We start from the raw sequence: 56,106 nt of genomic DNA, 5'->3' as shown, positions 1-56,106 counted from the left end.
CCGTCCGCCTGCAAGGAGCCGGGCTACCAGCCTGACCCGCTGACGTTCGACGACGTCTTCGCGGAGATCGGCGAGGTCGGCGAGATCTTCGGCGCCGCCGACGCCGCCGACGCGCTGGTCGCCGACCAGCGGTCGACGCTCGAGGCCGTGACCCCCGACGAACGCGGGCTCAGCGCGCTCTGGTACTCCTCCGGCGACGACATCCCCTACGTGGGCGCCGGCATCGGCGCGCCGCAGATGATCATGGACGCCGTCGGGCTCGAGAACGTCGCGGGCGACGTCGACGACACGTGGACGTCGTTCGCGTGGGAGGAGGCGATCGCCGCCGACCCCGACGTCATCGTCCTCGTCGACGCGACGTGGAACACCGCGGAGGCCAAGATCGAGCGGCTGGAGTCGAACGCGGCGACGGCGCGGATGACCGCCGTCCGCGAGGGGCGCTACCTCACCGTCCCGTTCCCCGCCTCGGAGGCCGGCGTGCGCAACGTCGACGCCGTCGTCGACCTCGCGGGCCAGCTGGCAGACCTGGAGGGTCTGGGCCGGTGACCACGGCGGTCGAGCCTGTCGAGACCCTCACGTCGCCCGCCACGCCGGCCCGACGGCGCGGGGCCGCGTGGTGGCTGCCCGCGGCCGCCGTGGTGCTGGTGGCGACGGTGCTGGTCGCGGTGACGATCGGGCCGGCGGAGCTGTCGGTGGCCGACGTCGCGCGGTCGATCGCCGGGCACCTCGGCCTGGGCGGGCTGCTCGGCACCGAACCGCTCGGGCCCCTGCAGGACGGCATGGTCTGGCAGCTGCGGCTGCCGCGCGTGCTCACCGCGGTGGCCGTCGGCGCCGGTCTCGCGATCTGCGGCGTCGTCATGCAGTCCCTCACGCGCAACCCGCTCGCCGACCCGTACCTGCTGGGCCTCTCCTCCGGGGCGTCGCTGGGCGCGGTGCTGGTGCTGGTGGCGGGCTGGACGCTGCTGCTCCCGGTCGCCGCGTTCGGCGGGGCGGTCGCGGCGCTCGTCGCCGCGCTCGCGCTCGCCGGGGCGATCGGCACGATCACGCCGACCCGCACCGTGCTCGCGGGGCTGGCGGTGAGCCAGCTCGCGGCGGCCGCGACCAGCTTCGTCATCTTCTGGTCGGCGACCGGCGACTCGTACCGCGAGATCCTGTCCTGGCTGATGGGCTCCGTGGCCGGGGCGACGTGGACGTCGGTGGCGATCACCGGCGTCGCCGTCCTGGTGCTCGGCACGCTGCTCGCGTCGACCGGCTCGGTCCTGGACGCGTTCACCTTTGGCGACACCGCCGCCGCGACGCTCGGCGTGCCGGTGGCGCGGGTGCGCTGGCTGCTGCTGATCGGCGTCGCGCTGCTCACCGGTGCGCTGGTGTCGCAGTCGGGGTCGATCGGGTTCGTCGGGCTGATCCTGCCGCACGCCGTGCGGATGCTCACCGGCGCCCGGCACCGGCTGCTGCTGCCGCTGTCCGCGCTGTGCGGCGCGTCGTTCCTCGTGTGGGCCGACACCCTGGCGCGGACCGTCTTCGCGCCGCGCGAGGTGCCGGTCGGCATCGTCACCGCCGCCATCGGCGCGCCGGTGTTCGCCATGTTGTTGTGGCGAGGGCGGAGGATCGGGTGAGCACGACGACGGACGCGCACCGCGCGTCGACCGCCGCCGCCTCGGCCGTCGCCGAGGGCCTCGACGCCGCCCGCGTGTCGTGGGCCGTCGGGGGCCGGCTGGTCCTCGACGGTGTGGACTGCACGGCTCCCGCCGGCGCGGTGAGCGGGCTGCTCGGGCCGAACGGGTCCGGCAAGTCGACCCTGCTGCGTGTGCTGGCGGGCGTGCAGCCGCCGACCGACGGCGCCGCCTCGGGCGCCGACGACGGCGGGGCCGGCGTGACCTTCGCGGGCACCGACCTGCTCGCGCTGCCCCGACGGCGCCGGGCCCGCGTGCTGGCGTTGGTGGAGCAGGAGGCGTCGACGGACCTGCCGATCACGGTGCTCGACGCCGTGCTGCTGGGACGCATCCCGCACCGGTCGATGCTCGCCGGCGACACGGACGCCGACCGCGAGGTCGCGCACCGGGTGCTGGCGGCCGTGGGCCTGACGGAGTTCGCGGGCCGCGAGGTCACGACGCTCTCCGGCGGGGAGCGCCAGCGCGTGCACATGGCCCGCGCCCTCGCGCAGGAGCCCGCGCTCGTCCTGCTGGACGAGCCCACAAACCACCTGGACGTCGCCGCCCAGCTCGACGCGCTGCGCGTGCTGCGAACGCTGGCGGACGACGGCGTCACCGTGCTGGCCGCCCTGCACGACCTCAACCTCGCCGCCCAGCACTGCGACCACGTCGTCCTGCTCGCGGGCGGTCGGGTCGTCGCAGCCGGCGACGTGCGGGAGGTGCTCGTCCCCGACGTCCTCGACCCCGTCTACGGCGTCCGCACCGAGGTGCTCACGCACCCCCGCACCGGTCGCCCCGTCCTCACGTTCTCCCCTCGGGGCTGACCGCCGTCAGAACCCCCGCAGCCGCCTCGGGCGCACGCGCACCGTGACGGAGTAATCGGCGTGGAACTCGTCGGGCGTCATGCCGAGGCCCCGGATGCCGCGGGCGTACTTCGCGTCGTAGCCGGCACGCTCCGGGGCGGAGAGCCCGGTCTCGTCGACCAGCCCCTCCCCTGTGAGCACCACGACGTCCCCGCCCGAGGGGGTGCTGTTGAGGTGCACGGCGACGCCCGGGTTGGCCCGCAGGTTGCGCAGCTTCGCCGTCGCCGGCTGGGACTTGATCACCAGCTCGCCGTCGCCGTCCCACCAGAACCACACCGGGGTCGGCTGCGGGACGCCGCGCGGGTCGACGGTCACGAGCCAGACGACGTCCTCCTTCCCCAGACGGTCCGCGGCGCGCGCGCCGAACGTCGTCTCCGTGTCCACGATCGCGGTCATGCGTCCTGCTCCTCGTCGCCACGTCGCCGCAGCTCGATGGCCGGGCAGCGGTCCATCACCACGTCCAGCCCGGCCGCGCGTGCTCGTTCGGCGGCGGCCTCGTCGATCACGTCGAGCTGGAGCCACACCGCTTTCGCGCCGATGGCGATCGCCTGGTCGGCGACGTCGCCCGCCAGCTCGGAGCGCACGAACAGGTCGACGACGTCGACGGGGAACGGGATTTCCGCGAGGGTCGCGTAGCCGGGCTCGCCGAGCACGGTCGGCGCGCTGGGGTGCACGGGGACGATCCGCTTGCCGGCGCGCTGCAGCACCTGTGCCACGCCGTACGCGGCACGCTCGGTGTTGGTGGACAGCCCGACGACGGCCCACGTGGACGTGTCGTTGAGGACCCGGTCGATGGTGGCGGCGTCGCCGTAGATCGCGTCGGTGGTCATGCCCCGTGCAACCGCGGACCCCCGCAGGCTGTTCCGGCGCGGGTCCCGGATCCTCACGCGACCACCAGCCCCAGGACCGCGAGCAGGCACGCCGCCGCGCAGGCGACCGTGCGGACGTGGTTCCACCGGCTCCACGGACGGTCGAACGCCGCCCATCCGGCAGCATCACGGTGCGCCATCAACCCGTTGTTGAGCGGCACGTTGCCGGCCACCGTGACGACGAGCATCCCCGCGAGGGACACCGCGGCGGACGCCGCGAGGAACCACGCGCCGTCGTGCCCGCCGACGAGCCCGACGACCGCCGCCGCCGCGGGCACCACCACCGCCGCGCCGAACAGCGTCATGAACGGCGGGCGCACGGCGTCGGAGTTGATCGCGGCCATCGCGGCCGCGGCGTCCCCCGGGTCCAACCGGCGCAGCCCCGCCGTCACGAACGTCGAGAAGGCGTAGAACACCCCGCCCGCGAGGCCGGTGACCAGCGCGCTCAGGACGACCAGGACGGTGTAGGCGGCCATCGGGCCAGTCAACCAGGTCGCGGCCTCGCGGGGCGCGAGGCGGCCGGACGTCGCACGATGGACCCATGGCGACGTCCCCCGCGGTCACGAAGGCCGTCAAGCGCTTCAACCCGTACGCCCTGAAGCTGTCGTCGCGGGTCCCGCCCTGGGCGACGCTCCACCACGTCGGCCGCAAGAGCGGGCGCGAGTACCGCACGCCCGTGGTCGCGTTCGCCGCGCGCGCCCCCATCGACCCGGCCACCGTCACGAGGCCCGGCGCGCCCGTGGCGATCGCCGAGCACCGCGACGTGCTCGTGCTGCACCCGCTCCCCTGGGCGGCTGACGTCGACTGGTGCCGGAACGTCCGCGCGGCCGGCTCCTACACGCTCACCCGCAAGGGCGTCGACTACCGCGTGGACCAGCTCCGCGTGGTCGACGCCGACGAGGCGCGCGGGATGCTCGGCGGGTTCGTCGGCGCGAGCTCGCAGCTCATCGGGATCGAGGACTTTCTCGTCGGGAGGCTGCGCCGGGCTCCCGGCCCGGCGTGAGCAGTCCCGAAAGGATCCGCGGCAGGAGCCGGCCGAGCAGGTCCTCGCCGTCGCCGGCCGGGGCCGAGGACGCGACGACGCCCGCCAGGTGCGGGTGCTCCCCGTTCTCGACGACGGCGCGCAGGTACTCCGCCTGTGCGGCCTCCCGCTCCCCGTTCGATCCTCCGTTCGCGAGCTCCGTGCGGGACACCATCGCGACCAGGCCCGTGACCAGCGCGACCGCCTCGAGCTTGGCCCGGCCCGGCGCGTCGACCTGCTGCATCGCCGCGAGGGCGTGCTCCAGGTAGTCCACGCCTCGCGGCGTCATCGGAGACCGCGCCTGGAGCAGGTCGACCAGCCAGGGGTGCCGCCGGCAGACCGTGCCCAGCTCGCGGGCGAGCGCGAGGAGGTCGGCGTGCGCGTCGCCCGTGACCGGCGGGAACCGGAGCTCGGCGAGGGCCGTGTCGGCCATGAGCTGGAGCAGCTCGTCCCGGTCGTCGACGTAGCGGTACAGCGCCGTGGCCCCGGCGCCGATCGCGGCCGCCACCCTGCGCATCGTGACGTCGTCGAGCCCGCCGCCGTCGGCCAGGCCGACCGCGGCAGCCGCGATCCTGGCGCGGTCGTGCCCGGGCGCGGGCCCCCGGCCGGCCCGTTCGGGGCGCAGCCAGATGCTGCGAGGTCGCCCGCTGTCTGTGTACACCGTTCGCAGTCTAGTAGGCTGTCGCACAGCGAACACCGTTCACAGAAGATCTGAGGCGCTCCCGATGACCACGACGACCCACCACGCCACCCACGACGACGTCACGATCGCCTACGAGACGTTCGGCGACCTCGCGTCCGGCGAGCCGCTGCTGCTGATCATGGGGCTGGACTTCCAGATGGTCTGGTTCCCGGACGCCTTCTGCGAGCTGCTGGTCGACGCGGGGTTCGCCGTCGTCCGGTTCGACAACCGCGACACCGGGCTGTCCACTCACTTCGAGTCGCCCTCGACGCAGAGCCCGTGGCGGGCGCTGCTCGGCGGGACCACCCCGGTCTACACGGGCGCGGACATGCTCGACGACGTCGAGGCGGTGCTGGACGCCGTGGGCTGGACCTCGGCCCACCTCCTCGGGACCTCGATGGGCGCCGGCCTCGCGCAGGCGATGGCCCTGCTGCGCCCTTCCAGGGTCCGCTCCCTCACGAGCTGCACCGGCCTCCCGTGCACGGCGAGCGCGCTGCGCAAGCTGACCTACGTACGGTTCGGCATCTTCCGCGAGATGTCCCGTCTGGGCGAGCCGACCACGCGCGACGAGGCGATCGACGTCCTGGTGGCGATCTGGCGGGCGCTCTCGTCGCCGGCCCACCCGTTCCCCGAGGAGTGGGCACGCCAGGTCGCGGCCGTCAGTCACGACCGGGCTCCCCGCGACCCCCGCACCACCCAGCGACAGCTCGCGGCGTTCTCCGGCGTGCGGCTGCCCGCGTTGTCCACCGTGCGCGTCCCGACCCTGGTGATCTCCGGGGAGGACGACCCCATCGTCAAGGTCTCCGGCGGGCGCGACACCGCGCGACAGATCCCCGGCGCCGTGTTCCGCACCTACGCCGGCATGGGCCACACGGTGCCGGAGCCCCTCTGGCCCGACGTCGTCGCGGAGCTGCGCGACCTGGTGACCCGAGCTCCCGCGTCAGGACGCGCGTGACGAAGGCGGCCGCGTCGTCGACGACCGGCCCACGGGCTCATGCCCGGCGCGCCACCTGCCACGCCCAGGCCACGAGCGGTATCTGCACCGGGAGCCGGCCCCACGCGACGGCCGGCTTCCGCGCCCACGAACGGGCACCCGGGTGCGAGTCGAGCGCCATCTTCACGTTGCCGGGGAACACGGCGACGAACAGCGCCGCCGTCGCGACGCCGCCGACCCGCCGCGTGGCGGGCACCGCGACCGCCGCCGCGCACGCGAGCTCCGCGACCCCGCTGCCGAGGACCCAGGCACGCGGGGAGCCGAGGACGGCGGGGATCAACCCCTCGAAGACTCGTGGGCGGACGAGGTGCAGCACGCCGGTCGCCGTGAGCGTCGCGGCGAGACCGGCAGCGAGGAGGTGCGGGGTCCGGGCCATGTGCCGAACCTATCCGGCCACGTCGGTCCGGTGGGCCCGCCGGGCGTCGTGCAGGATGGGGCCATGGCTACCGACCTGTGGATCACCGGCGACCCCGAGACGGACAAGCTCCTCAGCGACGACGCGTTCGCCCTGCTCGTGGGAATGCTGCTCGACCAGCAGTACCCGATGGAGCACGCGTTCGCGGGGCCCCGCAAGATCCGCGACCGGCTCGGCAGCATCGACCCGGGCGCGGTCGCCGACGCCGACCCGGACGAGTTCGTGACGCTGGCGACCACTCCCCCGGCGATCCACCGGTACGGGCGGTCGATGGCGGGCCGGGTGCAGGCGCTGGCCCGGGCGATCGTCGACGACTACGACGGCGACGCCACCCACCTGTGGACCATGCCCGGCGCCGAGGGGCCAGCCACCGGCGCGGAGGTGCTGGAGCGGCTGCGCGCCCTGCCGGGCTTCGGCGCGCAGAAGGCGTCGATCTTCCTCGCCCTGCTCGGCAAGCAGCGCGGCGTGCAGCCGGCCGGGTGGCGCGAGGCCGCCGGGCACTACGGCGACGACGGCTCACGCCGGTCGATCGCCGACGTCACCAGCGCCGAGTCACTGGCCGAGGTGCGGGCGTTCAAGAAGGAGCAGAAGGCCGCCGCCAAGGAGGCGAAGGCGGCGAAGGGCTGAGTACCCCCCGCCGCCTCCGCGACGTCGCCCGACGCGGATGCCGCGGTCAGCGCACGGCGTACGCCCGGACCACCGTCTCCTTGATGCGCGAGCCCGCCGCGTCCCAGGCCTCGGCGCGCAGGGACACGTGCTCGGTGCCGCGCGGCACGCGCACGGTGGCGGCGAAGCCGCCCACGCGCTCCCGCACGTCGACCGGCGTCCAGGTCGCGCCGTCGTCGGGCGACGACCACAGCCGCAGGCCGCGCACCTCCGACCGTGCGGACCCCTCCTGGTGCGACACCGACAGCCTCAGCCTCTCGGTGCGACCACCCTGGTTGCGACGGTCGAGCGACAGCCCGTAGTCGACCTGGAGCAGCGGCAGCACCACCCGGTCGTCCGCGAACGCCGACGTGAACGCCCACTCGGTCGCCACGCGTGTCGAGAGCTGCCACCAGGGCGTGGACCGCGCGACGTCGGCCCGCAGCCGGTACCGGGTCGGCTCCTCGGGGAGCCCGAACAGCCAGCCGAACGTGTCGGGCCGGTCGAGGACCTTCGTCCCGTCCTGCCACAGCCGCATGCGCACCCGGGCCTGCTCCTCGCTGGGCAGGGCGATCGGTACCGCGTGGCCCGCGTCGTCCACCCAGAGGGGCAGCTCGAACGCGAACGAGTCGAAGTCCCGCACGGCCGAGGCTCCCCCCGCGCCGTCGTACGTGCCGAGGCGCGGCGACGAGAACCCGCCGTGGTGGGCCTGGGCGAGCCAGACGTCGCTCGCCCGGTCGCCAGGCTCGTAGCCGCGGATCACGGACTCGAAGGCGCTGGCCAGGAACGGTCCGGTGTGCCGCGGCATGACCTGGTGGTACCAGCGGACGCCCTCGGTCGCCGTCACGTACTCGGCGCGATTCGTCGGCGCGACCAGGTCGCTGGCGATCCCGAAGACCCCTTGCCTCCCGTCGCGGACGATGATCGGCGTGACCTGGACCTGGCCGCCGTCGCTCATGGCGCGGTAGTCCATGTCGAGCCGCGCCAGGTTCCGCGGCCCGGCGTGCGTGTGCAGGTCCCGGTCGGGCACCTGGCCCACGTGCTCGACCACCGTGTCGTAGACGTACCGCGCCTGGTCCCGCCCGCGGACCGACAGCCGCACGGGATCGCCGGACTCCAGGACGGAGATCATCCCGTCGCCGGTGTCCCGGTCGGTGGCGAGCACGGGGATCCCGACGCCGGACACCGACCCGGGGATCGTGCCGAACCCGTTGCTGCGGACGATCACCCCCGCCGCGCCGGCCGCCTCGGCCGCCTCGGCCTTCGCCTGCACGCTCCCCTGCGTCACGAGGACGTAGCGGCCCCGTGCCCGGGCGTCGGGCGTGCCGCCGTCGCCCAGCGACCGCCCGTCCACGAGCCGGACGCGGTCTCTCCCCACCACCGGGACCGACCCGGGCACCGTGGTCGCGGGGACGTTGCCGGTCCCGTCGCGCACCTCGACGTCGAGCACCGGCTGGCGCAGCTGGGTGAGGGAGACCAGCTCGAACTCCACGTTCCCGCGGACCTTCTCCGTGGGCAGGGCGTAGAAGCTCGGGGCCACGAGGTCGTCGGAGTAGCCGCTGTACGTGACCCCCACCGTGCCGTTGTACTCGCCGTCGACGAGCCGGTAGAAGCTGAGGTCCTTGCCCGCGTCGTGGGTCTCCCGGTGGGTCGTGACATCCAGCGGCCGGGCCCGGCGCGCGACGTCGAGCCGGACCGTCGTGTCGCCGGCCACCTCGATCGTCGGGTCCGCGACCGCGGTGACCGAGTGCGGCCAGGACGCGCCGCGGTCCCGCGCCTCGAAGAAGCCCGCCAGGTAGTACTCGCCCGGGTCGACGCGCACGGTCGCGACCCCGCCCGAGAACTCGGGCTCGAGCCACAGGTCGTCGAACGGGTCGGCGGCGTTCTGGAGCACCAGCCGGTCGTCGGACGTCGCCGGGGACCCGTCGACGTCCGTGGCGCGGATCGTCAGGTCGTACTTCTCGCTCTCGTTGACGAACCCGACGGCGGTGCGCACCCGGTCGCCCTCGGCCGACCGCGCGACCAGCGCGCCGCCGTACGCGCCCGGGGGCACGCGGGCGGCGTCGAGCGTGAGGTCGACGCTCGCGGTGCCGCCGGCCGGCACCACCAGGTGCGTGGCCGACGCCGTCATGGTGCCGGCCGGCACGGCGGCGTTCCCCGGGCCCCGCACCGCGAGGGTCAGGTCGAGCCCCAGGTCGACGTCGCCCGGGTTGCGGTAGGTCACGGTCTCGGTCACCGGTTCTGCCTCGTCCTGCGGGTAGGCCGTGATGCCGAACGAGAGCGACGGCGGGTCCGACGTCACCGTCTGGGCCAGCGCGCCCGGGATCCACGCCCGCCCGGCGCCCTCCTGCCAGACCGAGTTCGGCCGGGGGTGCTGCGCGGACGCCATGAGCACGCTCTTGAGCTCCTGCCCGGTCAGGTCCGGGCGCGCGGAGGCCACGACCGCGGCTGCGCCGGCGACGTGCGGCGCCGCCATCGAGGTGCCGCTGGCCGCGACGTGCAGGTCGTCGACCGGCTCGTCGAGGGTCGTGCCCGCCGCGCGCGCGGCGACGATCCCGACGCCGGGCGCGGCGATGTCCGGCTTGAGCGCGCCGTCCGTCCGCGGCCCCACGCTGGAGAAGTCGGCGACCCGGTCGGCGTCGTCCACGGCCGCGACCGTGAGTGCGCTCGAGGCGGTACCCAGCGTGGGGATCGTGCCCGGCTCCGGCCCTTCGTTGCCCGCGGCGGCGACCGCGAGCAGCCCGTACTCCTCGCTCAGTGCATCGACGGCGAGCGACGCCGGGTCGCTGCCGTCGGTGTAGTGGCCCGGCTCGCCCAGGGAGAGGTTGAGCACGTCGGCGCCCTGCTCGGCGGCCCACTCCATGCCGTCGATCACCCACGACGTGTCGCCCCCCTCGGGCGTCAGGACCTTGGCGTCCAGCAGCCGTGCGCCGGGCGCGACCCCCCGGTTCGCACCGTCCGACGCCTCGCCGGAGCCCGCGACGATCGACGCGACGTGCGTGCCGTGCCCCACCTGGTCGCCGGCCCCGGAGCCCGTGAAGTCACGCGTCGCGGCGACGACGCCCTCGTCGAGGTCCGGGTGCGCGGCGTCGATGCCCGTGTCGACGACGCCGACCGTCACGCCCTGGCCCGTGTGCCCCGCCTCCCACGCGCGCGGGGCGCCGATCTGCGGCATCGAGTCCGCGTCGAGCGGCTCCACCCGCCGGTCGAGCCAGACCTTCGCGATCGGCGCGCCGGCGGACGACGCGCGCGGCCGCGCCGCGGCGTCCGCGCCGAGCGCGTCGAGCAGCGCCCACGACGGTGCCGGCCCGTCGGCCGTCGTCGACACGTCGACGTCGCCGGCGACCGCGCCGATGGACTCGAGCGTGCGCTCCGCGTCGACGCCGAGCGACGCCCAGTCGGGCGCCCGCATGGTCGTCGCGCCGTCGCCCCGAGGCGCGGGCTGCACGATGACGGGCAGCGCCCCGGTGCGGCCCTCGTCGGCCAGGAGCCGGACGTCGAACAGGTCGCGGTCGAGCCGCTCCGGCACGAGGGCCTGCACGTCCGTCGGGATCACGTAGTGCGAGTCGCCGACGGCGACCTGGCGGAACGCGACGGGCGCGCCGTGCGGGCGCTCGGCCGGCAGGATCTGCACCGGCCCCTGCGACCCGTCGGCGCGCGTCGTGACGCGCACCCGGTCGCCGGTGACGAGAGTGACCAGGGTGGCGCTCGCCTGCCGCGCACGCTCGGTCTCCGCGGCCGGCGCGACGTCCGCGGCCGGTGCCGCCGCTCCCGGCGGTGCGGCGAGCGCCGCCACGAGGGCCACCGCGCTCAGGGTTCCGACGGCGCCTCCTGCGGCCCGTCGCGGCCCGGAGGCCCGGGCCCGTGCTCCACGATCGCGCATCAGTCTCTCCTTCCCCCGACGCGCCGCCGCGCGCGGCGCGTCCTCACCCTTCGTGACGCCCGCCGGCGCCGGTCCGATGGGGTGCCAGGCGGGTGACTTCCGCGTTGCCCCGGGCATCCCCACGGCAGGGAGCCGCCGCGAGGTCCTTGCGTACCCGTGTCCAGGACTTCACCCACGGGTTCACCCGGTCGGGGGCCGGGGCGTCCGGGTTGCGCGCTCGCTCCGCACGGGCAGCATGACCTGCATGGACGTGCTCCGAAGGCGCTCACACCGGGCCGCGGTGGCCGCGGCGCTCGTCGCGGTCGCCGCCGCGGGATGCTCCGGGCCCGGCGACGGCGAGGCCGCCGACGTCGTGTCGCGGTTCTACGCGGCCGTCGAGTCCGGCGACGGCGAGGCCGCGTGCGCCCTGCTCCTGCCGGGCGCCGCGGACGACCTGGCGCACGAGGCCGGGGCGCCGTGCGCCGAGGCGGTGCTCGACCCCGCCGACGTCGGGGGCGTCCTCGCCGAGCGGGCCACCGGTGCCGCCGTCGACGCCGTGCACCGCGCCGGCGGGCAGGCACAGGTCGTCACGGAGTCGGACACGGTGTTCCTCGCCCGGTCCGGCGCGACGTGGGTCGTGACCGCCGTCGGGTGCGACGAGCGCGGCGAGCGCCCCTACGACTGCGAGGTGGAGTCGTGAGGGCGCCGCTCGTGATCTTCCTCGTGACGCTGGCCGTGATCGCCGCCGGGCTGGCGACGACCTTCGTCATCGCGGGACTGCACCGGTGAGCGGCGGCGCGTCCCGGGCGCTGCGCGAGAGCTCCCTCAGCCTGGTCTTCGGGGTGCTCTTCCTCGCGTCCCTCGTCGGCCAGGCGTTCGTGGGCGCGGCGATGCACGACGAGGACCTGGCGTCGGCCGGCCTCGAGCCGCTGGGCGTGGGCGGCTACGTCACGTCGTCCGTGTTCTGGGTGGACGTCACGGAGAACTGGCAGTCGGAGTTCCTGCAGTTCCTGCTGTTCATCACGCTCACCGTCTGGTTCGTGCAGCGCGGGTCGCCGGAGTCGAAGAAGGTCGGGCAGCGGGGGCGCGAGTCCGACGAGGAGCAGCTCGTCGGCGAGCACGCCCGACCGGACTCCCCCTCCTGGGCGCGCGCCGGCGGCTGGCGCCTCGGCGTGTACTCGCGGTCGCTGTCCCTGGTGATGGGCGCGATCTTCGTCGGCTCGTGGCTCGCGCAGTCGGCCGGCGGCGTCGTCGCCTACAACGAGGAGCAGCTGCGCGAGCGGCACGACCCCGTGACCTGGACCGAGTACCTGGGGATGCCCGACTTCTGGGACCGCACGCTGCAGAACTGGCAGTCCGAGCTGCTCGCCGTCCTCGCGATGGTCGTGCTGGCGATCTACCTGCGCGAGCGCGGGTCGCCGGAGTCCAAGCCCGTCGGCCTGCCGCACGGCACCACCGCGGTGGAGGGCTAGGAGCGCTCGCCGTCGTCGCCGGCGACCATCCGCTCGTAGAGCGCATCCACGCGCGTGCCGAGGTAGTACATGCCCATCCCGAACGACGCCGCGCCGAGAACCCCCACGAAGCCCCCGCCGATCAGGAATCCGAGCCACGCCGACTCTTCCCCGTACTCGTTCTCGGCCGGCATCGCCAGGCCGATCACGACCAGGACGATGCCGACGACCAGCCCGGCGAACCCGTAGCCGAGCCGCTTCCCCGACCGCGTGTCGGCCAGCTCGTAGGGGGTCGGCCGACGAGGCCCGGTCTCGGGCGCGGCGGGCGCGCCCTCCTGCGGGGCGCGGGCGTCGTCGGTCATGGTGGTCCTCTCGCCGGGCCGGCGGTCGTCGCCGGTGCTGGCGGTGATGTTCCCGGACCCGGGCCCGCCGGTCAACGGGGGCGGGCGCTCCGCAGGCGGTCGAGGAGGACTCCGGTGGGCACGGCGTGGCGGGTGCCGCGGTGCCCGACCGTCGTCGTGGCCGTCAGGACCGAGGCCAGCAGCGCCTCCTCGACGGCGTCCATGGTCGCCGCGAACAGCGGGTCGAGGCCGGCGTCCTCGACGAGCCCGGCGCCCGGGTCGGCCGTCGTGAACGCGAGCGCGTAGTCCCCGCTGCCGTGCGTGTAGCCCGCGCCGACGCGCCCCATCGCGAACACCGCGCGCCGCGCCACGCGTTCCAGGCGACGCGCGTCCAGCGGCGCGTCCGTGGCGACGACGATCATGCAGGAGTTGCCGTCGTCGGTCTCGACCGGGGCGGCCTCCGGGACGCCCGGCCGGAGCTCGTCCGCGGGCATCGGCACGCCCCGCACCGTGAGCGTCCCGGAGAAGTTCGACTGCACCAGCGCGCCGACGGTGCGCGCGACCCCCGCGACCTCCACCACCCGCGACGACGTGCCGATCCCGCCCTTGAACCCCAGCGCCGACGTGCCGGTGCCCGCCCCGACGCTGCCCTGCTCGACCGGCCCGCTCGCGGCGGCCTCGAGCGCGGTGAGCACGTGCGCCTCGGTGACGGGGCGCGCCCGCACGTCGGACAGGAAGCCGTCGTTGGTCTCCCCCACGACCGGGTTGAGCGTGCGCACGGCCTCGTACCCGGGCCGGGCGAGCACGTGCGTGACCAGGGCGTCCGCGGCTCGGAAGGCCGACAGGGTCGCCGTGAGCACGATCGGCGTCTCGATCGCGCCCAGCTCGGCGAGCTGCGTGGCACCGACGAGCTTGCCGAACCCGTTGCCGACGCACAGACCGCACGGGAGGGCGGGGCGCCGGCCGGCGTCGCGGCCGAGCTGGTCCGGCACCACGGCGGTCACCCCCGTGTGGACGCGGGTGCCGTCGTGCAGCGTCGTGTGGCCGACCCGGACCCCCTGGACGTCGGTGAGCGCGTTCCACCGGCCCGTCGGCAGGTCGCCGACGACGATGCCCAGCTCGCGCGGCGTCCTCGTCGGGCCACCGACCTCAGCGCTGCTCATCGGGGCACCGTGCTCATCGGGGCACCGTGCTCTTCGCGGCTCATCGGGCCACCACCACGTCGACCCCGGCCCGGCGGTAGCGCCGCAGGACGGCCTCGTCCTGCTCGTCCGTGACGAGCGTCCACCCCGGGGGCAGCGGCGCCCATGCCGGCACGGCGCCGCGGTCGAGCTTCGTGGCGTCGGCCAGCACGACCGTCCGCCGGGCGCGCCGGGAGGCGACCTCCTTGACCTGCGCCTCGAGCGCCGTGGCCTCCCCGACGCCGTCCACGGGGTCGACGGCGTCGACCCCGAGGAACGCGACGTCGGCCATGAAACGCTCGAGGGCCGTCGTCGCCAGCGGCCCGACGAGCCCGTGGCTCTTGGTGGTGACGCTGCCGCCGATCGTCACCACGTCGAGCCCGGGCGATCCGGCCAGCGCCAGGGCGGTCTCCAGGCCCCGGGTCAGCACCGTCAGAGGACCACGGCCGGACCGGCCGTGGAGCTGCTCCGCGAGCTGGGCCGTCGTCGAGCCGGCGTCGAGGAAGATCGTCCCGGCGTCGGGGACGAGCTCCGCGGCGAAGCGGCCGATGGTCCGCTTCGCCGCCAGGTGCACGTGCATCCGCTCGGCCAGCGCCGGCTCGTGGAAGGCGGACTCCGTGACCGCCCCGCCGTAGGTGCGGGTGAGCAGGCCCTCGTGCCCGAGGCGCGCCAGGTCGCGCCGCACCGTTGACTCGGAGACGTCCAGCGCGCCGGCGAGCGCGTCGACCCGTGTGACGCCGGCTCGCACGAGCGAGAGGAGCTCGTCGTGCCGTGCCAGCGTGCTGCGCCTCAACGATCCCGGCTCCGTCACCGACGCCCCCTCCGACGACAGCTCACCGACGGTCAGGCCTTGCCCGTCCCCGGCCGGTAGGCGGCACGGATCCCGTCGACGAACGGAGAGTACTCGACGGCCGCGAGGTAGGCAGAGCGCATCGTGCCGGGGTCGGCCTTGCCCTGACCTGCGATGTCGAACGCCGTCCCGTGGTCGACCGAGGTGCGCAGGATCGGCAGGCCGACCGTCACGGAGATCGTGCCGTCGAAGTCGAACGTCTTGGCCGCGATGTGCCCCTGGTCGTGGTACTGGGACAGGATCCCGTCGTAGCGGCCGGTCAGGCCATGGTGGAACACCGAGTCGGCCGGGATCGGCCCGGAGACGTCGAGCCCGAGCCTCCGGGCGTCCTCGACGGCGGGCGCGAGGTGCTCGATCTCCTCGTCGCCGAAGGCGCCGTTCTCCCCGCCGTGCGGGTTGATCGCCGCGACCGCGAGCCGGGCCGCCGACACTCCGAACACCTCGAGCGCCTCGGCGGCGCGCCGGATGGAGTCGAGCTGCGTCTCGCGGGTGATCTTGTCGAGGGCCTTGCGCAGCGACAGGTGCCGGGTGGCGAAGAAGATCCGCAGGTGGTGCCCCGGCTGGTGGGTGTTGCGGACCACGAACATGGTGTCCTGCTTCGTGACGCCCGTGAGCGCGCCCAGCATCTCCGTGTGCCCGAGGTGCTCGCTGCCGGCGGCCCAGATGGCCTCCTTGTTGACGGGGCCCGTCACGATGCCGCTGACCGCGCCGTCGAGCGCGGCCTGCGTCGCGGTCTCGATAGCGACGACGGCCGCGCGCCCGGCGCGCGCGTCGACCGCGCCCCAGTCGGGGACGTCGCCGCCGAGCACGCCGATGTCGAAGACGTCGACCACGCCCGCTCCCGCCGGCGGGACGTCCCAGGAGCTCACCGCCCGGAGCTCGACGTCGACCCCGAGCGCGGTGCGCGCGCGCTCGAGCGCGGCGAGGTCGCCGACGGCGATGCCGTGGTGGTCCGCGGCGCCCGCCTGGTCGGCGAGCGTCGCGAGGGTGATCTCGGGGCCGATGCCGACGGGGTCGCCGACGGTGAGCGCGAGCACGGGACGGGTCATGGGTTCTCTCCTTGCATGGTCGTCAGATCTTCTCTCGCGGCATCGCGGTCCGAACCCAGCGGGCACGCTGCGCCGCGGCAGCCGCGAGATGGTCGAGGCACTGGACGGCCGCCGCCGGACCGCCGACGAGACCTCCCTTGGTGGTGATGGGCAGCCCGTCCCACGGGCCGCCCACCACCTCGCCGGCGACGGCGAGCGGCACCACCTCGTCCTCGACGGCGATCCCGCGCCCGCCGAGCGCCGCCAGGACGGCCGCCGTGACGTCGCCGCCCGTGGTGTACAGGCCGTCGACGGCGCACGCCTCGAGCGCGCGGCGGACGATCCGCCCCAGCGCGTCGGACAGCCCCGCCGACTCCTCGGGGCTCAGGGCGTGGACGTCCTGCGCCGTGAGCACGGTCGCCAGCAGCACGGTGCTGCCCGACGCCGCCGACCGGATCGCGTCGACGAGGCGGCCGGCGGTGGCGTCGACGTCCGGCACGCGCCCCCCGGCGGGACGGACCACGGCGACGTCGCGCTCGTGCTGCAGCCGCTGCAGCTGCGTGCGGGTCAGGTCCGTGGCCGAACCGCTGACGGCGAGCAGCGGCGCGACCGCCGCGCCCGGCCGGGGCAGCAGCGCCCTCGCGAGGGCGAGCGAGCCGGGACCGGGGTCGATCCCGGCCCACACGAGGTCGGGCTCGGACGCGGCCACCGCCGCGGCGGCCCGCGCCACCCGGGTCAGGTGGTCCGTGGTGAGCGCGTCCCCGATGACGACGTCGGCACCGGAGGCGACGGCGGCTCGCACGGCGGCCTCGAGGGCGAGGGCGTCGCCCGTGACCACCGAGAGCGGCACCAGCGTCGTCGTGAGGCCCGTCCCGCGGGTCAGCACCTCGGCGACGGACGACGAGCGCACCGGCGAGCGGACGTCGCGCGCGAGCTCCGTCTCCTCGAGGCGCACGCCGTCGAGCAGCTGGTTGCCCTCGACCGTGTGCCGGCCCGCCTCCGGGTGGGCGGGCAGGCACAGGCCGACGACGCGTCGCCCGGACAGCTCGCCCGCGGTCGCCAGCACGGCCTCGGTGGCCGGCCCGACGTTGCCGCGCAGCGTCGTGTCGATGCGCGAGCTCACCAGCCGCACCGGCCACCCGGCTCGCACCACGCGCGCCGCGACGTCGGCCGCCTCGGCCGCGGGCGCGTGCCGCGTGTCGGTCGTGGCCACGAGCGCGTCGAAGCGGCCGTGGAACTCGGCGACGGCCTCCCAGTGCTCGGAGCGGCTGACCGTCACGGCCCGCCAGCCGGCGCGGGCGAACCCCGCCGCGCTCGCGTTGGCTCCGGTCAGGTCGTCGGCGACGACGAGGATGTCGGCCACCGTCAGCCGACGACCAGGCTCAGGATGAACAGCAGCGGCAGGGAGCCCAGCCACACGGCGGTGGTGATCCCCGACCACGCCCGCAGCGCCGACGTGCCCTCCAGCCCGGTGAACCGCGTGACGACCCAGAAGTAGGAGTCGTTGAAGTAGCTGAACACCATCGACCCGGCGGTGCAGGCCATGGCGGCCAGGAGCGGGTCGAGGCCCAGCGGCTCCAGCAGCGGGACGGTGACCGAGGCGGCCGTGATCATCGCGACCGTGCCGGAACCCTGCGCGATGCGCACCAGCGTGGCGATGAGGAACGGCACCAGGAACGCCGGGAGGTTGATGGACGCGATGGCCGCGGCGAGGGCGTCGCCCACCCCGGAGTCGCGCAGCACCAGGCCGAACCCGCCGCCCGCACCGGTGATGAGCAGGATGAGACCCGCCGAGGACGCCGCGTCGGCGAGCCACGTGTGGACGGTGTTGCGCGGCGTCCACCGCGGGAGCAGCACGTAGACCGCGAGCAGCATGCCGATGACCAGGGCGATCACCGGGTTGCCGAGGAACGCCATGGGGACGGTCCACGAGGAGACCTCGTAGTCGCCGCTGAGCACGCCCTGCTGGTTGCGGTCGATCGCGGCGGTGACGGTGTTCGCGATGATGAGCAGCAGGGGGACGAGCAGGGGCAGGGACCCCAGGAGGGCGCCGACCTTGTGCGGCGGCTGGCCCGCCGGCGGCTCGCCGAGGGCGCTCCCCGGCTCCGGGACTCGGGCGGGCTCGTCGGCCCGGGGCCCCTCGTCGAGGTCGGTCGCCGCCAGGTCGGAGCCCGCGCCGGCGCTGCGGCCGGGCCCGCCGCTGCCGGCGAGGACTGCCGTGCGCCCGTAGACGGCCTCGCGGACCGCGGGGACGACCCGGTCCTCGAGCTGCGGCCCGACCCACTTCGCGTAGACGACCACGACGGGCAGCAGGATGACGCTGAAGACGAGCCCGGTGAGGATGACCAGCCCGAGGTCGGCGCCGAGCAACCCGGAGACGGCGAGAGGGCCGGGCGTCGGCGGGACCATGTGGTGGGTGAGCGTCATCCCGCAGCCGAGGGCGAGGGCCAGGGCGACGTAGCCACCGCGCTTCACCCGGGCGATCGACCGCGCGAGCGGGTTCATGATGACGTAGCCGGAGTCGCAGAACACCGGGATGGAGACCAGGCTGCCGACGCTGGCCATGGCCCACTCCTCGCGACCCTTGCCGAACACGCGCAGGAACGCGCGCGCCAGGGCGTCGGCGGCGCCGGACACCTCGAGAACCTTGCCGATCCCGACGCCCAGGCCGATGACGATGCCGATCGAGGCGAGCGTGTCGCCGAAGCCGGTGGTGATGGACGTGACGGTGTCGAGCAGCGGCTGGCCCGCCACCGCCCCCGTCACGACGGAGGCGAGGATCAGGGCGACGAAGGCGTCCAGCCGGGTGCGGAGCACCACCACGATGATCGTGGCGATGCCGAGCAGCAGTGCGAGCAACAGTTGGAGATCCACGACAGTCCTTCCTTGGACCGATGGCGGCGTCCCCGTCGACGCCGACCGTGTGATCGGACCCGGCCAGCATGCTCCAGTTTTCTGCGCAGATCAAGCATCTAGTTGCGCGAATCGCGCAGCATCTTCGCCGGGTGGATGTCGCGCCAGGTGCGGGTGCCGTCGACGAGGTCGGCCACGTGCTCGCGGAAGCGGGGGCAGGTGGCGATGTCGTGGGCGCGGCACGACAGGGCGTGCTCGGTCATGTGCCGGGAGCGGTCGATCTCCTCCTGCCGGCGGTCGAGCTCGGCCAGGTGGGCGGTGAGCACCTCGTGCCTGTCTCGCGCGCCGCGCCCCGACGCCCCCGCCTCGAGCAGCACCTGGATCTGCTCGAGGCTCATGCCCGCGACCTTCGAGCTGAGGATCGTCGCGACCCGCACCACGTCGTCGGGCCCGTAGCGGCGGCGGCCGGCGCCGTCGCGCTCCGGCGCGAGCAGGCCGACCTCCTCCCAGTACCGCAGCACGTGCGTCTCGAGGCCGAACCGGTCGGCGAGCTCGCCGACGCTCCACGTCCGCGCCGTCGCCTGCGGCGTTCCGCTTGACTTCATGTCAACATGAAGTCACAGGGTGGTCTCAGCACGCAACCCCACCGTGAGGAGCCCCCCATGACCGACATGACCCTGAGCGACCCGACCATGCACGACGCGATCGTCGTCGGCGGCGGCCCGGCCGGCCTGCAGGCCGCGCTCACGCTCGGCCGCACGCACCGCGACGTCGTCCTGCTGGACTCCGGCGTCTACCGCAACGACCCGACCGACGCCGTGCACAACGTGCTCGGCTTCGACGGCACGCCGCCCGCAGAGCTCCGCGCCGCCGCGCACCGCACCCTCGCCGCGTACGACACGGTGACGGTCCGTCGCACGACGGCGCACGAGGCCGCCGCCCGGCCCGACGGCGGCTTCGTCGTGCGGACCGACGCGGGCGAGGTCACCGCGCGCCGGCTGCTGCTCGCCACGGGGGTGCGCGACGAGCTGCCGGCGACGCCCGGCCTCGCGGACCTGTTCGGCACGGTGGCGGCGCACTGCCCGTATTGCCACGGGCACGAGTTCGCGGGCACGCCGGTAGGCATCCTCGGCGCGGCGCCGCACGTCGCGCGGGTCGCGGGCCTCATGGAGCGCATCGCGAGCCGCCTCGTCGTGCTGGCCGACGGCGACCAGCTCGACCCGCCGGTGCGCGCGGCCCTCGACGCCCGCGGGGTGGAGGTGCGCGGCGGGCGGGTGACGAGGGTCGAGCGGCACGTGCTCGACGGCGGCCGCCCCGGCCTGGTCGCCACGCTCGACGGCGGCGAGACGCTCCCGCTGGGCGGGCTCATGGTCGCGCCGACGCTGCACCAGGCGGCGCCGTTCGCCGCGCAGCTCGGCCTGGAGGTGCGCGAGTCGGGCTGCGTCGCGGTCGACGCGTTCGGTCGGACCAGCCTCCCGGGCGTCTTCGCCGCCGGGGACCTCGCGCACACCGGCGACTTCCCGATGCCGCTCGCCTCGGTAACCGCGGCGATGGCGGCCGGTCAGCTGGCGGCCGCGTCGATCGACGGCGACCTGCTGGGGCTCGCGGTCTGACGTCCCGGTCCTGCGGGTCTCGGGCGGAATACCCCGCAGGTCCGGGACGCAGGACCGCCGGCTCAGGCCGAGGCGTCCGCCAGCTCCCGCAGCTGACGCGCGCACTCCGCGGCGACGGCGACCGCGAGCTCGCGCGGGCCGTCGTCGTCCCGCTCGGGGACGACGTGGTGCACGGCGCCCTCGGCGCGCAGGTCGACGGCGCGCACGTTCTGGGCCTCGGCGACCTCGGCCGCGCGGGTGGTGTCGCCGTGCACGATGACGCTCGCGCCCTCGGGCGGCAGCGGCGAGAGCCAGGCGTGCTGCGTGGCGATCACCCGCTGCGCGGGCAGCAGCGCGAGCGCGCCGCCGCCGCAGCCCTCGCCGAGGATGACGGACAGCGTCGGCACGGTGAGGCGGGTCAGGTGGGCCATGCAGCGGGCGATCTCGCCGGCGATGGCGCCCTCCTCCGCCTCCTTCGAGAGCTCGGCGCCGGGGGTGTCGATCACCGCCACGAGGGGGAGCCTCAGCTCCTCGGCGAGCACCATGGCGCGGCGCGCGACGCGCAGGGCGGCCGGCCCCATCGGCGACGTCGCGCTCTGGCGGGAGCGGTCCTGGCCCACCACGACGCACGGCTGACCGTCCAGCCGGGTGAGCGCCACGAGCATCGACTCGTCGCGCTCGCCCTCGTCCGTGCCGCTGATCCGCACGGTGCCCGACGCCCCGTAGCGCAGCAGGTCGCGCACGCCGGCGCGGCCCTCCTGCCGGGTGCGGGTGATGGAGTCCCAGGCGGACGAGTCCTGCGGCACGTCGCCGTCGCGGCGCGGCAGCCGCGGCGGCGTCGGCGGGTCGACCAGCACGGCGAGCGCGCGCTCGAGGAATCCCGACAGATTCTCGGGGGCCACGACGCCGTCGATGACGCCCTTGGCCGCGAGGTTGTCGGACTGCTGCACCCCGGCGGGCAGCGGGCTGCCGGTGAGCGCCTCGATGACCTTGGGCCCGAGGAACCCGACCAGCGCGCCGGGCTCGGCGACGGTGAGGTGCGCGAGCGAGCCCCACGACGCGAAGACGCCGCCCGTCGTCGGGTGCCGCAGGTAGACGAGGTACGGCAGCCCGGCGGCGCGGTGCGCCATGACGGCCCTGCCGATCTCCACCATCCGCAGGAAGGCGGGCGTGCCCTCCTGCATGCGGGTGCCGCCCGACGCGGTCGTCGCCAGCAGCGGCAGGCCGAGCTCGGTCGCGCGCCGCACCGCGGCCGCGATGCGGCCCGCCGCGGCGACGCCGATCGACCCGCCGAGGAACCGAAACTCGTTGACCACGACGACCACGGGCCGGCCGCGCACCAGGCCGCGCCCCGTGATCACGGCCTCGTCCGTGCCGGCCTTGGCCGCGGCCGCCTCCAGCGCCTCGCGGTAGGCCGGGGCGTGGGACGAGATGTCGAGCGGGGCGTCCCACGACTCGAACGACCCCTCGTCGAGCACGAGGTCCAGGATCTCCCGCGCGCTCCAGCGCCGGGGCCTCGGGGCGGCGCCGGCCTCGCCGGCCGACCCGCCCGCCGTCCCGGCGGCCGGTCCGGTGCCCGTGCTCACGCGCCGTCCTCGAGCCAGCGGCGGATCGCCTCGCCGTCCTCGTCGAGCGTCGGCGGCGCCGTGTGGTCGCGGCGGGTCTGTTCGGCGCCGTCGGCATCGAAGAAGCGCAGCGGCGGACCGGGGAGGGTGACGTTGCCGAGCGTCGGGTGCTCGACGTCGACCAGCAGGCCCTGGCTGCGGGTCTGCTCCCAGTCGTAGACCTCGTCGAGGGTGCGGACCTTCCCGGCCGGGATGCCGGCGTCCCCCAGCTGCGCGAGCAGGTCGGCGGCGTCGGTCGTCGCGAACGCCTTCTCGACCGCCTCGATCACCTCGGTGCGGTGCGCCACCCGCTCGCCGTTGGACGCCATCCCGTCGGCCTGGGGATCGAGCCCGAACGCGGCGCAGAACCGCTGCCACAGGCTCTCGGACCCGACCGCGATCTGCACGGCGCCGTCCCGGCAGCGGAACAGTCCGTACGGGGCGATCGACGGGTGGTGGTTGCCCTGCGCCCGCCCGACCTCGCCGGCCACCGTCCAGCGGGTGCCCTGGAACGCGTGCACCCCGACGACGGCCGCGAGCAGGGACGTGCGCACGACCTGCCCGACGCCGGTGCGGTCGCGCTCGTGCAGCGCGGCGAGCACGCCGTACGACCCGTACATCCCGGCGAGCAGGTCGCCGATCGGCACCCCGACCCGCTGCGGGTCGTCGGGTCCGGACCCGGTGAGGGACATGAGGCCGGCCTCGCCCTGCGCGATCTGGTCGTACCCGGCGCGGCCGCCCTCGGGCCCGTCGTGGCCGAAGCCGGTGATCGACAGGATGATCAGCCGCGGGTTGCGCTCCTGGAGGGACTCGACACCCAGCCCGAGCCGCTCGAGCACGCCGGGACGGAAGTTCTCGACGAGCACGTCCGCGCGGTCGACGAGGCGCAGCAGCGTGTCCTTGTCCGCGGCGGCCTTGAGGTCCAGGGTGATGGACTCCTTGTTGCGGTTCGCGGAGAGGAAGTAGGTCGACTGCACGTCGTCGCCCTCCCCCACGAACGGCGGACCCCAGCCCCGCGTGTCGTCGCCGCGCCCGGGCGACTCCACCTTGATGACCCGGGCGCCGAGGTCGCCCAGCATCATCGTGGCGTGCGGCCCGGCGAGGGCACGCGAGAGGTCGACGACGACGACGTCGTGCAGCGGGCCGGGAGCGGCGGCGTGCGGGGACGGGTTCATGAGCGGTTCACCAGCCAGGGAGGATGAGGATGGCCCACACGAGCAGCGGGCCGACGAGGGTGACGATGACGGAGTAGGTCAGGACCTGCTTGTAGAAGGCCTGCTCGCTGATCGTGTCGGGCCGGTTCGCGACCATGAGGGCGCCGTTCGTGGAGAAGGGGCTCACGTCCACGATGGTCGAGGACACCGCGAGCGCCGCGGCGAGCATCGCCGGGGCGATGTGACCGGTCGCGACGAGCGGCAGGGCGATCGGGATGAGCACCGGCAGCAGCGCCGTGGACGAGGCGAAGGCCGAGGTGATCCCGCCCACGTAGCACAGGATGAGCGCGCCGATGGCGGCGACGCCGAGGCCCGCGGCCCAGTTGCCCACGTACTCGGGCGAACCCGCCGACGTCAGGACGGACGCGTAGGTCGTGACGCCCGCGACCAGGAGCACGGTGGGCCAGGCGATCTGCCGCACGGCGTCCTTGTGCTCCTTGGGGGCGAGCATGGCCAGCAGGACCGCGGCCGTGATCGCGGCGAAGCCGATGTTCTGGTCGAACGCGAGGGCCGTCACCGCGACGGCGGCGAAGGCGACGAGCGTGATCACCTGGTCGCGCTTGACGCCGGTGGCCTGGGTGACGTTCGTGATGCTCGCGCCGAGCCCACGGCCGGAGACGGTCTCCCCGCCGGAGTGCAGGGACGCGGTGACCTCGGCGCCGTCGAGCGCGTCGATGCGCTGGCTCATCAGCTTGCGGCCGCCGAGCACGAGGAAGAGCACGACCGCCAGGGCCAGGTTGACCGCGATGCTCGAGACGAACACGGGGATCGCGGTGTCGCCGTAGCCGGCGTCGCTCATCACGGAGTTGGTGATCGTGCCGTAGATGCTGATGGGCGAGAAGCCGCCGGCCTGGGCGCCGTGCACCACGAACATGCCCATCATCAGCGCGTTGATCTTGTAGCGGCCGGCGAACCCGAGGGCGATCGGGCCGATGATGGCGCAGGCGGCCGGGCTCGCGGCGCCGATGGCGGTGAGCAGCGCGGTGACCGCGAACATGACCCACGGGATCAGTGCGACGCGCCCGCCGACGGCCTGCACCGCCTTGCGCACGATGAGGTCGACCGTGCCGTTGTTCTTGGCGATCGCGAAGAGGTAGGTGACGCCGATGAGCGTCAGGACGAGGTCGCCGCTGATCCCTCCGAGGATCTCCTTGTCGTCCATCCCCAGCGCGTACACGCCCACGAACCATGCCGCGACGTACGCGAGCGCGCCCATGTTGATCGGCAACAGCGTGCCGACGACGAACAACGCCACGAGGGCGATGATCGCGATCAGTTCGGGTCCCATGACCAGCCTTTCCCCACTACGACACCGCGGATGCGGTCGCCTATGACCGTCGTCACTCCGCGGAACAGTGGCCTAGCCAATAGTCCGGCCCGGGATGTGTCAAGTACGGTGTGGTCCGTGCCAAGGATGTCGCCCCCCTCGCCCGCCGGATTCCCGCCCCGCCCGCCGCGGGCGCGCCTCTACGAGCAGGTCGCCGAGCAGATCACCGCCTGGATCGAGACGAACGGCCTGGCCGAGGGCGACCGGCTGCCGCCCGAGCGCGAGCTCGCCGCCCAGCTCGGGGTGTCCCGCGCGACCCTCGCCCAGGCGCTCGTCGCGCTCGAGGTCGTCGGCGCCGTCGCGGTCCGGCACGGCGACGGCACGCTCGTCACGGGGGCACCCCTCGGCAGCCGGATCGTCGAGGCGGTCCGCGCGCACGCCGACCGGCTGCCCGAGATCATCGACACCCGCGACGCGCTGGAGACCAAGATCGCGTCGCTCGCTGCCGTCCGGCGCACCCCCGAGGACCTCCGGCGCATCGACGCGGCGCTCGCGTCGATGGCCCGGGCCGTGGAGGACGGCGACCGCGGGGTCGAGGGCGACGAGGAGTTCCACGCCGCCGTGACGGCCGCCGCCCACTCGGCGCTGCTGTCGCAGCTCATGGGCGAGATCGGCGAGCTCGTCCGCGAGACGCGCATCGAGTCGCTCTCCCAGCCGGGACGGCCCAGGAACTCCCTCGCCGGGCACCGCGCCATCGCCGACGCCATCCGGGCCGGCGACGCGGAGGCCGCCGCCGCGGCCATGCACGCGCACGTCGAGCTGGTCTCCGACGTCGCCGTGCTCGCCGACGAGCATGCCGACGGTCCGGCCGAGGACGGCCGGGCGTGACCGGGCTCGAGCACCTGGCGGTCCTCGCGGCCGGGCTGGGCGCCGGCGTGCTGACCTCGACCGTGGGCGTCGCGTCGCTGCTGAGCTTCCCGGTGCTGCTCGCGGTCGGCATCCCGCCCGTCGTCGCCAACGCGTCCAACACCGTCGGCCTCGTCCCGGCGGGCCTGTCGGGGTCGTGGGGCTACCGGGCCGAGCTGCGCGCGCACCCGCGCATCGCCGCCGCCGTCATCGTCACCTGCGCCCTAGGCTCGATCGCGGGCGCGACGCTGCTGCTCACGCTCCCGCCGGGGGTGTTCGAGAGCGTCGTGCCGTGGCTGATCCTGTTCACCTGCCTGCTCGTCGGCGCGCAGCCCACCATCTCGCGATGGCTGGCCGCCCGGCGGCGGGGCCCCGCGCCCGAGCGGCACGGCATGTCCCCCGTCACGACCGCGTTCTCGGTGCTCACCGGTGTGTACGGCGGCTACTTCGGGGCCGGGTCCGGCGTGATGATGGTGGCCGTCCTCGGGCTGGGCACCGACCTGGAGCTGCGGTTCGTCAACGCGCTCAAGACGCTGGCGGTGCTGGCGTCGAACCTCGTCGCCACCGTGATCTTCCTCGTCGTCGCCGACCTCGACTGGACGGCGATCCTGCTGCTCGCGGCCGGGTCGGTCGTCGGGGGGTACGTCGGCGCGCGGGTCGGCCGGCGGCTGCCGCCCACGCTGTTCCGCGTGCTCATCGTCGTCGCCGGCGTGACCACGGCCGTGGTCATGCTGGTCTGAGGTCGCGGCGGGCAGGATGGGCTCCGTGAGCACCAGCAGCATCGACCGGGACGACGCCCGCCCGTACCACCACGGGAACCTCCGGGGCGCGCTGCTCGACGCGGCCCGGGCCGTCATCGACGATGACGGGCCGGCCGCGGTGAGCCTGCGCGACCTCGCCCGCCGCGTCGGGGTGTCGCACGCCGCCCCCACGCACCACTTCGGCGACAAGCGCGGGCTCATGACCGCGCTGGCCACCGACGGTTTCGGCGTGCTGGCCGGGCGGCTCGCGGAGGTCTCCCCCGACGCCATGGTCGACCTCGGCCTCGCCTACGTCGAGGTGGCGACGACGCGGCGGGCGGACTTCGCCGTGATGTTCCGGCCGGACCTCCTCGACGGCGACGATCCCGGGCTGCGCGCCGCGCAGGAGGCGGCGTGGGACGCCCTCCTCGCGGGCGTCCGGGCACTGCCGGCCGAGGCGCGGACCGGGGGCGACCTCCTGACCGCCCGGGCCGCCTGGTCGTTCGCGCACGGGTTCGCCGCGCTGTGGAACGCCGGCGCCATGGGGCGCGACGGCCAGACCGCGAGCGACGCCGCCAGGGCCATGCTGCAGCAGTACTTCGGCTGACCGGAGGCGAGCACCGCACCGCATCTTGTCGACGCCAAGTTCGCGTGCCACACTCATCTTGTCACCGTCTAGATGTGTGGAGCGTGTCATGGAACCTCTGATCGGCCTCGTGCTCGTCACCACCGCGGTCCTCGTCGCCGGACGACGCCGTCCCGCCCGGTCCGGCGTCGTCACTGCGCTGCGCGCCGGCGTGGCCGTCATGTTCCTCATGACGGGCGTCGCGCACTTCGTCGGGATGCGCGCGGAGCTGGTCGCGATGGTCCCCGACGGGCTTCCCGCACCCGAGCTCCTGGTGACCGCCACCGGGCTCCTCGAGATCGCCGGCGCGCTGGCCATGGCCTCGCGGCGGCTCGCCCCCTGGGCCGCGGCGGGGCTGTCGCTGCTGCTCGTCGCGATGTTCCCCGCGAACGTCCACCTCGCCCTGACGGGCACCGACCTGGACTGGTGGGACCACCTCGTCCCGCGCACGATCATGCAGCTCGTGTTCCTCGCCGCGACGACGACGGTCGCCGCCGCGGGCCTCCAGGACCTGCGACGGCGGCGCGCCGGCACGGGCGTCCGCACGCCGGACGAGCCCGTCCGGGCGGCCCGTTAGGCTCCACCGCATGACTTCGCAGCCGCTGCCCCTCGGCCCCGCTCCGCGCCCCACGACGGGCGCCGACCTCGCCGCCCGCCTGCGCGACCTCGCGGCACGGGCCGCCGGCCCCGGCGTCGTCGGGCTCGACCGGGCGGCCGTCGACGCGGAGCTCGACGGCGCGGACGTCGCCGCGCTCGGCCTCGACCTCACCGGCGTGGCGTTCGGGGCGACGCAGCAGGCGCCCGGGATCGACTGGTCGCCCGCGTCGGTGACCTCCCGCGAGCCCGGAACGGTGCGTCGCCTCACCCTCGACGCGCACCCGCTCACGGCCGTCGACCTGCCCGTGGACGTCACGGCCGAGGCCGCGGGCCTGCGGTTCGCGTGGGTGGAGGGCGCCGACGGGCAGGTCGGGTTCGAGCCGGTCGAGCCCGACGACGCGCACCCCGTGACGGGCCACGCGCGCGTCGCGGTGTCGCGCGCCGGGCTCGTCGCGACCGTGCACGGGCTGCTGGCGGTGTCGCTGCAGTCGCAGGGCATCACGGTGAGCGACCTCGACGTCCAGCTCGACTCCCGCGGCCCGCGTGCCGTGGGCCTGCGCATCGAGGCAAAGATCCGCAAGGGCTTTCTGTCCGCGGCGGTCTCCGCCACGGCGTCCGCCTCCGTCGACGACGCGATGGTCCTCGCCGTCGGGGACGTGCGGATCTCCAGCGGCAACCCGCTCGTCGCAGCCATGCTCGGCGCGGTCCGCGGCCGCGTGGAGGACGCGGCGAACCGCCGGATCGACCTCGCCGCCGCCCTGCCGCCCGGCGTCCGGCTCGTCGACGTGCGGCTCGACGTCGGCGACGAGCTGGTGCTCAGCGCGCGGCTGGGCTGAGCCCGCCGCACGACCCGACCGGCAGCGAGGGCGGCGGACCGCGCGGTCCGCCGCCCTCGCCGTCGGCCGTGACGCGGTCAGCCCCGGAGCGCGGGCGGGAGCACGCGGTCGACCCAGCGGGTCTGCTGCTCGTAGGCGTGCGCGAGCTGAAGCACCGCCCGGTCGCCGTTGTCGGGGCCGATGATCTGCACACCCGTCGGAAGGCCGCGGCCGTCGAAGCCGACGGGGACGCCGGCCACGGGGTGCGACGACATCGTCCAGGGCGCCACCGTCTCCATCCAGCGGTGGTACGTGTCCATCTCCCGCCCGCCGACGGACCGCGGCCAGTGGGTCTCCTTGTCGAACGGGAAGACCTGGGTGCTGGGCGCGAGGACGAAGTCGTACTCGGCGAACAGGGCGCTCACCACCCGGTACCACGCGGTGCGTGCCTCGACCGCCTCGGCGATGTCCCGGGCGGACAGCCGCAGCCCCTGCTCGATCTCCCAGATCAGCTCGGGCTTCATCTGCGACCGCGAGCTCGCGTCGTCGTAGAGCGGCGCGTAGCCGAGCATGCTCCACCAGCGCCACTTGAGGAACAGGTCCCAGAGGGCGGCGGGGTCGAACTCGGGAACGACCCGTTCCACCCGGCAGCCGAGCGCCTCGAACGCGGCGAAGGACGACTCCACGAGGTCGAGCACGCCCGGCTCCGTGGCGAGGTGGCCGTCCCAGTCCCCGACGTACGCGATCCTCGTCCCGCGAAAGTCGCGCCGCAGGCTGCGGGTGAACACCTCCGGGTCCTCGTCGATCGCCAGCGGCGCGCTCGCGTCCGGGCCGGCCATGGTGGACAGCAGCATCGCCACGTCGGCCGCCGTGCGGCCCATCGGCCCGCTCACGCCACCCTGGGCGACGAAGCCCGGGCCGGGCACGCGACCCCACGAGGGCCGGAACCCGACCACGTTGCAGAAGGCCGCAGGGTTGCGCAGGGAGCCCATGTAGTCGCTGCCGTCGGCGACCGGCACCATCCGCAGGGCCAGCGCCGACGCCGCCCCACCACTGCTGCCGCCGGACGTCCTGGTGGTGTCGTACGGCGTGGCGGTGGCGCCGTAGACCGGGTTGTAGGTCTGCGAGCCGAGGCCGAACTCCGGCGTGTTCGTCTTGCCGATGATGATCGCGCCGGCGTCCTTGATCCGTCGCACGAACAGGTCGTCGGCGTCGGCGACCCGGTCGGCGTAGAGGGGCGAGCCCGACGTGAAGGGCAGCCCCTTCACCGCGGCCAGGTCCTTGACCGCGTGCGGGAAGCCGTGCATCCAGCCCAGGTACTCACCGCGTCGCAGCTGCCGGTCGCGGGTGCGGGCCTCGTCGACCAGGTCGGCGCGGCGCCGCAGCGCGACGATCGCGTTGACGCTCGGGTTGTGCTCCTCCACGTGGTCCAGGTAGGTCTCCATCACCTCCACGCAGCTGACGTGACGGCGCCGGATCAGGCCGGAGAGCGTCAGGGCGTCCACGCCGACGAGGTCACGCAGGTGCTGCGGGCGCCGGAGCCCGGAGGCGGCGAGCCGCGGCTCGGCCGCCGCGGCCCCTGCCTGCCCGAGCACCGCGGCACCCGTGAGGACGGCGCCCCCGGCGAGGATGCCGCGCCGGGACAGCCCTGGAGCGCTCGCGCCTCGCGGGGCGGGTCGGTTCGTGGACGAGAGGGGTTCGGTCATTGCGTCGTTGCCTTTCCGAAGGTGGGTCGAGCGCGGGCCGGACCTCCCGCCCGCGAGAGGCACGACACCATGGACCAGTGGCCTGATCAATGGTCCTCAGCGCACGGGTCTGTTCCCCGCGCGCACAGGGACGTCCCGGTCGGGACGCGGCCGCGGCCCGACCGGCAGGTGCACGACGGGACTTGCCCGCGCACGCGCCCCGCCCCTAAGGTCCGATCCCGACCGGATGTGAGGCATTCGGTCGGTCCTCGGAACAAGGGAGTTTCCTTCATGCCATCTACCGTGCAGCGCCGCGCGCTCCGCTCCACCGTCGCGGGCCTCGGCGCCCTGGCGACGATCCTCGCCGCCACCGTCCCCGCCGTCGCGGCCGCGCCGTCGGCGGCGCCCGCGGGCCACCCCGCCGGGAAGGGCGGCGCCTGCGTGCGCACGCTCGACGCGGGCACGTCCACGCTCGGCGTCGCCTTCGAGGGCGAGACCTACGACGTGCGGGTGCACGTGCCCGACGCCCCCGACCACCGCGCGCTGCCCCTCGTGCTGGACCTGCACGGCTCGAACAACAACGCGACCCTGCAGGCACAGATCTCGGGCCTCGAGCAGGTCGCCGACGCCGAGGACGTCATCGTCGCGACACCCACCGGCGACCTGGCCTTCGAGCACACCCTCCCGGACGGCAACTGGGCGTGGAACGTCCCCGACGTGCCGCTGACCAGCGGCACCTTCCCCCCGGCGGACGCCCGCGACGACGTCGCGTTCCTGCGGGCCGTGGTCGACCAGGTCGACGGCGCGGGCTGCGTCGACGACCGCCGCGTGTACGCGACGGGCTTCTCGGGCGGCGGCCGGATGGCGTCCGCGCTGGCCTGCGAGGCCTCCGACGTCTTCGCGGCGATCGCGCCCGTGGCCGGGCTGCGGGCCGGGCGCCCCGACCCGGCGGACCTCTCCCGCCCCGAGGCGGGCACGTGCGAGCCGGAGAACCCCGTGGCCGTGATGACCTTCCACGGCACCGCCGACCAGGTGAACCCGTACCAGGGCAACGGCGACCCGCGCTGGGGCTACACCACGCAGCTCGCCGCGCACGAGTGGGCCGACATCAACGACTGCCGGGTCGGGCCGCGCAGCGTCGCCGTCTCCGACGAGGTCACCCGGTACGCGTGGACGAAGTGCGACGAGCACGCGGACGTCGTGCTGTACGAGGTGGCGGACGCCGGACACACCTGGCCCGGCTCCGACCTCGACATGGGGCCCCTCGGCCGCACCACGCAGGACATCGACGCCACTGCGCTCATGTGGGACTTCTTCTCCTCCCACCAGCGCCGCGGCTGAGCTGCCCGGGGGCCGCGCCGGTCGGGCGCGGCCCCCGCGAGCGTGTCGGTGGGTCGTGCCAGATTCGGGTCATGCCCGATCGGCCCGACGTCCCGCGCGAGCTCGTCGACCGGCTGCGCGTCCTCTTCGACTTCCCCGAGTGCGTCGAGGAGGCCGCCTGGACGGGCGTGCGCTGGCGCGTCCGCTCCGCCACCGTTGCGCACGCGTTCGGCGGGGAGGACCAGCTGTTCCGGATCACGTTCCGGGCGGACCCGCAGGAGGTGACGGCCTTCGAGCACCTGGGCCCGCCGTACTTCCGGGCCGGCTGGGGCCCGAACGTCGTGGGCGTCGTGCTCGACGACGGCACCGACTGGTCCGAGCTGGCCGAGCTGCTGACGGACTCCTACTGCATCCAGGCGCCCCGGCGGCTCGCCGACCGGGTCGCCCGGCCGGGACAGGTGCCAGGCTGAGCCCATGGCCGACCGCCTCCGCGACGCGACCTCGCCGTACCTGCGCCAGCACGCCGACAACCCCGTCGACTGGTGGCCGTGGGGCGACGACGCGTTCGACGAGGCCCGGCGCCGGGACGTGCCGGTGCTGCTCTCGGTGGGGTACGCGGCGTGCCACTGGTGCCACGTCATGGCGCACGAGTCGTTCGAGGACGAGGCCGTCGCGGCGGCGATCAACGCCTCGTTCGTGCCGGTCAAGGTGGACCGCGAGGAGCGGCCCGACGTCGACGCCGTCTACATGGCCGCCACGACGGCGATGACCGGCCAGGGCGGCTGGCCCATGACCGCGTTCCTCACGCCGGACGGGCGGCCGTTCCACTGCGGCACGTACTTCCCTCGCGAGCACCTGCTCGCGGTGCTCGACGCCGTGCGCGAGGCCTGGGCCGACCGGCGTGACGCCGTCCTCGCGCAGGGCGCCGCGGTGACGGAGGCGGTCGCGCGCACGGCCGGCCCGCTGCCCGGCGCCCCGATCGACGACGCGGCCCTGACGGCGGCGGTGGCGGCGCTGCGCAGGGACTTCTCGCAGCAGCTCGGCGGGTTCGGCGGGGCGCCGAAGTTCCCGCCCTCGATGACGCTCGAGCACCTGCTGCGACACCACGCCCGCACCGGCGACCCGGCGGCCCTCGCGATGGTCGAGCGCACCTGCGAGGCGATGGCGCGCGGCGGCATCCACGACCAGCTCGCCGGCGGCTTCGCGCGGTACTCCGTCGACGCCGCCTGGGTGGTGCCGCACTTCGAGAAGATGCTGTACGACAACGCCCAGCTGCTGCGTGTGTACGCGCACCTGTGGCGTGCCACCCGCTCGCCTCTGGCCGCGCGCGTCGCCCGCTCGACGGCGGGCTTCCTGCTGCGCGACCTGCGCACGCCCGAGGGCGGTTTCGCCGCCTCGCTCGACGCCGACACCGTGGCGGACGGGCGGAGCGTCGAGGGGCTCACGTACGCCTGGACGCCGGCGCAGCTGCGCGACGTGCTCGGGGACGACGACGGGGCCCGCGCGGCGGAGGCCCTCGGCGTCACCGACGCCGGGACGTTCGAGGACGGGGCCTCCACCCTGCAGCTAGCCGAGGACCCGGACCCGGCCTGGTGGGGCGGCGTGCGGGCGCGCCTGCTCGCGGCCCGGGACGAGCGACCCCAGCCCGCGCGCGACGACAAGGTCGTCACGGCCTGGAACGGGCTCGCGATCGCGGCGCTCGCCGATGCCGGCACCATCCTGGAGGAACCGTCGTGGGTGGAGGCCGCCCGGGACTGCGCGGACTTCCTCCTGCGGTGGCACGTCGCCGACGGGCGGATGCGGCGGGCGTCGCGCGCCGGCGTCGTGGGCGCCGCGCCCGCCGTCGCCGCCGACCACGGCGACCTCGCCGAGGGGCTGCTCGCACTGCACCAGGCCACCGGCGAGGCGCGGTGGCTGGCCGCGACCGGCGACGTCCTCGACGTGGCGCTGGAGCGCTTCGCCGGCCGCCCGGCGGGCGACGACGGCGGGTTCTTCGACGTCGCCGACGACGCCGAGCGCCTCGTCGTGCGGCCCCGCGATCCCACCGACGGCCCGGAGCCGTCCGGGCAGTCGGCGCTCGCCGGCGCCCTGGTCACCTACGCCGCGCTCACCGGGTCGTCCCGGCACCGGGACGCCGCGGAGCGGGCCGTCGCGGCCGCGGGCCTGCTGGCGCGGCAGGCACCGCGGTTCGCCGGGTGGGCGCTCGCCACGGCCGAGGCCCTGGCCGCCGGGCCGCTCCAGGTCGCCATCGTCGGCGACGGGCCGCGCGCCGCCGAGCTGCTGCGTGCCGCCCGCCGCTCCCCCGCCGCGGGCGCCGTCGTCGTGCCCGGCGCGCCGGACGCGCCCGGCGTCCCGCTGCTCGCAGACCGCCCGCTCGTCGACGGCGGCCCGGCCGCCTACGTGTGCCGCGGGTTCGTCTGCGACCTGCCCGTCACGACGCCGGACCTTCTGTCCGAACAGCTCGCGCCTTACCGCGATGTAAGGAATGTGAGCCGAGGTAAGATGCCCCCATGAGCACTGCGACCATCACCTCCAAGGGACAGATCACCATCCCGATCGCTGTTCGCAAGGCGCTTGGGTTGAGCGCCGGCGACCGGGTGGAGTTCGTGGAGCTCCCGGACGGCAACTACGAGCTCGTACCCACGACCCGGTCCGTCACCGCGCTCAAGGGATTCTTCGGCGCCCCGCCGGCGCGACCCGTCAGCGTCGAGGAGATGAATCGCGCGATCGCCGAATCGGCCGCGGAGGCGAACCGGTGATCGCCATCGATACCAACGTCCTCGTGCGGTACGCCGTCAGGGACGATCCTGAACAGACCGCCCTCGCCGACGAGCTGATCGACGCGTTCACGACCGAGGAACCCGGCCTCGTCACCCTGATCGTCCTCGTCGAGTGCTGGTGGGTCCTCGGCAGCTCGTACTCCCACCCGTCGGACCGGCGGCGGGAGTTCGTCGAGGCCCTCCTCGCGACCCAGGAGATCCGCGTCGAACGCAATGACACGGTACGCGCGGCCCTGCGGCGGACGTCCGACGGTGGCGACCTCGCCGACGCCCTGATCGCCCAGACGGCAGCCGAGGCGGGCTGCACCACTGTCATGACGTTCGACAAGGGGGCCGCGCGGAGCGCCGGAATGCAGCTGCTCACCCACGAGGCCGTCGCCGGGCTCTGACACGTCGTCGCTCCGGAGCGACCGGATCAGAGGGTGGCCGTCGTGCCCACCAGGACAAGCTCGGAGGTGTGCGAGCCGGCGACGCCGACGCCGTCCGGCCGCTCGACGAACCCGGGCAGGCCCTCCAGGCCTCCGCCGGCGGCGACCACCCGCAGCTGCAGCTCCTCGCCCGCCGGCACGGTCACGACGACGTCGAAACCGCCCGCCGGCGTGTAGAACCGCGTGTCGAGCACGCCGTCGTCGGCGACCGGCACCTCCCGGCCGGCCACGGACGCCTCGATCACGTTCGGGCTCGCCGCGCCGTTCAGCTCGACGTACCGCAGCGCGCCGGCGGTGCCGATCGGCGCGCCCTCGCCGGGCGTCACCCGAAGGGCGAGCGTCCGCTCGTCGCCGGTCGACTCGTCCGAGACGACCTCCACCTCGGGGGCGGGCAGGTCGGCCGCCTCCGCCGGCCCGGTCCAGACCCGGTCGTGGAACTCGGGGAACGCCCGGGACACGTCGGCCCTGCCGTCGACGTACTGCGACGTCCACCCGCTCGGGCCGGCCTCGTCGGACACCCACGTCGCCTCGCCGGTGTCGGCGTCGAGGGCGTACGCGAGCTTCGTGGGCTCGGGGTGGTGTGCGTCGAACCGGTCGACGGCGAAGGCGACGACGAGCGCCACGACGGTCACCGCGCCCAGCGCGCCCACGGACCAGCCGCCGGCCTGCCGGTCGCGCGGCAGCATCACCGCGAGCACGGGCACGAGCGCCAGGCCGAGCAGGGCGGCGACCACCGCGGGGGCCGCGCCCGTCGCCAGGCCGAGGGCGGGGAAGAACAGCAGCACGACGGGCGCGATCACCAGCACGCCGACCGCGGCGCCGAGCGTCACGGCGACGCGCCGGCCGACGGCGCCGCGCGCCGTCGTCGTCGCGACGATCCCGGCCAGCGCGCCCGCGAGCGCCGGCAGCGCCGCGAGGTACGACCCGCCGGGCGTGAAGGCCGCGAGCACCACACCCAGCACCGCGAGCCAGCCCAGCGCCCCGAGCGCCAGCGCCGGCGCGCCGAGCCGGCGGCGGAGCCCGACGAACCACCCCAGGAGCACCGTTGCGACGATCCCCAGCAGCGCGACGCGGAAGCCCCACGGCCGCCACGGGTCGATCATCTCGTCGTACCCGGGCCGCACGGCCACCATGAGCCACCACAGGCCCATCGAGCCGAGGACTGCGCCCACGAGGGGGACGAGCCCCGCGACGAACCCGAGCGCCAGCCGGCCCGACGTCGTCGCCTCGCCGAGCACCTCTCGCCGCCGGGCGAGCACGACGCCCAGCGCCGCCACCGCGACGGCCGCGCCGAGCGCCAGCGGCCACACCAGCCACCCGGGGTAGCGGGCGAGCACGCCGCCGGGCAACGGAAAGTAGGTCGCGTCGTACGCCGCCGGCCGTGCCAGGTCCGCGGCGTCCGCGTTCCCGAGCTCGCGCACCAGCGCGAGGGCGTTGGACCCGTGGTGCTGGAGGCTCGCGAGCGACATCCGCTCGGGCGTGTCCTGCGGCGCGTGGTAGGTGGCCGAGCCGTCGATGTACGCGGAGTTCAGGCCGGTGAACCGGCCCTCGGGGTCGTCGAGGAACGGGGAGAAGTCGGTGTCGTTCGGCAGGATCCGGTACACCTCGACGGCGAGCGAGCTGCCCACGGGGTACGGCACCCGGGCGTACGCGTCCACGAGGGCGGCGTTGCCGTCGGACGTCTCGAACATGATCGCCGGGCCGGACGACCCGCGGGCCTCGACGTTGACCACCACCGCGCCGTCTGCGGCTCGGGGGTCGGCGTGCGCGAACGCCTCCGCCCCGCACAGGCACGCCTCCTCGGCGTCGGTGAAGACGAGGACGACGTCGTTGCGCAGCGGCTCGCCCTCCCCGAGCGCCCGCGCCGTCTCCACGAGGGTCGCGACGCCCGCGCCGTCGTCGTTCGCGCCGTACGACACCTCGGCCGAGTCGTAGTGCGCCATGAGGACGATCGGCACCGTGGGGTCGGTGCCGGGGATCGTCGCGACGACGTTGGTGGTCGCCGCGACGCGGCTCTGGTCGCCCAGGCGGCCGGACATCCCGACGCCCTCGACCTCCTCGGGCTCGAGGCCGAGATCTTCCGTCAGCTCCCGCACGATCTCGTCGCGCACGTCGGCGTTCGCCGACGTGCCGTGCGGGTGCACCTCCTGTCCGACGGTCTGGACGACGGCGAACGCTCGCCAGGCGTCGAACTCGTCGGCGGGGACGTCACCGCCGCTCGGCGCCGGCGGCAGCACCGACCACACGGCGAGCGCCGCCAGGACGAGGAGGAACAGGGAGCACGCGAGCGACGTCGCGCGCGACCGGGTCGGGTTCACGCGCGAACGCTAGCGGCGGCCCGGCGCCGTGGCCCAATCGTGACCACGACGGCACGACGGACGCGCGACGCCGGGCGGGCCGGCGTCAGGCTGCCGGCCACGGCGCGTGCCTGGGCCGCGGCCGTCGACCGGGACCGCCGCGCTCGCACGGCCGGCCATCGCCGCCGCCTGCCCGCTCAGCAGCGCGCCGACATCGCGCCCGCCGCGGCCCCCATGAGCTGCCGTCGCTTCATGCGCTCGCTCCCGTCCGCCCGGCGTAGGTGGTCTCGTCGAGGCCGGACTGGGTGGGGTCGTGGTCCACCTCGCCGACGTCGTACATCGTGGTCATCCAGTGGTAGAAGTTGTCGCCGCGCTGGCGCAGCACCTCGTAGAGCCGGCGCATCATCCGGTGTCGGACGTCGGCCATCTCCGGGTGCTGGTAGACGTTGCTGAGCTCGTCCGGGTCGGTGACCAGGTCGTACAGCTCGTTCGTGGAGTCCGGGTTGACGACGAGCTTGTGCCGGTCCGTGCGCAGCATGCGCTGCGGGTAGGGGAAGTGGTGGCCGTGGAACTCGCACACGATGTCCTCGGCCCAGCCCGAGCGCCCGTCGGGGGCCTCGCCGCGGGCCAGCGGCAGCAGGGACCTCGAGTCCGCGGCGGGGTCCGGGTCGAGGCCCGCCAGGTCGAGGATGGTCGCGGTGCAGTCGAGCAGGCCTACGAACTCCGTGCGCACCTGGCCCGCCGGGCCGCCCGGCACGCGCAGGAGGCCCGCCGTGCGGTAGATGTCCTCGTACATCGCCGGGCCCTTGTCGTGCAGCCGGTGGGAGCCGGTGAACTCCCCGTGGTCGCTCGAGAAGAACACCGCCGTGCTGTCCGTCAGCCCGAGTCGCTCCATGGCCTCCATGACCCGGCCGATCTCCCGGTCGATCAGCGCCACGTACCCCTGGTAGACGGCGATGAGCTTGCGCGTGGTCTCGATCGGCATCGTGTCGAACGTCCAGTGCGCGCTGTAGTTCGCCTGCACCGGCGGCTTGCCCGCGAACGTCTCGGCGATCGACCGGGGCAGCTCGACGTCGGCCGGGTCGACCAGGTCGAAGTACTCGTCCGGGACGATGTACGGCAGGTGGGGGCCGAAGAAGCTGAGCTCGAGGAAGAACGGCCGCGCCCCGGTGCGGAAGTCGTCCGCGTACCGCTCCAGCAGCTCGATCGTGCGCGTCGCGAGGTAGTGCTCGAAGGTCGCCTCCACCGGCTGGTGCAGCCGCGCCGCGAGCAGGTTGCCGGGACCGCCGTTGGGCAGCGTGCCGCGCACGCGGTCGCTGATCTCGTACGGCGGCAGGCCGTGGTCCGCCAGGTACTTCAGGTAGTCCGGGTGCTCCACCGGGTTGTGCCAGCCCGGCAGGTCGGGGCCGTCGAAGCCGAACGCCGCGGCGTTCTTCTCCGTGCCCGCGTGCCACTTGCCCACGAGCCCGGTGTTGTACCCGGCGGAGCGCAGCGCCTCGACGAAGGTGAACGTCCCGTCGTCCAGGTCCTCCAGGTAGCCCACGTTCCGCTCGTGGTTCGCCAGCACCCGGTGCCGGAACGGCGCCTGCCCGGTGAGCAGGCTCGCGCGCGCGGGCGTGCAGATCGCCGTCGGCGTGTACCAGCGGTCGAAACGCGTGCCCGTGCGGGCGAGGTCGTCCAGCACGGGGGTCGTGCCGTGCGGGCTCCCGTACGCGCCGAGCGTGTCGACCCGGTGCTGGTCGGTCATGAGGAACAGGACGTTGGTCGGCGTCCGACGGGCGTCCGGCACGGCCGTCACTCGCCCGCCCCGAGGAACAGGTCGCCGGTGTAGAACTCGGCCGGGTCGACCGCCTCCGGCAGCTGTCCCGCCCCGACGAAGTAGTCCTCCATCCCGGACAGCCAGGTGTCGAAGGTGCCGTCCTGCGTGTACCCGTCGATCTCCTCGAGGCTGAGCACCTGCACGTTGCCGGCGTCGGCCTTCACGTCCGCCACGTCCAGGTCGTTGAACTCGGCCGTCAGCTCGATGGCCTCGTCGAGGTGGTCGGCCCGGTAGGCGATGGCGTCGCGCAGCGCCGCGAGCACGCGGTCGACCTTCTCCTGCTCGTCCGCGACCACGTCGTTGCCCGCGACGAACGCGGTGGGGAACGCGACGGTGTCCTCGAAGTCGCTGTTGGTCGCGAGCTCCACGAGGTCGGGGACCTGCTCCTTCACCGTCGCGAGGGCCGGGTACCAGAACCCGGCGCCGTCGATCTGGCCGGACGACAGGGCCGCGACGATCGCCGCCGGCTCCATCGGCACGATCTCGACGTCGTCCTTGGTCATGCCCGCGTCCTGCAGCGCGAGCGTGAGGATCATGTCCCCGGACGTCCCCTCGGGGATCGCGACCTTCTTGCCCTTCAGCTCCTCGACGGAGTCGATGCCGGGCTGGGCGACCACGCGGTCGGCCTGGCCGAGGGTGTTCATCGCGACGATCTTGGCCTGGCCCGATGCGGGCATCCAGAACGCGCCGGGGCCGATGTAGCCGAAGTCGAGGTCGCCGGTGCCGAGCGCCTGGATCTGCAGCGGGCCGTTGGTGAACGACGACGTCGTGACGTCGACCCCGTGCTCGGCCCACAGCCCCTGGTCCTCGGCGATGGCCAGCAGGCTCGTGCCGTTGAAGTCCGGGATGTAGCCGAAGTTGACCTCGATGGTCTCGTCCTCGGCGGACCCGCCGGCGGCGTCACCCCCGGAGCAGGCGGTGGTCGCGGCGAGCGTGGCGACGAGGAGGGCCGACGCGGTGGCCGCACGGCGGGAAGTTCGGGTCAGTCGCATGGGGTTTCCTTCGTGTGAGGTTTGGGGGTCAGGGGCGCTCGGACGCCGGGGACTGGTGGTAGACGGAGTGCCACACCCGGTTGCGCAGCGCGGCGAACTCACCGCTGAGCCGCATCTCCTCGGTGCGGGGGTAGGGCAGGTCGACGTCGACGACGTCGTAGACGCGGCCCGGCCGGGCCGCCATGACGACCACCCGGTTCGCGAGGAAGACCGCCTCGTCGACGTCGTGGGTGATGAAGAGGACGGTGCGCTTCTCGCGGCTCCAGGTCTCCAGGAGCTGCTCCTGGAGGTTGACGCGCGTGAGGGCGTCGAGCGCCCCGAACGGCTCGTCCATGAGCAGGATCGACGGGTTCACGGCGTAGGCACGGGCGATGGCGCACCGCTGCTTCATCCCGCCGGACAGCATCTTCGGCAGCGCGCCGGCGAACTGCTCCAGGCCGACGAGCCGGATGAAGTGCTCGGCCCGTTCCCGGCGCTCGGCCCGGCCGAGGCCCGCGACCTTGAGCCCGAACTCGATGTTCTTCCGCACGGTCAGCCACGGGAACAGCGCGTACTGCTGGAAGATCACGCCACGCTCGGGCCCGGGGCCGGAGACCTCCGCGCCGTCGACCAGGGCGTGGCCCGACGTCGGCTCCTCGAGACCGGCGAGGATGTTCATGAGCGTCGACTTGCCGCAGCCCGACGGCCCGACGACGGTGACGAACTCGTTGTCGGCGATGTCGAGGGAGACCCGCTCGAGCGCGACGAACTCCTCGTTCCTGAGCGCGAACGTCTTGCGGACCTCCTGGACGGAGATCTTCGCGGCCCGGGTGCGCCCGGACCCTGCCGCGGGGTGGGTCGTGGTGGTCATCGCCGCTCCTGCCATCCGGTGAGCCTGGTCTCCGCGAGCAGCAGCAGGCGGTCCATCACGAGCCCGAGGACGCCGATCACGACGATGCCGACGAAGATCGTCGCGATGTCGTAGTAGAGCTGCGCCTGCTGCATCCGGTAGCCGAGGCCGGCCTGGGCCGCCAGCAGCTCGGCCGCGACGAGCGTCGCCCAGGCGGAACCGAGGCCCACGCGCATGCCGACGAGGATGAACGGCGTCGAGGCCGGCACCACGACCTTGAGGAAGATCGTGCCGTCCTTCGCCCCGAGCACCCGGGCCGCGTTGATCAGGGTGCGGTCGACGCCGACCACGCCCTGGTAGGTGGAGATCACGCAGGCGAGGAACGCCGCGAGGAAGATGACGAACACCTTCGGCAGCTCGCCGATCCCCATGAGCACCAGCACCAGCGGCAGCAGGGCCAGCGGCGGGATGGTGCGGAAGAACTGGATCCACGGCTCGAGCAGTCCCCGCGCCACGGTGTACCAGCCCATGAGGAAGCCGACGGGGACGGCGAGCGCCGAGCCGAGCAGGAACCCGGTGAGCACCCGGCCGAGGCTCGCCAGGACGTCCTCCTGCAGCACGCCGTCCGACCAGAGCTCGGCGGCCTTGCTCACCACCTCGGGCGGGGTCGGGAACTGGAACCCGTTGAGCGCGAGGAGCCACCAGATCGCGATGCCGCTGACGATCGAGACGGCGTTCAGCAGGCGCAGGGTGGCGCGCCGCGACATCCGGCGCCGTCCCCGCGCGGGCCGGGCGGGCGGCGGCGAGGCGACCGGGCCGGCGTCGGCCGGGGGCCCGGTCCGGGCCGGGCCCGGGATCGAGACGGTCACTGTGCGCTCCTTCGCAGGTGGTGCGGGCCGGCGGCCTCGGGCTCGGGGTAGCCGGCGAGCAGGGGGGACCGGTGGAAGAGGGCGGCGAGCGCGCCGAGCGCGCCGCCGCGGTCGCCGAGCTGGCTCGCGCGCACGACCCGCGGCACGTCGGTGGGCACGGAGTACAGCTCGTAGCGCAGCGTGGCGGCGGCCTGCTCGACGATGACCGGCGCCACGTGGGCCACCTCGCCGCCGACCACGACCTCCACGGGGTCGAGCACCATCGCGGCGGCCCCGAGGACGCGCCCGAGCGCCGTCCCGGCCTCGCGCAGCACGGCGTCGACGACGGGGTCGCCCTTCTCGACCGCGGCCGCGAGGCCGTCCAGGTCGTCGACCGCTGCGCCCCGCCGGCGGCAGGCGGCGAGGATCGCCGGGACGGACGCGACGGTCTCGAGGCAGCCCCGCTTGCCGCACCGGCACGCGACGCCGGTCGGGTCGGCGGTGACGTGGCCGAGCTCGCCCGAGTACCCGCGGGCGCCCAGGACCAGCCGGCCGGAGACCACCAGGCCGCCGCCGACGCCGTCGGACAGCCGGACGTAGACCAGGTCGCCGGGCCCGCCCGGGTGCGAGACCGCCTCGGCCAGCGCGGCCAGGCGCGTGTTGTTGTCCACGACGACGGGGGTGCCGAACCGCTCGGCGAAGGCCGCCTGGACGCCGTCGGGCGTGGCGTGCCGGTTCCACGCCACGGGCGTGCCGCCCGGGGCGCCGCCCGTGAACGGCCCGGGCACCCCGATCCCCACCGCCTGGAGCGCGCCGAAGTGCAGCCCGTGGTCGGCGACGAGCCGGTCGACGAGGCCGAGGGCGAGCTCGACCCGCGCCGGCCACGGCTCGTCGTCGTAGGGCTGCACCCCCGAGGCGATGATCTCGTGCGACGCGTCCGCGACCGCGACGTGCACCCGGCGATGACCGAAGTCGACGCCCAGGAACTGCCCGGCCCCGGGGTCGAGCGCGATCCGCTCCGCCGGCCGGCCGCTGCCGCTGCGGGTGGCGGCGTCGGTGTCGACGACGACGGCGGCCCCGCGCCGCAGCAGGCTCGCCGTGATCTCGGAGAGCGTCGTGCGGGACAGGCCCACGCGCGTGGCGAGCTCGGAGCGGCTCAGCGCTCCACCCGCGCGCAGCGCGGCGAGGACCCGCTCCTCGTGGGTGCGCCGCACCAGCGCGTGCACCCCTGTCGTCGTCGACATGCCGGCGACGCTACGAAGGCCCGATTTTTCCGTCAACGCCCCGGCAGAATCGAATCTCCCGTCGTCCCGGTTCTTGGCAGAATCCGACGGAGCGGCGCCCGGACGACCGGCACCCCCGCCCGGACCGTGCAGCTTCGTGCTCGACATGGCCGTGACGCTAGGCGGCCGGAATTCCTCCGGCTAGACGCCGGACGAATTTCCGATGAATTCCATCGGATATCTACAGAATCGCCACAGGTCCCGGGACGGCGGCCACCGGGCGGCCGCCGTCCCGGAGACTCAGTCGACCGCGTAGGTGCGCACGTAGTCGAACCCCGCGGCGGCGCCCGCGGTGTTCATCGCGACCAGGCCCAGGTCCAAGTCGCCGTCGGCGGGCAGGGTCCACGTGCCACCCCACTGCCACGACTCGCCGTCGGTGCTGGAGGCCATGCGGACGTCGTGCTCGCCGTGCTCGACGTCCCGGTGCACCAGCAGGCGCAGCCACGTGGTCTCGGCCGGAGCGGCGCCCCACATCGGCGACGCGTACGCGGCCGCCGGCGGGGTCGCCGTGGGACGCGGGCCCTCGCGCGTGAACTCCACCTGCTCCGCGACGAGGCCCGGCTTCCGCTGGAGCCCCAGGTGCGAGTGCACCAGCTTCACGAAGCGGTCGTCGCCGCCGTACAGCACGAGGCCCGCCTGCTGGTTCACCTGGTGCCCACCGAGGGTCATCCTCGTCTCGACCAGGTAGTCGCCCTCCGGCGCGGCGCGCCGCAGCACCGACGCGGTGTTCGTGCCCCCGGCCAGCTCCGCCGCCTGGGTCGGGAACGCGAACGCGCCGTCCTGCAGGCCGACGCCGGCCGCCGGACCCCGCACCCAGGACCACCCGGACCCGGGCTCGCCGGGGACGGCGTCGCCGTCGAACTCGTCGGAGTAGCCGGCCAGGAGCTCGCCCGGCTCCGGGTCCGGCACCCGCTCCGTGACGGGCTCCGCCAGGGGGACGAGGCTGACGTTGTCCGCCTCGGCGTCCCCGCCCCGCGCGAGGACCCCGACCCGGTCGCCGCCGCCCGCACCCCTCGGCGCGTCCACGGTGACCGCGCCCAGGGGGTCGAGCACGTTGTCCGCCGACACCGCGGCCGTCACCCGCGCCCCGCGCCGGTCGAGCGTCACCACGTGCCAGTCGGCGTACCGGAAGCCGTCCGGCAGCCGGACGGCGTCGCGCACGGTGCGCGCACCGCGGCGGGCCTCGAGCCGCAGCTCGCCCGCGTCGCGGTCGATCCACGCGGTCGCGCCGCCCCCGTTGCCGGTGGCGCCCAGGGTGAGGCCCGCCGCCCCGCCGTCGCCGACGCGCAGGTCCGCCTGCGCGCGCAGGTCGCCGCGCCCGCGGGCCGTGCTGGCGAGGGACGCGCCGTCCCCCAGGCGGGCGTGGCCTCCGGCGTCGGAGTCGTCCGCCGTACGCACCGGTCCGTGCGCGCGCCAGCCGCGCAGGTCGTCCAGGGTCGACGTCACGACGCCCGACGTCACCGGGGCCGCCTGCTCGCCCTCGGACGGCCCCGCCCCGGCGTTGACCACGGGCCACCCGTCGATCCAGTCGAGGCGGTCGACCATCATGGGGCGCTTGGACAGGTTCAGGGTGCCGTTGCGCGTCGCCACGGGCGGGAAGTCGGCGTCGTCGCGCGGGATCGCGTGGTAGACCATCCAGTCCTGGCCGGCCAGGTCGGTGACGACGGTGTGGTGACCCGGCCCGGCGAACCGGTTGCCGTTCGCGGCGAGCACGAACCCGGCCTTGCTCGACGCGGCCATGAGGTCGGTGCCCTCGTCGTCGACGAACGGGCCGCGGGGCGATTCGCCGCGCCCCACCTTCACCGTGTAGCCGCTCGACTCGCCCTCGCAGCAGCCCGCCTCGGAGTACATGAGGTAGTACGCGTCCCCGCGGTGGACGACGAACGCCCCCTCCATCCGGCGCCCCTGCGCCACCGGCGTGACCCGGCCGGTGAGCTCCGTCCCGTCCGGGGTCAGCTCCGAGACGCAGACGACGTCGTAGCTGCCCCAGTACAGGTAGAGGGTGCCGTCGTCGTCGGAGAAGAGCGCCTGGTCGATGTTGCCCGTCGGGCAGCCAGCGATCGGCGCCGACGGCACGAGCAGCTCGTCGTGGTGGGTCCACGGGCCGGTCGGTGTGGGTGCCGTGGCGAGCGCGAGGCCGCCGGTCGAGAGCCCGTACGTGAGGTGGTACTCCCCCGCCACGTAGCGGACGTCCGGGGCCCAGGCGCGGGAGCTGTCCCGCCAGGTCGCGGGAACGGCGTCGGTCTCGATGACGTCGCCGACGTACTCCCAGTCCACCAGGTCCGTCGAGCGCAGGATCGGCAGGATGTGCTCGCCCGCCTCGCCCGCGCTGTTGAAGATCGGGTTCTGCGTGCCGTACGCGTACCAGGCGCCGTCCTTGCCGCGGATCACCGTGGGGTCCGGGAACGTGTCGACGACCCCGGCGGAGACCGGGTTGCTGTAGGTCGCCGGTGCCTCGTCCGCCGCGTCGGCCGCCCACGCCGCGCCCGGGCTGTCGGCCACCTGCTGCGCGTGCGGCTGGGCGGGCGACCGGGCAGGCGCCGGCGCCGCGTGCGCGGTGAGCACGCTCGCGGCGAGCGCCGCCGCCGTCACGACGACCGCCCCTGCGCGGCTCGCTGTTCGCCATCTCATCGGTGAGCTCCTCGGTGTCGGTGCGGCCGCACCCCTCGCGCGGCCGGCGCCCGGGACCGGCGTCGCCGTCTCCCGGGCTCGCCCTTCATCGAACGAGAGGGAGATTTCTCCGGCAAGAACCCGGCACAAACCCCGTGCGCCGCCCGCAAGGCCACCGCCGCCCCACCGCCCGGCCGTGGTTGGATCGGCCCGTGCGCGCGATGACGTTCGACGAGTTCGGCGGGCCGGTGACCGTCCGCGACGTCCCCGAGGCCGTCGCGCCGCCGGGCGGCGTCGTCGTGGAGGTCCACGCCAGCGGCCTGTGCCTCAGCGACTGGCACGCGTGGGCCGGGCACGACGACGACATCCGGGCGTTCCCGCACGTCCCCGGGCACGAGCTGGCGGGCGTCGTCGCCGCGGTGGGGGCCGGGGTCGAGCGCTGGCGGCCGGGCGACCGGGTGACCGCGCCGTTCGTGTGCGGGTGCGGGCGGTGCGACTGGTGCCGCTCCGGGCAGGCGCAGGTGTGCCCGCACCAGACGCAGCCGGGGTTCACGCACGCCGGCTCGTTCGCCGAGCGCGTCGTGCTGCACGCCGCCGACACCAACCTCGTGGCGCTGCCCGACGGCGTCGACGACGCGACCGCGGCGAGCCTCGGCTGCCGGTTCGCGACGGCGTACCGGGCCGTCGCCGGCCGGGCGCGCGTGCGGCCCGGCGAACGGGTGGTCGTCGTCGGGGCGGGCGGCGTGGGGCTCAGCGCGGTGATGGTCGCGGCCGCGCTCGGCGCGCGGGTCGTCGCCGTCGACCGGCACGAGGGCGCCATCGCCGCGGCGCGCCGCGCCGGCGCGGAGCACACCGTCCTCGCCGGCGACGGCGTGGACGTCCCGGCGGTCGTGCAGCAGCTGACGGGCGGGGCGCACGTCGGCGTCGACGCGGTGGGCAGCGAGGGCACCTGCGCCGACGCGGTCCTCAGCCTCCGGCGTCGCGGACGGCACGTGCAGGTGGGGCTCCTCCCGCCCGCAGGCGGGCACCCGCGCGTCCCGATGTCCTGCGTCATCGGCTGGGAGCTCGACGTCCTCGGCAGCCACGGCATGGCCGCGGCCGACTACCCCGCCATGCTCGCCCTCGTCGCGGACGGGACGCTGCGGCCGCAGGACCTGGTCGACCGGGTGGTCGGCCTGGAGGAGGGCGCGCGGCTGCTGCCGGGGCTGGACGTGACCCCGCGCGCCGGCATGGTCGTCGTCGACCCGCGGCGCTGAGAGCCGCGACGCCGAGCCGGGCGACGGCACCGGGCCGCCCGAGCGCCGGCCTCGCAGGTGACCGACACGGGCCGGCGGCGTACACTCGACCCGGCCATACCCGGCGGCGGACGCCGCGAGATCCCAGGAGGTGCGCGCATGACCCGCAGCGAGCCTCCCAGTAGTCCGAGCCGCGACTGACGGCTCCCCGCCCGGCGCCTCGGCCCGGGCGGCCCGGCGTCCACCCGAGCGCTCGCCTCGTGCCTCCGCTCCACCCCTTGACGCCACCTCCCCGCGCGCCGCCCGACACCGGGCGCGCGCCCAGCCGCAGTCGCGGGACCGACGCACGCAGTCGTCCACCCTGCAGCCGCGCACGCCCCGTGCGCCGGTTCATGCACCGGAGGTCCCCTCATGGCCGTCACGACCACGACCCGTTCCCTGCGCTCGCGCCCCCTGCTCGGCGCCCTGCGACCCCGCCGGCCGGCGACGCCCGGCACAGGACGCCCCGCCGACTCCGCCCGCCACGACGCGGCACCCCGCCGTTCGTCCATCGTCGAGTCCGCCCTGTACGACGACGACGGGCGCCGCGTCGCGAGCTTCACCCGCCTCGCGGACACGTTCCGTGAGCTGCGCTCCCGCCCGGGCGGCATGGCGTGGATCGGCCTGGAGCGGCCCGACGAGACCGAGCTCGCGTCGCTCGCCCGCGAGTTCGACCTGCACCCGCTGGTCGTCGAGGACGCGATCGTGGCGCACCAGCGTCCCAAGATCGAGCGGTACGGCGACACCCTCTTCGTCGTCCTGCACGCAGCCCGCTACGTGGACGCCACCGAGGAGGTCGAGTTCTCCGAGCTGCACGTCTTCGTCGGCCCCGACTTCGTCGTCACCGTGCGGCACGGCGCGGGCCCGGACCTCGCCGCGGTGCGCACCCACCTGGAGGCGCACCCCGCCATGCTGGCCCGCGGACCGGAGTCCGTGCTGTACGCGATCGTGGACCGGGTCGTGGACGACTACGCGCCCGTCGTCGCAGGCCTCGACGCCGACATCGACGAGATCGAGTCGGAGGTGTTCGGCGGCGACGAGCAGGTCTCGCGGCGCATCTACGAGCTCTCGCGCGAGGTCGTCGAGTTCCAGCGCGCCGTCGTCCCGCTGCAGCGGGTGTGCCAGTCCCTCGCGAAGGGCGCCGAGAAGTACGGCGTGTCCGAGGACCTGCAGGCGTACCTGCGCGACGTCGCCGACCACCTCATCGAGGTCGCCGAGCGGATCGAGACGTTCCGGGCCGCCCTGCGGGACATGCTCACCGTCAACGCGACCCTCGTCGCCCAGCGGCAGAACGAGGAGATGAAGCACCTGTCGGAGGTGAGCATCCGGCAGGGCGAGGAGGTCAAGAAGATCTCCGGCTGGGCGGCGATCCTCTTCGCGCCGACGCTGGTCGGGACGGTCTACGGCATGAACTTCGACGTCATGCCCGAGCTGCACTGGGCGTTCGGGTACCCGGCGGCACTGCTGGCCATGCTGGCGGTCAGCGTCGGGCTGTTCGCCGTCTTCCGCGGGAAGCGGTGGATCTGACGGGCGGCGGCGCGCGGGCGGCCAGTAGGGTCTCCGGGTGACCTCTGCACCGGCGCCCGCGCCCCCCGCCCCGACTGGCCTCACGCCCGCGACGCGCACGCTGCTGACGCTCGGCGCGGCCGTGCTCGTCCTCGCGGGGGTGCACCTCGCGGCCGACGTGCTCGCACCCGTGTTCCTCGCCGCCGTGATCGTCATCATCTGCCACCCGGTGCGGCGCCCGCTCGAGGCCCGCGGCTGGCCCCGCTGGGCGGCGACGACGGCGGTCATCGTCGTCGCGTACCTGATCCTCGCGGCCCTGCTGGCCATGCTGATCTTCGCCGGGTTCCAGTTCGCCGGCCTGGTGCGCGACTACCTCGGCGAGCTGCAGCAGTCGGTCGACGAGGTCGCCGACCAGCTCGCCGCGCTCGGCCTCGACGCGCAGATCGCCGACGCCACGGCCTCGGCCCTGGAGCCGAGCCGGCTGATCTCCGTGGCGGGCAGCGTCAGCGGGATGGTTCTGAGCATCGCGACGGCGTTCTTCTTCGTGCTCGCCTACGCGATCTTCATGGCGGCCGACGCCGCCCGGTACTCGACGGCGTCGCGCCTGTTCGGTGCCACCCATGCCGGGCAGATCGACCGCGCGACGCGGTTCAGCTCGGGCGTCCGGCGCTACTTCGTCGTGAACGCGTCGTTCGGTGCCGTCGTGGCGGTCATCGACGGGGTCGCGCTCGGCCTGATCGGCGTCCCCGCGCCCGTGGTGTGGGCGATCCTCGCGTTCGTCACCAACTTCGTGCCGAACATCGGCTTCATCCTCGGCCTGATCCCGCCGGCGATCATGGCGTTCGTCGTGGGCGGCTGGCCGCTCGCCCTCGCCGTCGTCGCGATCTACTGCGTGGTGAACGTCGTGCTGCAGGTGCTGGTACAGCCGAAGTTCGTGTCCGACGCCGTGAGCCTGAGCCTCACCCTGAGCTTCATGTCCGTGGTCTTCTGGACGTTCGTCATCGGCCCCCTCGGCGCGATCCTCGCCATCCCGCTGACGCTGCTGGTGCGGGCGCTCGTGCTCGAGGGCGACCACCGCACCGTCTGGCTGCGCTGGCTGTCGGGCGACGACGTCAGCCCCGAGGCCGAGCCCGCCGACGCCGGTCGCCCCGCCGCCCGGGAGCCCGACGCCGGACCGGGCCCCTCCGAGCACCACGAACCGCACGTGGACGCCCCGCGGCCCGCCGAGGCCGACGCCGACGCCGACCGTACGCCGACCGCATGAGCTCCCCCGCCGCGTCCCACCCCGCCGTCGAGAGGGTCCGCGCCGCCCTGGACGCGCGCGGCGCGACCGGCGAGATCCGGTGGCTCGACGACGCCGTGACGACGGCGGCCCTCGCGGCCGCGGCGCTCGGCGTCCCGGTCGGCGCGATCGCGAACTCGCTGGTCTTCATGCTCGACGACGAGCCCGTGCTCGTGCTGACCAGCGGCGCGCACCGCGTCGAGGAGGACTACCTGGGTGCGCGGCTCGGGGGGCTGCTCGGGCGGGCGAGCAAGGATGCCGTGCGCCAGGCCACGGGTCAGGTGATCGGCGGGGTCGCGCCCGTCGGGCACCCGGCCCCCGTGCGCACCTACGTGGACACGGCGCTCGCGGAGCACGACGTCGTGTGGGCGGCCGCCGGGCACGCGAGGACCGTCTTCCCGACGACGTTCGACGAGCTGGTCCGCATCACGGGCGGTGCGCCGACCGCGGTCGAGGCACCCGCGCCCTGACGGCGGGTGCGAGGTCGAGGCCCCGGCCCTAGCGTTGAGGGAGCCCCCGTCCAGTCCGTCAGGAGACCGCCGTGGCACACGGAGACATCACCCACATCGACATCCCCGTCACCGACGCCGACCGCGCCAAGCGCTTCTACGGCGGCCTGTTCGGCTGGGACATCGCGGCGCCGCCCGGGTTCGAGGACTACCCGATGTGGCGGGCGCCCAACCAGATCAGCGGCGGCGGCCTCGCACCTCGCTCGGAGGGTTTCACCAGCCCGCGCAGCTACGTGGAGGTCGACTCGATCGACGAGGTCCTCGCGAAGGTGCCGGAGCTCGGCGGCACGGTCGTCAAGCCGAGGTCCGAGATCAGCCCGACGAGCTGGTGGGCCGTCCTGCGGGACGCGGACGGCAACGAGATCGGGCTCTACGAGGGCACGACCGACGCGGGCTGACGCCCGTCCGACGGCGGGCGCGCCTCAGCGCGCGAGCAGGACGGTCCCGTCCGGGTCGCCGTCGCGCCGGGGGCGCAGCCTGTCCGGCGCGGGCCACGGCAGCTCGAACCGCTCCACCGGCACGTCGATGGCGCCGAAGTCGTCGGTCTGCACCACCACGCGGGCGGGCGTGACCTCGACGAGCCGCACCCGCAGCGCCCCGCCCTCGGGCCGTTCGAGCGTCCACACGTCGGCCATCCACCTCAGGCCGGCGTCCTCCAGGGCCTCCTCGGCGGCGTGCCAGTCGACCGGGCCTGTGAGGTCGCGCCCGAGCAGCGACACCGCGACCCAGCCGTCGCCGTCGGGCCGGATCCAGCCCATGGGCTCACGGTCGTCGGGACGACGGTGCTCGATCCAGTCGGCGGGGAGCTCGGAGGCGGGCATGGTCGCCACGGTAGGCGACGGCCGCCGTCAGCCGCGACCGGATTCCGCGCCGTCCGCCAGGCCCTGGGCGTCCGCCAGTCCGCGGGCGTACGCCTCGGCGCTGCCCTCGCGGAACAGGTCGTCCGCGCTGGGCCGCACCAGGGTCCGCGCGCCGGGGCCGTCGCCGGACGGCCCGTCGCCCGCGAGCACGAAGCGCCCGACGCCGCGCACCACCGCGACGGGCCGCCCCGCGGTCTTGCCGCGCACCAGCTCGGAGGCGGCCGCGACCTCGTCGACGACGGCGGTCACGGTCACGGAGATCGGCCGGCCGTGGGCGTCGAAGCCGCCCCGAAGGTCGTCGACGACGGCGACGCCGGCCGCCCCGATCGCGATGTCGACGAGGCCGTCCCGCCACGGGCGGCCCGCCGTGTCCGTGAGGACGACGCCGAGCCGGTCGAGGCCGAAGCGCGACCGGAGTGCCGCCCGCAGCGCGCGCGCCGACGCGTCCGGGTCCTCGGGCAGCAGCAGCACCGTGCCCTCGGGCGTGTTGGACGCGTCCACCCCGGCGGCCGCCATGACCAGGCCGAGCCGGTTCTCGACGATCCGCAGCGGCGGCAGGCCGCCCGGACGCTCCCGCGTCGCGACCACGCGCACGGTCTCGTCCGTGATCGCCCGCTCGCGGTCGGCCGCCAGCACGACGCGCCCCTCCGCCTTCGAGACGACCTTCGACGTCACGACGACCACGTCGCCCTCGGCGGGCGCGTCGCCGGACGCCGCGGCGTCGGCCGCCAGCACGTCGCCGACGAGCGTGGCGAGGTCGTCGCCCGGGCGCACCTCGGGGAAGCCGCCGGGCGCCCAGACGGTCAGCCGTGCGCTCACCGGGTCAGCTTCGGCAGCACCTCGCGGCCGAAGACCTCGATCCACTCCTTCTGGTTACGCCCCACGTTGTGCAGGTAGATGCGGTCGAAGCCGAGGTCGACGTACTTCTGGATGGCCTCGCGGTGCGCGTCCGGGTCGGCGGAGATGACCATGCGGCCCTCGAAGTCCTCCGGGCGCACCAGCTTGGCCATCTGCGCGAAGTCGTGCGGCGACCGGATGTCGGCCTTGGGGAACTTCATCCCGCCGTTGGGCCACTCGGTCATCGCGTTCGCGAGCGCCTCCTCGTCGGTCGGAGCCCACGACATGTGCACCTGCAGCACCTTGGGCATGCCGTGGGGGTCACGACCCGACTCGCGCACGCCGTCGTCGAACTTGCCGAACAGCATCTCGATCTTCTCCAGCGGCGCGCCCACGGTGATGAGCCCGTCGGCGTGCTTGCCCGCGCGCTTGGCGGTGATGGGCCCGGCGGTGGCGACGAGGATCTCGGGGGCCACCTCCGGCATGGTCCACAGCCGGGTGGACTCCATCTTGTAGTACTGCCCGGAGTGCTTGACGTCCTTGCCGTCGAGCCCGGACTGGAACAGCTTCTTGATGATGTCGATCGCCTCGAACATCCGGTTGATCCGCTCGGGCGCCTCGGGCCAGTAGCCCGCCACGACGTGCTCGTTGAGCGCCTCGCCCGAGCCGAGGCCGAGCCAGTGGCGCCCCGGGTACATGGCGGCGAGCGTGGCCGACGCCTGCGCGACCATGGCCGGGTGCCAGCGGAACGTCGGCGCGGTGACGCCGGGGCCGAGGTCGCCGCGGGTGCGCTCGCCCAGGGCGGTGAGCACGTTCCACACGAACGCGGCCTCCCCCTGCTGCGGCACCCAGGGCTGGAAGTGGTCGGCCGCCATGACGCCGGAGAAGCCGTGCTCCTCGGCGTAGGCCGAGAACTCGACCACGTCGGTGGGGTGGAACTGCTCGAGCATCGCGGCATAGCCGATGGTGAGACCGGAAGGCATGGTCCGACCCTATCCCCGAGCGCCGCGGCGATACCTGGTACCGGCGCCGAACCCGTCACGCCAGACGCTTGGCGAAGAAGTGCTCGGCGTACGGGTTGTCGTTGTACCGCTCGACCGGCCGGTACCCGGCGCGCTCGTACATCGCCAGCGCCTCGCCGAGGCTGCCGTTCGTGTCCAGGCGGACGACGTCGTGCCCGAGGTCCCGGCACACCCCCTCCAGGTGCCGCAGCAGCCGGGAGCCGAGGCCCGCCCCGCGCCACGCGGGGTGCACCCACATCCGCTTGATCTCCCCCGCGCCGTCGTCGAGCGCCTGCACTCCCCCGCACGCCACGGGCTCGCCGTCGCTCGTGGCGACGACGAAGGCGCCGGACGGCGGGCGCAGCCGCTCGGCGCCCTCGGCGAGGTCCCCCGCGGCGAACCCGCCGGGGAACCGCTCGTCCAGCTCGGCGACGTACGCGCCGACGGCTGCCAGCGCCGCCGGCGAGGCAGGGTCGACGGTCTCGAGCGTGACGGTCGCCGCGCGCACGAGGAGGTCGGCCTCGGCGAGCGCCGCGGCGAGCCGGGCCCGCTGACGCTCCGTCAGCGGGGCGACGAGCGCCCGGGCACGGTCGGCCGAGCGGCGCTCGAGCTCGTCCCAGGCGCGCCGGCCGGCGGCGGTGAGGTCGACGCGGCGCCGGCGCCGGTCGTCCGGGTCCGGCACGACGGCGACCAGCCCGTCGGACTCCAGCCGGCGCAGCAGCCGGCTGAGGTACCCGGAGTCGAGCCCGAGGCGGGCCCGCAGGTCACGCGTGGTGCCCGGCTCGGTGCCGATCTCGAACAGCAGGCGCGCGGTGCCGAGCGGCATCCCCAGCCCGAGGAACGACTCCTCGAGCGCGCCCACGCGCTGGGTGTAGCTGCGGTTGAACCGGCGCACGACGTCGGCGTGCTCGGCGAGCGTGCCCGGCTCTCGCTGTCTCGTCATACCTCTGATCGTAGTCAGAGAAATGGCTGCCCCGCGTCGCGGTCCGTCTGCACCCCGGAACCCGTTGTCGACGGCCGCCCGGCATCTGGGAGAATGGGCGACCATGAGCGACTTCCCGACCCCCGAGGCGCCGACCGCGCCCGCGCAGGCCTCCGCAGCGACCCCCTCGACCGGTGCCGTAGCCGGCGACGTGGTGCGCGCGGTGGTCCGGGAGGTACCGGACAAGGTCAGCCTCGACGGCCTCGAGGAGCGCTTCGACGAGCGCTGGTCGGCGGACGGCACCTTCGCCTTCGACCGGACCGCGACGCGCGAGCAGGTCTACTCCATCGACACCCCGCCGCCCACGGTCTCCGGCTCGCTGCACGTGGGGCACGTGTTCAGCTACACGCACACCGACACCGTCGCCCGGTTCCAGCGCATGCGCGGCAAGGAGGTCTTCTACCCGATGGGGTGGGACGACAACGGCCTGCCCACCGAGCGCCGCGTGCAGAACTTCTTCGGCGTGCGCTGCGACCCGTCCCTGCCGTACGTCGAGGGCTTCGAGCCGCCGCACCAGGGCACCGAGGGCAAGGCGGTCAAGCCCGCCGACCAGGTGCCCGTCAGCCGCCGCAACTTCATCGAGCTCTGCGAGCGCCTGACCGCCGACGACGAGCGCCAGTTCGAGGCGCTCTGGCGCCGCCTCGGCCTGTCGGTCGACTGGGCGCAGACGTACCAGACCATCGACGCCACGTCCCGCGCCGCGTCCCAGCGGGCGTTCCTGCGCAACCTGGAGCGCGGCGAGGCGTACCAGGCCGAGGCGCCGGGCCTGTGGGACGTGACCTTCCAGACGGCGGTGGCGCAGGCCGAGCTCGAGGCCCGCGAGTACCCCGGCTTCTTCCACCGGGTGGCGTTCCACCGCCCGGACGGCGAGAAGGTCTACATCGAGACCACCCGCCCGGAGCTCATCCCCGCCGTCGTCGCGCTGATCGCGCACCCGGACGACGAGCGGTACCAGGGGCTGTTCGGCACCACCGTGACCTCGCCCCTCTTCGGCGTCGAGGTGCCCGTGCTCGCGCACCCGGCCGCCGCCATGGACAAGGGCGCCGGCATCGCCATGTGCTGCACCTTCGGCGACCTCACGGACGTGCAGTGGTGGCGCGAGCTGCAGCTCGCCACCCGGTCGGTCGTGCAGCGCGACGGCCGCCTCGCCCGCGAGACCCCGGAGTGGGTCGCCGCCGGCCCCGGCGCGGAGCTCTACGCCACCGAGCTCGCCGGCAAGACGGCGTTCTCGGCCCGTACCGCGGTCGTCGACGCCCTGCGCGCGTCCGGCGACCTGGACGGCGAGCCCACCGCCACCCAGCGCATGACGAACTTCTACGAGAAGGGCGACAAGCCCCTCGAGATCGTCACCTCGCGCCAGTGGTACATCCGCAACGGCGGGCGCGACTGGGAGGCCCGAGACCTCAAGGCCGAGCTGCTCGCGCGCGGCAAGGAGCTCGACTTCCACCCGGACTTCATGCGGGTGCGGTACGAGAACTGGGTGAACGGCCTCAACGGCGACTGGCTCATCAGCCGGCAGCGGTTCTTCGGCGTGGCGATCCCGCTGTGGTACCCGCTCACGGCCGACGGCGAGGTCGACCACGACCACCCGATCGTCCCGACCGAGGCCGGGCTGCCCGTCGACCCGACGTCGCAGGCCCCGGCCGGCTACGACGAGTCGCAGCGCGGCGCGCCCGGCGGCTTCGTCGGCGACGCCGACGTCATGGACACGTGGGCGACGTCGTCCCTGAGCCCGCTCATCGTGTCGGGCTGGGAGCGCGACTCCGACCTCATGTCCCGCGTGTACCCGATGGACCTGCGCCCGCAGGGCCAGGACATCATCCGCACGTGGCTGTTCTCCACGGTGGTGCGCTCGCACCTCGAGAAGAACGTGCTGCCGTGGAAGCACGCGGCCGTCAGCGGCTGGATCCTGGACCCCGACCGCAAGAAGATGTCCAAGTCCAAGGGCAACGTCGTCACGCCGATGGGCCTCCTGGAGGAGCACGGCGCCGACGCGGTGCGCTACTGGGCGGCCTCCGCGCGCCTCGGCACCGACGCCGCGTTCGAGGTCGGCCAGATGAAGATCGGCCGTCGCCTGGCGATCAAGGTCCTCAACGCGTCGAAGTTCGCGCTGACGTTCGGCGTCGACCCCGACACCGGGGCCGGCGAGGTCGTGCTCGACCCGGCGCGCGTCACAGTCGGCCTCGACCGGGCGATGCTCGCCGGGCTGGCGACCGTCGTCGAGCAGGCCACCGAGGCGTTCGAGGCCTACGACCACACCCGCGCGCTCGAGGTCACCGAGACGTTCTTCTGGACGTTCTGCGACGACTACCTCGAGCTGGTCAAGGACCGCGCGTACGGCGCCGGCGCCGCGGCCTCGGACCTCACCGCCGAGACGGTGAGCGCCCGCACGGCCCTGGCGCTCGCCCTCGACGTGATGCTGCGGCTGCTCGCGCCGTTCATCCCGTTCGCCACCGAGGAGGTCTGGTCGTGGTGGCGCGCCGGCTCGGTGCACCGCGCGCCGTGGCCGACGTCGGCCCCCCTGCGCACCGCGGCCGGCGACGCCGACCCCGTGCACCTCACGGCCGCCGGGCACGCGCTCGCCGCCCTGCGCAAGATCAAGTCCGAGGCCAAGGTGTCGATGCGCACCCCGATCGTCGCCGGTGCCATGGCCGTCCCCGCCCCGCTGCTCGCGGGCGTGGCCGGCGCCCTCGACGACGTCCGCGGCGCCGGGCGGGTCACCGGGCCCCTGGAGCTGTCCGAGTCCGCCGAGGGCCAGGGCAACCCGGACGTGCAGGGCGGCATCGTCGTCACCGCGTCCGAGCTCGGTGAGCCCCCGGTCAAGAAGCCCAAGGCCTGACCGGTCGGCCCGCCGACGCCGGTAGCCGACGCCGGTCGAGCCTGTCGAGACCCTGGTC

53 protein-coding genes (1 of these 53 only partly in view) are annotated in these 56,106 nt (G+C 74.7%); 25 read left to right on the top strand and 28 right to left on the bottom strand.

Going from position 1 to position 56,106, the window contains the following annotated elements:
- The 3 genes in view from ABD254_RS12105 to ABD254_RS12095 are tightly spaced (each overlapping or abutting the next) and all read left to right on the top strand, a layout consistent with a single transcriptional unit that may run on beyond the window.
- On the top strand, positions 1–546 hold the 3' portion of the coding sequence (locus tag ABD254_RS12105) for a putative F420-0 ABC transporter substrate-binding protein (RefSeq protein ID WP_344248671.1). It extends 468 nt beyond the left edge of the window; only the last 546 of its 1,014 coding nucleotides appear in the window; its start codon lies beyond the left edge, outside the window; its stop codon occupies positions 544–546.
- Positions 543–1,616, top strand: a complete 1,074-nt coding sequence (locus tag ABD254_RS12100) for a putative F420-0 ABC transporter permease subunit (protein ID WP_425553756.1) — start codon at positions 543–545, stop codon at positions 1,614–1,616. The genes ABD254_RS12105 and ABD254_RS12100 overlap by 4 nt, the downstream gene beginning before the upstream one ends.
- A complete protein-coding gene (locus ABD254_RS12095) occupies positions 1,613–2,476 on the top strand; it encodes a putative F420-0 ABC transporter ATP-binding protein (RefSeq protein WP_344248670.1) in 864 nt (287 codons plus the stop codon). Before ABD254_RS12100 ends, ABD254_RS12095 begins: the two co-directional genes overlap by 4 nt.
- 6 nt (positions 2,477–2,482) lie before the next feature.
- On the opposite strand, the gene ABD254_RS12090 is transcribed toward ABD254_RS12095, so the two are convergent.
- The 3 genes from ABD254_RS12090 to ABD254_RS12080 are packed head-to-tail and all read right to left on the bottom strand — an operon-like array spanning position 2,483 to position 3,860.
- Positions 2,483–2,911: a TIGR03667 family PPOX class F420-dependent oxidoreductase gene (locus ABD254_RS12090; RefSeq protein WP_344248669.1), complete on the bottom strand. Its 429-nt coding sequence runs from the start codon at positions 2,909–2,911 to the stop codon at positions 2,483–2,485.
- Entirely contained in the window at positions 2,908–3,345 is a 438-nt protein-coding gene (locus tag ABD254_RS12085) for a CoA-binding protein (RefSeq protein WP_344248668.1), read from the bottom strand. Before ABD254_RS12085 ends, ABD254_RS12090 begins: the two co-directional genes overlap by 4 nt.
- A 53-nt stretch (positions 3,346–3,398) precedes the next feature.
- Complete coding sequence (locus ABD254_RS12080; RefSeq protein ID WP_344248667.1) at positions 3,399–3,860, bottom strand: anthrone oxygenase family protein; 462 nt, start codon at positions 3,858–3,860, stop codon at positions 3,399–3,401.
- A gap of 65 nt (positions 3,861–3,925) precedes the next feature.
- Here ABD254_RS12080 and ABD254_RS12075 point away from each other — a divergent pair, with 65 nt between their 5' ends.
- Complete coding sequence (locus ABD254_RS12075) at positions 3,926–4,387, top strand: PNPOx family protein (RefSeq protein ID WP_344248666.1); 462 nt, start codon at positions 3,926–3,928, stop codon at positions 4,385–4,387.
- Here the strand turns inward: ABD254_RS12075 and ABD254_RS12070 are convergent.
- Positions 4,329–5,066 carry a TetR/AcrR family transcriptional regulator gene (locus tag ABD254_RS12070; protein ID WP_344248665.1) on the bottom strand — a complete coding sequence of 246 codons (738 nt, stop codon included), beginning with the start codon at positions 5,064–5,066 and terminating at the stop codon, positions 4,329–4,331. The two genes, ABD254_RS12075 and ABD254_RS12070, sit on opposite strands and share 59 nt — an antisense overlap.
- A 64-nt stretch (positions 5,067–5,130) precedes the next feature.
- On the opposite strand from ABD254_RS12070, the gene ABD254_RS12065 reads away from it, so the two are divergent.
- On the top strand, positions 5,131–6,042 hold the full coding sequence (locus tag ABD254_RS12065; RefSeq protein ID WP_344248664.1) for an alpha/beta fold hydrolase: 912 nt from the start codon (positions 5,131–5,133) through the stop codon (positions 6,040–6,042).
- A 37-nt stretch (positions 6,043–6,079) separates the two neighbouring features.
- Here the strand turns inward: ABD254_RS12065 and ABD254_RS12060 are convergent, their stop codons facing one another.
- Positions 6,080–6,457 (bottom strand): DoxX family protein, encoded by a 378-nt coding sequence (locus ABD254_RS12060; protein WP_344248663.1) that lies wholly within the window; start codon positions 6,455–6,457, stop codon positions 6,080–6,082.
- 63 nt (positions 6,458–6,520) lie between these two features.
- Between ABD254_RS12060 and ABD254_RS12055 the strand changes: the two genes are divergently transcribed.
- On the top strand, positions 6,521–7,123 hold the full coding sequence (locus tag ABD254_RS12055; RefSeq protein ID WP_344248662.1) for an HhH-GPD-type base excision DNA repair protein: 603 nt from the start codon (positions 6,521–6,523) through the stop codon (positions 7,121–7,123).
- 46 nt (positions 7,124–7,169) lie between these two features.
- Here ABD254_RS12055 and ABD254_RS12050 read toward each other — a convergent pair whose 3' ends face one another.
- Positions 7,170–11,024 (bottom strand): S8 family serine peptidase, encoded by a 3,855-nt coding sequence (locus ABD254_RS12050; protein WP_344248661.1) that lies wholly within the window; start codon positions 11,022–11,024, stop codon positions 7,170–7,172.
- Between the two features lie 244 nt (positions 11,025–11,268).
- Here ABD254_RS12050 and ABD254_RS12045 point away from each other — a divergent pair, with 244 nt between their 5' ends.
- Both ABD254_RS12045 and ABD254_RS12040 read left to right on the top strand, forming a co-directional pair.
- Entirely contained in the window at positions 11,269–11,703 is a 435-nt protein-coding gene (locus ABD254_RS12045) for a hypothetical protein (RefSeq protein WP_344248660.1), read from the top strand.
- 85 nt (positions 11,704–11,788) lie between these two features.
- On the top strand, positions 11,789–12,475 hold the full coding sequence (locus tag ABD254_RS12040) for a DUF6766 family protein (RefSeq protein WP_344248659.1): 687 nt from the start codon (positions 11,789–11,791) through the stop codon (positions 12,473–12,475).
- Here the strand turns inward: ABD254_RS12040 and ABD254_RS12035 are convergent.
- The 7 genes from ABD254_RS12035 to ABD254_RS12005 form a co-directional block, all read right to left on the bottom strand.
- Positions 12,472–12,816 (bottom strand): hypothetical protein, encoded by a 345-nt coding sequence (locus ABD254_RS12035; RefSeq protein ID WP_344248658.1) that lies wholly within the window; start codon positions 12,814–12,816, stop codon positions 12,472–12,474. The two genes, ABD254_RS12040 and ABD254_RS12035, sit on opposite strands and share 4 nt — an antisense overlap.
- Positions 12,817–12,887: 71 nt before the next feature.
- On the bottom strand, positions 12,888–13,958 hold the full coding sequence (locus ABD254_RS12030) for a P1 family peptidase (protein WP_344248657.1): 1,071 nt from the start codon (positions 13,956–13,958) through the stop codon (positions 12,888–12,890).
- A gap of 40 nt (positions 13,959–13,998) precedes the next feature.
- Complete coding sequence (locus ABD254_RS12025) at positions 13,999–14,769, bottom strand: DeoR/GlpR family DNA-binding transcription regulator (protein ID WP_344248656.1); 771 nt, start codon at positions 14,767–14,769, stop codon at positions 13,999–14,001.
- 50 nt (positions 14,770–14,819) lie between these two features.
- Complete coding sequence (pdxA, locus tag ABD254_RS12020; RefSeq protein ID WP_344248655.1) at positions 14,820–15,875, bottom strand: 4-hydroxythreonine-4-phosphate dehydrogenase PdxA; 1,056 nt, start codon at positions 15,873–15,875, stop codon at positions 14,820–14,822.
- Positions 15,876–15,897: 22 nt separating this feature from the next.
- Positions 15,898–17,217: a four-carbon acid sugar kinase family protein gene (locus tag ABD254_RS12015; protein ID WP_344248654.1), complete on the bottom strand. Its 1,320-nt coding sequence runs from the start codon at positions 17,215–17,217 to the stop codon at positions 15,898–15,900.
- A gap of 2 nt (positions 17,218–17,219) precedes the next feature.
- A complete protein-coding gene (locus ABD254_RS12010; protein WP_344248653.1) occupies positions 17,220–18,728 on the bottom strand; it encodes a GntP family permease in 1,509 nt (502 codons plus the stop codon).
- 98 nt (positions 18,729–18,826) lie between these two features.
- Complete coding sequence (locus ABD254_RS12005) at positions 18,827–19,312, bottom strand: MerR family transcriptional regulator (protein ID WP_344248652.1); 486 nt, start codon at positions 19,310–19,312, stop codon at positions 18,827–18,829.
- A gap of 57 nt (positions 19,313–19,369) precedes the next feature.
- On the opposite strand from ABD254_RS12005, the gene ABD254_RS12000 reads away from it, so the two are divergent.
- A complete protein-coding gene (locus ABD254_RS12000) occupies positions 19,370–20,320 on the top strand; it encodes an NAD(P)/FAD-dependent oxidoreductase (protein WP_344248651.1) in 951 nt (316 codons plus the stop codon).
- 62 nt (positions 20,321–20,382) lie between these two features.
- Here the strand turns inward: ABD254_RS12000 and ABD254_RS11995 are convergent, their stop codons facing one another.
- The 3 genes from ABD254_RS11995 to ABD254_RS11985 are packed head-to-tail and all read right to left on the bottom strand — an operon-like array spanning position 20,383 to position 24,405.
- A complete protein-coding gene (locus ABD254_RS11995) occupies positions 20,383–21,885 on the bottom strand; it encodes a carboxyl transferase domain-containing protein (protein WP_344248650.1) in 1,503 nt (500 codons plus the stop codon).
- Entirely contained in the window at positions 21,882–23,078 is a 1,197-nt protein-coding gene (locus tag ABD254_RS11990; RefSeq protein ID WP_344248649.1) for a CaiB/BaiF CoA transferase family protein, read from the bottom strand. Before ABD254_RS11990 ends, ABD254_RS11995 begins: the two co-directional genes overlap by 4 nt.
- Positions 23,079–23,085: 7 nt before the next feature.
- Positions 23,086–24,405, bottom strand: a complete 1,320-nt coding sequence (locus ABD254_RS11985; RefSeq protein WP_344248648.1) for an SLC13 family permease — start codon at positions 24,403–24,405, stop codon at positions 23,086–23,088.
- Positions 24,406–24,531: 126 nt separating this feature from the next.
- Here ABD254_RS11985 and ABD254_RS11980 point away from each other — a divergent pair, with 126 nt between their 5' ends.
- The 5 genes from ABD254_RS11980 to ABD254_RS11960 all read left to right on the top strand — a co-directional run bounded on the left by ABD254_RS11980 (position 24,532) and on the right by ABD254_RS11960 (position 28,088).
- Positions 24,532–25,272, top strand: coding sequence for a FadR/GntR family transcriptional regulator (locus tag ABD254_RS11980; RefSeq protein ID WP_344248774.1), 741 nt, complete (start codon positions 24,532–24,534; stop codon positions 25,270–25,272).
- Positions 25,269–26,030, top strand: coding sequence for a sulfite exporter TauE/SafE family protein (locus ABD254_RS11975; RefSeq protein ID WP_344248647.1), 762 nt, complete (start codon positions 25,269–25,271; stop codon positions 26,028–26,030). The genes ABD254_RS11980 and ABD254_RS11975 overlap by 4 nt, the downstream gene beginning before the upstream one ends.
- 25 nt (positions 26,031–26,055) lie before the next feature.
- Complete coding sequence (locus ABD254_RS11970) at positions 26,056–26,637, top strand: TetR/AcrR family transcriptional regulator (RefSeq protein ID WP_344248646.1); 582 nt, start codon at positions 26,056–26,058, stop codon at positions 26,635–26,637.
- Between the two features lie 88 nt (positions 26,638–26,725).
- A complete protein-coding gene (locus tag ABD254_RS11965; protein WP_344248645.1) occupies positions 26,726–27,232 on the top strand; it encodes a DoxX family protein in 507 nt (168 codons plus the stop codon).
- Between the two features lie 10 nt (positions 27,233–27,242).
- Positions 27,243–28,088 carry a hypothetical protein gene (locus ABD254_RS11960; RefSeq protein WP_344248644.1) on the top strand — a complete coding sequence of 282 codons (846 nt, stop codon included), beginning with the start codon at positions 27,243–27,245 and terminating at the stop codon, positions 28,086–28,088.
- Positions 28,089–28,165: 77 nt separating this feature from the next.
- Here the strand turns inward: ABD254_RS11960 and ABD254_RS11955 are convergent, their stop codons facing one another.
- Positions 28,166–29,773, bottom strand: coding sequence for an amidase (locus ABD254_RS11955; RefSeq protein ID WP_344248643.1), 1,608 nt, complete (start codon positions 29,771–29,773; stop codon positions 28,166–28,168).
- 270 nt (positions 29,774–30,043) lie between these two features.
- Here ABD254_RS11955 and ABD254_RS11950 point away from each other — a divergent pair, with 270 nt between their 5' ends.
- The 5 genes from ABD254_RS11950 to ABD254_RS11930 all read left to right on the top strand — a co-directional run bounded on the left by ABD254_RS11950 (position 30,044) and on the right by ABD254_RS11930 (position 34,241).
- Positions 30,044–31,093, top strand: coding sequence for an extracellular catalytic domain type 1 short-chain-length polyhydroxyalkanoate depolymerase (locus ABD254_RS11950; protein WP_344248642.1), 1,050 nt, complete (start codon positions 30,044–30,046; stop codon positions 31,091–31,093).
- 71 nt (positions 31,094–31,164) lie between these two features.
- Positions 31,165–31,542 (top strand): MmcQ/YjbR family DNA-binding protein, encoded by a 378-nt coding sequence (locus ABD254_RS11945; RefSeq protein WP_344248641.1) that lies wholly within the window; start codon positions 31,165–31,167, stop codon positions 31,540–31,542.
- 4 nt (positions 31,543–31,546) lie between these two features.
- The gene (locus tag ABD254_RS11940; RefSeq protein ID WP_344248640.1) at positions 31,547–33,586 is read left to right on the top strand and encodes a thioredoxin domain-containing protein; all 2,040 of its coding nucleotides are present in this window, start codon (positions 31,547–31,549) and stop codon (positions 33,584–33,586) included.
- Positions 33,583–33,831, top strand: a complete 249-nt coding sequence (locus tag ABD254_RS11935) for an AbrB/MazE/SpoVT family DNA-binding domain-containing protein (protein WP_344248639.1) — start codon at positions 33,583–33,585, stop codon at positions 33,829–33,831. Before ABD254_RS11940 ends, ABD254_RS11935 begins: the two co-directional genes overlap by 4 nt.
- Entirely contained in the window at positions 33,828–34,241 is a 414-nt protein-coding gene (locus ABD254_RS11930) for a type II toxin-antitoxin system VapC family toxin (RefSeq protein ID WP_344248638.1), read from the top strand. The genes ABD254_RS11935 and ABD254_RS11930 overlap by 4 nt, the downstream gene beginning before the upstream one ends.
- A 26-nt stretch (positions 34,242–34,267) precedes the next feature.
- Here the strand turns inward: ABD254_RS11930 and ABD254_RS11925 are convergent, their stop codons facing one another.
- The 7 genes from ABD254_RS11925 to ABD254_RS11895 form a co-directional block, all read right to left on the bottom strand.
- A complete protein-coding gene (locus tag ABD254_RS11925; protein WP_344248637.1) occupies positions 34,268–36,598 on the bottom strand; it encodes a M28 family peptidase in 2,331 nt (776 codons plus the stop codon).
- Positions 36,599–36,827: 229 nt separating this feature from the next.
- On the bottom strand, positions 36,828–38,366 hold the full coding sequence (locus ABD254_RS11920) for a sulfatase family protein (protein WP_344248636.1): 1,539 nt from the start codon (positions 38,364–38,366) through the stop codon (positions 36,828–36,830).
- 5 nt (positions 38,367–38,371) lie between these two features.
- The gene (locus ABD254_RS11915) at positions 38,372–39,388 is read right to left on the bottom strand and encodes an aliphatic sulfonate ABC transporter substrate-binding protein (RefSeq protein WP_344248635.1); all 1,017 of its coding nucleotides are present in this window, start codon (positions 39,386–39,388) and stop codon (positions 38,372–38,374) included.
- Between the two features lie 28 nt (positions 39,389–39,416).
- A complete protein-coding gene (locus ABD254_RS11910; RefSeq protein WP_344248634.1) occupies positions 39,417–40,238 on the bottom strand; it encodes an ABC transporter ATP-binding protein in 822 nt (273 codons plus the stop codon).
- Positions 40,235–41,086, bottom strand: a complete 852-nt coding sequence (locus ABD254_RS11905; RefSeq protein WP_344248633.1) for an ABC transporter permease — start codon at positions 41,084–41,086, stop codon at positions 40,235–40,237. Before ABD254_RS11905 ends, ABD254_RS11910 begins: the two co-directional genes overlap by 4 nt.
- Positions 41,083–42,309: an ROK family transcriptional regulator gene (locus tag ABD254_RS11900; RefSeq protein WP_344248632.1), complete on the bottom strand. Its 1,227-nt coding sequence runs from the start codon at positions 42,307–42,309 to the stop codon at positions 41,083–41,085. The genes ABD254_RS11905 and ABD254_RS11900 overlap by 4 nt, the downstream gene beginning before the upstream one ends.
- Positions 42,310–42,588: 279 nt before the next feature.
- Positions 42,589–44,979: a family 43 glycosylhydrolase gene (locus ABD254_RS11895; protein WP_344248631.1), complete on the bottom strand. Its 2,391-nt coding sequence runs from the start codon at positions 44,977–44,979 to the stop codon at positions 42,589–42,591.
- 191 nt (positions 44,980–45,170) lie between these two features.
- Here ABD254_RS11895 and ABD254_RS11890 point away from each other — a divergent pair, with 191 nt between their 5' ends.
- The 5 genes from ABD254_RS11890 (at position 45,171) to ABD254_RS11870 (ending at position 49,927) form a co-directional block, all read left to right on the top strand.
- Complete coding sequence (locus ABD254_RS11890) at positions 45,171–46,214, top strand: alcohol dehydrogenase catalytic domain-containing protein (protein WP_344248630.1); 1,044 nt, start codon at positions 45,171–45,173, stop codon at positions 46,212–46,214.
- Between the two features lie 390 nt (positions 46,215–46,604).
- A complete protein-coding gene (gene corA / locus ABD254_RS11885; RefSeq protein WP_344248629.1) occupies positions 46,605–47,759 on the top strand; it encodes a magnesium/cobalt transporter CorA in 1,155 nt (384 codons plus the stop codon).
- Between the two features lie 37 nt (positions 47,760–47,796).
- Positions 47,797–49,002: an AI-2E family transporter gene (locus tag ABD254_RS11880; protein ID WP_344248628.1), complete on the top strand. Its 1,206-nt coding sequence runs from the start codon at positions 47,797–47,799 to the stop codon at positions 49,000–49,002.
- On the top strand, positions 48,999–49,490 hold the full coding sequence (locus ABD254_RS11875) for a YbaK/EbsC family protein (protein ID WP_344248627.1): 492 nt from the start codon (positions 48,999–49,001) through the stop codon (positions 49,488–49,490). Before ABD254_RS11880 ends, ABD254_RS11875 begins: the two co-directional genes overlap by 4 nt.
- 71 nt (positions 49,491–49,561) lie before the next feature.
- Positions 49,562–49,927 (top strand): VOC family protein, encoded by a 366-nt coding sequence (locus tag ABD254_RS11870; RefSeq protein WP_344248626.1) that lies wholly within the window; start codon positions 49,562–49,564, stop codon positions 49,925–49,927.
- A 24-nt stretch (positions 49,928–49,951) separates the two neighbouring features.
- Here the strand turns inward: ABD254_RS11870 and ABD254_RS11865 are convergent, their stop codons facing one another.
- The 4 genes from ABD254_RS11865 to ABD254_RS11850 are packed head-to-tail and all read right to left on the bottom strand — an operon-like array spanning position 49,952 to position 53,170.
- Entirely contained in the window at positions 49,952–50,350 is a 399-nt protein-coding gene (locus tag ABD254_RS11865; protein WP_344248625.1) for a hypothetical protein, read from the bottom strand.
- A 27-nt stretch (positions 50,351–50,377) separates the two neighbouring features.
- Positions 50,378–51,208 carry a coenzyme F420-0:L-glutamate ligase gene (cofE, locus tag ABD254_RS11860; protein WP_344248624.1) on the bottom strand — a complete coding sequence of 277 codons (831 nt, stop codon included), beginning with the start codon at positions 51,206–51,208 and terminating at the stop codon, positions 50,378–50,380.
- Entirely contained in the window at positions 51,205–52,209 is a 1,005-nt protein-coding gene (locus ABD254_RS11855; protein WP_344248623.1) for a TIGR03557 family F420-dependent LLM class oxidoreductase, read from the bottom strand. The genes cofE and ABD254_RS11855 overlap by 4 nt, the downstream gene beginning before the upstream one ends.
- A gap of 55 nt (positions 52,210–52,264) precedes the next feature.
- Positions 52,265–53,170, bottom strand: coding sequence for a bifunctional helix-turn-helix transcriptional regulator/GNAT family N-acetyltransferase (locus tag ABD254_RS11850; protein ID WP_344248622.1), 906 nt, complete (start codon positions 53,168–53,170; stop codon positions 52,265–52,267).
- Positions 53,171–53,273: 103 nt separating this feature from the next.
- Between ABD254_RS11850 and valS the strand changes: the two genes are divergently transcribed.
- Positions 53,274–56,048: a valine--tRNA ligase gene (gene valS, locus ABD254_RS11845; protein ID WP_344248621.1), complete on the top strand. Its 2,775-nt coding sequence runs from the start codon at positions 53,274–53,276 to the stop codon at positions 56,046–56,048.
- The last annotated feature ends 58 nt before the right edge of the window (positions 56,049–56,106 follow it).

This window comes from Isoptericola hypogeus (assembly GCF_039531145.1).
Classification (GTDB): Bacteria; Actinomycetota; Actinomycetes; order Actinomycetales; family Cellulomonadaceae; genus Isoptericola; species Isoptericola hypogeus.
This window is presented reverse-complemented; position numbering and strand designations above follow the sequence as displayed.

Bases quoted from the DNA above. Each gene is read 5' to 3' on its own strand.
- ABD254_RS11935 (WP_344248639.1), top strand. From the start codon at position 33,583: ATGAGCACTGCGACCATCACCTCCAAGGGACAGATCACCATCCCGATC.
- ABD254_RS12030 (WP_344248657.1), bottom strand. From the start codon at position 13,958: ATGAGCAGCGCTGAGGTCGGTGGCCCGACGAGGACGCCGCGCGAGCTG.
- pdxA (WP_344248655.1), bottom strand. From the start codon at position 15,875: ATGACCCGTCCCGTGCTCGCGCTCACCGTCGGCGACCCCGTCGGCATC.
- ABD254_RS11865 (WP_344248625.1), bottom strand. From the start codon at position 50,350: ATGCCCGCCTCCGAGCTCCCCGCCGACTGGATCGAGCACCGTCGTCCC.
- ABD254_RS12080 (WP_344248667.1), bottom strand. From the start codon at position 3,860: ATGGCCGCCTACACCGTCCTGGTCGTCCTGAGCGCGCTGGTCACCGGC.
- ABD254_RS11990 (WP_344248649.1), bottom strand. From the start codon at position 23,078: ATGAACCCGTCCCCGCACGCCGCCGCTCCCGGCCCGCTGCACGACGTC.
- ABD254_RS12050 (WP_344248661.1), bottom strand. From the start codon at position 11,024: ATGCGCGATCGTGGAGCACGGGCCCGGGCCTCCGGGCCGCGACGGGCC.
- ABD254_RS12000 (WP_344248651.1), top strand. From the start codon at position 19,370: ATGACCGACATGACCCTGAGCGACCCGACCATGCACGACGCGATCGTC.
- ABD254_RS12055 (WP_344248662.1), top strand. From the start codon at position 6,521: ATGGCTACCGACCTGTGGATCACCGGCGACCCCGAGACGGACAAGCTC.
- ABD254_RS11875 (WP_344248627.1), top strand. From the start codon at position 48,999: ATGAGCTCCCCCGCCGCGTCCCACCCCGCCGTCGAGAGGGTCCGCGCC.
- corA (WP_344248629.1), top strand. From the start codon at position 46,605: ATGGCCGTCACGACCACGACCCGTTCCCTGCGCTCGCGCCCCCTGCTC.
- ABD254_RS12060 (WP_344248663.1), bottom strand. From the start codon at position 6,457: ATGGCCCGGACCCCGCACCTCCTCGCTGCCGGTCTCGCCGCGACGCTC.
- ABD254_RS12085 (WP_344248668.1), bottom strand. From the start codon at position 3,345: ATGACCACCGACGCGATCTACGGCGACGCCGCCACCATCGACCGGGTC.
- ABD254_RS11945 (WP_344248641.1), top strand. From the start codon at position 31,165: ATGCCCGATCGGCCCGACGTCCCGCGCGAGCTCGTCGACCGGCTGCGC.
- ABD254_RS12045 (WP_344248660.1), top strand. From the start codon at position 11,269: ATGGACGTGCTCCGAAGGCGCTCACACCGGGCCGCGGTGGCCGCGGCG.
- valS (WP_344248621.1), top strand. From the start codon at position 53,274: ATGAGCGACTTCCCGACCCCCGAGGCGCCGACCGCGCCCGCGCAGGCC.
- ABD254_RS11855 (WP_344248623.1), bottom strand. From the start codon at position 52,209: ATGCCTTCCGGTCTCACCATCGGCTATGCCGCGATGCTCGAGCAGTTC.
- ABD254_RS11910 (WP_344248634.1), bottom strand. From the start codon at position 40,238: ATGACCACCACGACCCACCCCGCGGCAGGGTCCGGGCGCACCCGGGCC.
- ABD254_RS11950 (WP_344248642.1), top strand. From the start codon at position 30,044: ATGCCATCTACCGTGCAGCGCCGCGCGCTCCGCTCCACCGTCGCGGGC.
- ABD254_RS11940 (WP_344248640.1), top strand. From the start codon at position 31,547: ATGGCCGACCGCCTCCGCGACGCGACCTCGCCGTACCTGCGCCAGCAC.
- ABD254_RS11915 (WP_344248635.1), bottom strand. From the start codon at position 39,388: ATGCGACTGACCCGAACTTCCCGCCGTGCGGCCACCGCGTCGGCCCTC.
- ABD254_RS11895 (WP_344248631.1), bottom strand. From the start codon at position 44,979: ATGAGATGGCGAACAGCGAGCCGCGCAGGGGCGGTCGTCGTGACGGCG.
- ABD254_RS11960 (WP_344248644.1), top strand. From the start codon at position 27,243: ATGACTTCGCAGCCGCTGCCCCTCGGCCCCGCTCCGCGCCCCACGACG.
- ABD254_RS11980 (WP_344248774.1), top strand. From the start codon at position 24,532: ATGTCGCCCCCCTCGCCCGCCGGATTCCCGCCCCGCCCGCCGCGGGCG.
- ABD254_RS12090 (WP_344248669.1), bottom strand. From the start codon at position 2,911: ATGACCGCGATCGTGGACACGGAGACGACGTTCGGCGCGCGCGCCGCG.
- ABD254_RS12035 (WP_344248658.1), bottom strand. From the start codon at position 12,816: ATGACCGACGACGCCCGCGCCCCGCAGGAGGGCGCGCCCGCCGCGCCC.
- ABD254_RS11985 (WP_344248648.1), bottom strand. From the start codon at position 24,405: ATGGGACCCGAACTGATCGCGATCATCGCCCTCGTGGCGTTGTTCGTC.
- ABD254_RS11955 (WP_344248643.1), bottom strand. From the start codon at position 29,773: ATGACCGAACCCCTCTCGTCCACGAACCGACCCGCCCCGCGAGGCGCG.
- ABD254_RS11965 (WP_344248645.1), top strand. From the start codon at position 26,726: ATGGAACCTCTGATCGGCCTCGTGCTCGTCACCACCGCGGTCCTCGTC.
- ABD254_RS11850 (WP_344248622.1), bottom strand. From the start codon at position 53,170: ATGACGAGACAGCGAGAGCCGGGCACGCTCGCCGAGCACGCCGACGTC.
- ABD254_RS12075 (WP_344248666.1), top strand. From the start codon at position 3,926: ATGGCGACGTCCCCCGCGGTCACGAAGGCCGTCAAGCGCTTCAACCCG.
- ABD254_RS12065 (WP_344248664.1), top strand. From the start codon at position 5,131: ATGACCACGACGACCCACCACGCCACCCACGACGACGTCACGATCGCC.
- ABD254_RS12005 (WP_344248652.1), bottom strand. From the start codon at position 19,312: ATGAAGTCAAGCGGAACGCCGCAGGCGACGGCGCGGACGTGGAGCGTC.
- ABD254_RS11900 (WP_344248632.1), bottom strand. From the start codon at position 42,309: ATGTCGACGACGACAGGGGTGCACGCGCTGGTGCGGCGCACCCACGAG.